At 67.2% G+C, this 56,868-nt stretch carries 50 protein-coding genes and 3 pseudogenes (2 of these 53 running past the window's edge); 23 read left to right on the top strand and 30 right to left on the bottom strand.

Annotated elements, in window-relative coordinates; all coding sequences use genetic code 11:
- Positions 1–274, top strand: the 3' portion of a protein-coding gene (locus tag DMH03_RS42425) for a DUF6069 family protein (protein ID WP_125795111.1). Its footprint begins 206 nt before the window's first position; 274 of the gene's 480 nt are visible here — the last part of the coding sequence; its start codon lies off the left edge, out of view; it ends in the stop codon at positions 272–274.
- A gap of 94 nt (positions 275–368) precedes the next feature.
- The gene (locus DMH03_RS28800; RefSeq protein ID WP_125795110.1) at positions 369–704 is read left to right on the top strand and encodes a hypothetical protein; all 336 of its coding nucleotides are present in this window, start codon (positions 369–371) and stop codon (positions 702–704) included.
- Positions 705–992: 288 nt separating this feature from the next.
- Here DMH03_RS28800 and DMH03_RS28785 read toward each other — a convergent pair whose 3' ends face one another.
- The gene (locus DMH03_RS28785; protein ID WP_125795109.1) at positions 993–1,517 is read right to left on the bottom strand and encodes a flavodoxin family protein; all 525 of its coding nucleotides are present in this window, start codon (positions 1,515–1,517) and stop codon (positions 993–995) included.
- A pseudogene (locus tag DMH03_RS28780) lies at positions 1,517–2,910 on the bottom strand (DUF4389 domain-containing protein). The gene DMH03_RS28785 and the pseudogene DMH03_RS28780 overlap by 1 nt, the downstream one beginning before the upstream one ends.
- Positions 2,911–3,078: 168 nt before the next feature.
- Between DMH03_RS28780 and DMH03_RS28775 the strand changes: the two are divergent.
- The 3 genes from DMH03_RS28775 to DMH03_RS28765 are packed head-to-tail and all read left to right on the top strand — an operon-like array spanning position 3,079 to position 5,751.
- Entirely contained in the window at positions 3,079–4,098 is a 1,020-nt protein-coding gene (locus DMH03_RS28775; RefSeq protein WP_125795108.1) for an NAD(P)H nitroreductase, read from the top strand.
- An 18-nt stretch (positions 4,099–4,116) separates the two neighbouring features.
- On the top strand, positions 4,117–4,347 hold the full coding sequence (locus DMH03_RS28770) for an SHOCT domain-containing protein (protein WP_125795107.1): 231 nt from the start codon (positions 4,117–4,119) through the stop codon (positions 4,345–4,347).
- Between the two features lie 27 nt (positions 4,348–4,374).
- Positions 4,375–5,751 (top strand): wax ester/triacylglycerol synthase family O-acyltransferase, encoded by a 1,377-nt coding sequence (locus DMH03_RS28765; RefSeq protein WP_125795106.1) that lies wholly within the window; start codon positions 4,375–4,377, stop codon positions 5,749–5,751.
- Between the two features lie 268 nt (positions 5,752–6,019).
- Here the strand turns inward: DMH03_RS28765 and DMH03_RS28760 are convergent, their stop codons facing one another.
- From DMH03_RS28760 to DMH03_RS28750, 3 genes are all read right to left on the bottom strand, one after another.
- Entirely contained in the window at positions 6,020–8,551 is a 2,532-nt protein-coding gene (locus tag DMH03_RS28760; protein ID WP_125795105.1) for a cation-transporting P-type ATPase, read from the bottom strand.
- Between the two features lie 11 nt (positions 8,552–8,562).
- Entirely contained in the window at positions 8,563–9,471 is a 909-nt protein-coding gene (locus tag DMH03_RS28755) for a universal stress protein (RefSeq protein WP_125795104.1), read from the bottom strand.
- A 95-nt stretch (positions 9,472–9,566) separates the two neighbouring features.
- Entirely contained in the window at positions 9,567–9,944 is a 378-nt protein-coding gene (locus DMH03_RS28750) for a GNAT family N-acetyltransferase (protein ID WP_233611694.1), read from the bottom strand.
- 149 nt (positions 9,945–10,093) lie between these two features.
- On the opposite strand from DMH03_RS28750, the gene DMH03_RS28745 reads away from it, so the two are divergent.
- The gene (locus DMH03_RS28745) at positions 10,094–10,306 is read left to right on the top strand and encodes a hypothetical protein (RefSeq protein WP_125795103.1); all 213 of its coding nucleotides are present in this window, start codon (positions 10,094–10,096) and stop codon (positions 10,304–10,306) included.
- Between the two features lie 17 nt (positions 10,307–10,323).
- On the opposite strand, the gene DMH03_RS28740 is transcribed toward DMH03_RS28745, so the two are convergent.
- Positions 10,324–11,697: an MBL fold metallo-hydrolase RNA specificity domain-containing protein gene (locus DMH03_RS28740; RefSeq protein ID WP_125795102.1), complete on the bottom strand. Its 1,374-nt coding sequence runs from the start codon at positions 11,695–11,697 to the stop codon at positions 10,324–10,326.
- The gene (locus tag DMH03_RS28735; protein ID WP_125795101.1) at positions 11,694–12,695 is read right to left on the bottom strand and encodes a nitroreductase family protein; all 1,002 of its coding nucleotides are present in this window, start codon (positions 12,693–12,695) and stop codon (positions 11,694–11,696) included. The genes DMH03_RS28740 and DMH03_RS28735 overlap by 4 nt, the downstream gene beginning before the upstream one ends.
- 222 nt (positions 12,696–12,917) lie before the next feature.
- Here DMH03_RS28735 and DMH03_RS28730 point away from each other — a divergent pair, with 222 nt between their 5' ends.
- Entirely contained in the window at positions 12,918–13,595 is a 678-nt protein-coding gene (locus DMH03_RS28730) for a response regulator transcription factor (protein WP_125795100.1), read from the top strand.
- Here the strand turns inward: DMH03_RS28730 and DMH03_RS28725 are convergent.
- The 4 genes from DMH03_RS28725 to DMH03_RS28710 all read right to left on the bottom strand — a co-directional run bounded on the left by DMH03_RS28725 (position 13,587) and on the right by DMH03_RS28710 (position 19,165).
- Positions 13,587–15,308 carry a GAF domain-containing protein gene (locus DMH03_RS28725; protein ID WP_125795099.1) on the bottom strand — a complete coding sequence of 574 codons (1,722 nt, stop codon included), beginning with the start codon at positions 15,306–15,308 and terminating at the stop codon, positions 13,587–13,589. The two genes, DMH03_RS28730 and DMH03_RS28725, sit on opposite strands and share 9 nt — an antisense overlap.
- A gap of 95 nt (positions 15,309–15,403) precedes the next feature.
- On the bottom strand, positions 15,404–16,393 hold the full coding sequence (locus tag DMH03_RS28720; protein ID WP_125795098.1) for a nitroreductase family protein: 990 nt from the start codon (positions 16,391–16,393) through the stop codon (positions 15,404–15,406).
- Entirely contained in the window at positions 16,383–18,044 is a 1,662-nt protein-coding gene (locus tag DMH03_RS28715; protein ID WP_125795097.1) for a SulP family inorganic anion transporter, read from the bottom strand. Before DMH03_RS28715 ends, DMH03_RS28720 begins: the two co-directional genes overlap by 11 nt.
- Positions 18,041–19,165: a lycopene cyclase family protein gene (locus tag DMH03_RS28710; protein WP_125795096.1), complete on the bottom strand. Its 1,125-nt coding sequence runs from the start codon at positions 19,163–19,165 to the stop codon at positions 18,041–18,043. Before DMH03_RS28710 ends, DMH03_RS28715 begins: the two co-directional genes overlap by 4 nt.
- 170 nt (positions 19,166–19,335) lie before the next feature.
- Here DMH03_RS28710 and DMH03_RS28705 point away from each other — a divergent pair.
- The 3 genes and pseudogenes from DMH03_RS28705 to DMH03_RS28695 form a co-directional block, all read left to right on the top strand.
- Positions 19,336–19,770, top strand: a pseudogene (locus tag DMH03_RS28705) (universal stress protein); the annotation flags it as partial.
- A gap of 34 nt (positions 19,771–19,804) precedes the next feature.
- The gene (locus DMH03_RS28700; protein ID WP_233611692.1) at positions 19,805–20,446 is read left to right on the top strand and encodes a CBS domain-containing protein; all 642 of its coding nucleotides are present in this window, start codon (positions 19,805–19,807) and stop codon (positions 20,444–20,446) included.
- 331 nt (positions 20,447–20,777) lie between these two features.
- Positions 20,778–21,362: a DoxX family membrane protein gene (locus tag DMH03_RS28695; RefSeq protein WP_125795094.1), complete on the top strand. Its 585-nt coding sequence runs from the start codon at positions 20,778–20,780 to the stop codon at positions 21,360–21,362.
- Between the two features lie 366 nt (positions 21,363–21,728).
- Here DMH03_RS28695 and DMH03_RS28690 read toward each other — a convergent pair whose 3' ends face one another.
- Complete coding sequence (locus tag DMH03_RS28690) at positions 21,729–22,232, bottom strand: hypothetical protein (protein WP_125795093.1); 504 nt, start codon at positions 22,230–22,232, stop codon at positions 21,729–21,731.
- A 716-nt stretch (positions 22,233–22,948) separates the two neighbouring features.
- Here DMH03_RS28690 and DMH03_RS28685 point away from each other — a divergent pair.
- Positions 22,949–23,302 carry a hypothetical protein gene (locus tag DMH03_RS28685; protein WP_125795092.1) on the top strand — a complete coding sequence of 118 codons (354 nt, stop codon included), beginning with the start codon at positions 22,949–22,951 and terminating at the stop codon, positions 23,300–23,302.
- Between the two features lie 296 nt (positions 23,303–23,598).
- Here the strand turns inward: DMH03_RS28685 and DMH03_RS28680 are convergent, their stop codons facing one another.
- Complete coding sequence (locus DMH03_RS28680) at positions 23,599–24,837, bottom strand: acetate--CoA ligase family protein (protein WP_255431257.1); 1,239 nt, start codon at positions 24,835–24,837, stop codon at positions 23,599–23,601.
- Positions 24,838–25,107: 270 nt separating this feature from the next.
- Between DMH03_RS28680 and DMH03_RS28675 the strand changes: the two genes are divergently transcribed.
- Both DMH03_RS28675 and DMH03_RS28670 read left to right on the top strand, forming a co-directional pair.
- A complete protein-coding gene (locus DMH03_RS28675) occupies positions 25,108–26,529 on the top strand; it encodes a triacylglycerol lipase (protein ID WP_125795091.1) in 1,422 nt (473 codons plus the stop codon).
- On the top strand, positions 26,526–31,823 hold the full coding sequence (locus tag DMH03_RS28670) for a tetratricopeptide repeat protein (protein WP_125795090.1): 5,298 nt from the start codon (positions 26,526–26,528) through the stop codon (positions 31,821–31,823). Before DMH03_RS28675 ends, DMH03_RS28670 begins: the two co-directional genes overlap by 4 nt.
- Before the next feature lie 238 nt (positions 31,824–32,061).
- Here the strand turns inward: DMH03_RS28670 and DMH03_RS28665 are convergent, their stop codons facing one another.
- Genes DMH03_RS28665 through DMH03_RS28650 form a run of 4 tightly spaced genes read right to left on the bottom strand, consistent with a single transcriptional unit; the run spans position 32,062 to position 34,704 of the window.
- Entirely contained in the window at positions 32,062–32,409 is a 348-nt protein-coding gene (locus DMH03_RS28665; RefSeq protein ID WP_233611690.1) for a hypothetical protein, read from the bottom strand.
- A gap of 20 nt (positions 32,410–32,429) precedes the next feature.
- Positions 32,430–32,936: a universal stress protein gene (locus DMH03_RS28660; RefSeq protein ID WP_125795089.1), complete on the bottom strand. Its 507-nt coding sequence runs from the start codon at positions 32,934–32,936 to the stop codon at positions 32,430–32,432.
- Positions 32,933–33,751: a hypothetical protein gene (locus DMH03_RS28655; RefSeq protein ID WP_233611689.1), complete on the bottom strand. Its 819-nt coding sequence runs from the start codon at positions 33,749–33,751 to the stop codon at positions 32,933–32,935. Before DMH03_RS28655 ends, DMH03_RS28660 begins: the two co-directional genes overlap by 4 nt.
- Complete coding sequence (locus tag DMH03_RS28650; protein WP_125795088.1) at positions 33,748–34,704, bottom strand: nitroreductase family protein; 957 nt, start codon at positions 34,702–34,704, stop codon at positions 33,748–33,750. Before DMH03_RS28650 ends, DMH03_RS28655 begins: the two co-directional genes overlap by 4 nt.
- Positions 34,705–35,402: 698 nt before the next feature.
- On the opposite strand from DMH03_RS28650, the gene DMH03_RS28640 reads away from it, so the two are divergent.
- Together DMH03_RS28640 and DMH03_RS28635 are read left to right on the top strand one after the other, a co-directional pair.
- Positions 35,403–35,822 carry an HPP family protein gene (locus DMH03_RS28640; RefSeq protein ID WP_233611688.1) on the top strand — a complete coding sequence of 140 codons (420 nt, stop codon included), beginning with the start codon at positions 35,403–35,405 and terminating at the stop codon, positions 35,820–35,822.
- Complete coding sequence (locus tag DMH03_RS28635) at positions 35,819–36,295, top strand: universal stress protein (protein ID WP_125795087.1); 477 nt, start codon at positions 35,819–35,821, stop codon at positions 36,293–36,295. The genes DMH03_RS28640 and DMH03_RS28635 overlap by 4 nt, the downstream gene beginning before the upstream one ends.
- Before the next feature lie 57 nt (positions 36,296–36,352).
- On the opposite strand, the gene DMH03_RS28630 is transcribed toward DMH03_RS28635, so the two are convergent.
- The 7 genes from DMH03_RS28630 to DMH03_RS28600 form a co-directional block, all read right to left on the bottom strand.
- Entirely contained in the window at positions 36,353–37,441 is a 1,089-nt protein-coding gene (locus DMH03_RS28630) for an acetate/propionate family kinase (protein WP_125795086.1), read from the bottom strand.
- A 72-nt stretch (positions 37,442–37,513) separates the two neighbouring features.
- On the bottom strand, positions 37,514–37,921 hold the full coding sequence (locus DMH03_RS28625; protein ID WP_125795085.1) for an Hsp20/alpha crystallin family protein: 408 nt from the start codon (positions 37,919–37,921) through the stop codon (positions 37,514–37,516).
- A gap of 116 nt (positions 37,922–38,037) precedes the next feature.
- A complete protein-coding gene (locus DMH03_RS28620) occupies positions 38,038–40,425 on the bottom strand; it encodes a phosphoketolase (RefSeq protein WP_125795084.1) in 2,388 nt (795 codons plus the stop codon).
- Entirely contained in the window at positions 40,422–41,318 is an 897-nt protein-coding gene (locus tag DMH03_RS28615) for a universal stress protein (protein ID WP_125795083.1), read from the bottom strand. Before DMH03_RS28615 ends, DMH03_RS28620 begins: the two co-directional genes overlap by 4 nt.
- Positions 41,315–41,920 carry an HPP family protein gene (locus DMH03_RS28610; RefSeq protein WP_125795082.1) on the bottom strand — a complete coding sequence of 202 codons (606 nt, stop codon included), beginning with the start codon at positions 41,918–41,920 and terminating at the stop codon, positions 41,315–41,317. Before DMH03_RS28610 ends, DMH03_RS28615 begins: the two co-directional genes overlap by 4 nt.
- Positions 41,921–41,930: 10 nt before the next feature.
- Complete coding sequence (locus DMH03_RS28605) at positions 41,931–42,833, bottom strand: universal stress protein (RefSeq protein WP_125795081.1); 903 nt, start codon at positions 42,831–42,833, stop codon at positions 41,931–41,933.
- Entirely contained in the window at positions 42,817–43,341 is a 525-nt protein-coding gene (locus tag DMH03_RS28600) for a flavodoxin domain-containing protein (protein ID WP_125795080.1), read from the bottom strand. Before DMH03_RS28600 ends, DMH03_RS28605 begins: the two co-directional genes overlap by 17 nt.
- 211 nt (positions 43,342–43,552) lie before the next feature.
- Here DMH03_RS28600 and gap point away from each other — a divergent pair.
- The 3 genes and pseudogenes from gap (at position 43,553) to DMH03_RS28585 (ending at position 46,653) form a co-directional block, all read left to right on the top strand.
- Positions 43,553–44,564 (top strand): annotated as a pseudogene (gene gap, locus DMH03_RS28595) (type I glyceraldehyde-3-phosphate dehydrogenase).
- On the top strand, positions 44,561–45,709 hold the full coding sequence (gene nagA, locus DMH03_RS28590; protein ID WP_158633128.1) for an N-acetylglucosamine-6-phosphate deacetylase: 1,149 nt from the start codon (positions 44,561–44,563) through the stop codon (positions 45,707–45,709). Before gap ends, nagA begins: the two are co-directional and overlap by 4 nt.
- Positions 45,706–46,653, top strand: coding sequence for a DUF3048 domain-containing protein (locus DMH03_RS28585; protein WP_125795078.1), 948 nt, complete (start codon positions 45,706–45,708; stop codon positions 46,651–46,653). The genes nagA and DMH03_RS28585 overlap by 4 nt, the downstream gene beginning before the upstream one ends.
- 12 nt (positions 46,654–46,665) lie before the next feature.
- Here DMH03_RS28585 and DMH03_RS28580 read toward each other — a convergent pair whose 3' ends face one another.
- On the bottom strand, positions 46,666–47,667 hold the full coding sequence (locus DMH03_RS28580) for a zinc-binding alcohol dehydrogenase family protein (RefSeq protein ID WP_125795453.1): 1,002 nt from the start codon (positions 47,665–47,667) through the stop codon (positions 46,666–46,668).
- Between the two features lie 134 nt (positions 47,668–47,801).
- Between DMH03_RS28580 and DMH03_RS28575 the strand changes: the two genes are divergently transcribed.
- On the top strand, positions 47,802–48,095 hold the full coding sequence (locus tag DMH03_RS28575) for a DUF4342 domain-containing protein (protein ID WP_125795077.1): 294 nt from the start codon (positions 47,802–47,804) through the stop codon (positions 48,093–48,095).
- On the top strand, positions 48,092–48,742 hold the full coding sequence (locus DMH03_RS28570; protein WP_125795076.1) for a LiaF domain-containing protein: 651 nt from the start codon (positions 48,092–48,094) through the stop codon (positions 48,740–48,742). Before DMH03_RS28575 ends, DMH03_RS28570 begins: the two co-directional genes overlap by 4 nt.
- Here the strand turns inward: DMH03_RS28570 and DMH03_RS28565 are convergent.
- The 3 genes from DMH03_RS28565 to ppk2 form a co-directional block, all read right to left on the bottom strand.
- The gene (locus tag DMH03_RS28565) at positions 48,720–49,196 is read right to left on the bottom strand and encodes a DUF6292 family protein (protein WP_125795075.1); all 477 of its coding nucleotides are present in this window, start codon (positions 49,194–49,196) and stop codon (positions 48,720–48,722) included. The genes DMH03_RS28570 and DMH03_RS28565 overlap by 23 nt on opposite strands.
- 128 nt (positions 49,197–49,324) lie before the next feature.
- Positions 49,325–50,458: a CHAD domain-containing protein gene (locus DMH03_RS28560; RefSeq protein WP_125795074.1), complete on the bottom strand. Its 1,134-nt coding sequence runs from the start codon at positions 50,456–50,458 to the stop codon at positions 49,325–49,327.
- Entirely contained in the window at positions 50,455–51,273 is an 819-nt protein-coding gene (ppk2, locus tag DMH03_RS28555) for a polyphosphate kinase 2 (protein WP_125795073.1), read from the bottom strand. The genes DMH03_RS28560 and ppk2 overlap by 4 nt, the downstream gene beginning before the upstream one ends.
- Positions 51,274–51,474: 201 nt before the next feature.
- Here ppk2 and DMH03_RS28550 point away from each other — a divergent pair, with 201 nt between their 5' ends.
- Genes DMH03_RS28550 through DMH03_RS28540 form a run of 3 tightly spaced genes read left to right on the top strand, consistent with a single transcriptional unit; the run spans position 51,475 to position 53,165 of the window.
- A complete protein-coding gene (locus tag DMH03_RS28550) occupies positions 51,475–52,479 on the top strand; it encodes a hypothetical protein (RefSeq protein ID WP_125795072.1) in 1,005 nt (334 codons plus the stop codon).
- 42 nt (positions 52,480–52,521) lie between these two features.
- Positions 52,522–52,875, top strand: a complete 354-nt coding sequence (locus tag DMH03_RS28545; RefSeq protein ID WP_125795071.1) for a spore germination protein GerW family protein — start codon at positions 52,522–52,524, stop codon at positions 52,873–52,875.
- A complete protein-coding gene (locus DMH03_RS28540; RefSeq protein WP_125795070.1) occupies positions 52,872–53,165 on the top strand; it encodes a hypothetical protein in 294 nt (97 codons plus the stop codon). Before DMH03_RS28545 ends, DMH03_RS28540 begins: the two co-directional genes overlap by 4 nt.
- A 213-nt stretch (positions 53,166–53,378) precedes the next feature.
- Here DMH03_RS28540 and DMH03_RS28535 read toward each other — a convergent pair whose 3' ends face one another.
- Together DMH03_RS28535 and DMH03_RS28525 are read right to left on the bottom strand one after the other, a co-directional pair.
- Positions 53,379–54,944, bottom strand: a complete 1,566-nt coding sequence (locus DMH03_RS28535; RefSeq protein ID WP_125795069.1) for a hypothetical protein — start codon at positions 54,942–54,944, stop codon at positions 53,379–53,381.
- A gap of 1,338 nt (positions 54,945–56,282) precedes the next feature.
- A protein-coding gene (locus DMH03_RS28525; protein ID WP_125795067.1) for a class I SAM-dependent methyltransferase crosses the window boundary here: on the bottom strand, positions 56,283–56,868 show its 3' portion. It continues 122 nt past the right edge of the window; only the last 586 of its 708 coding nucleotides appear in the window; the start codon falls outside the window, past its right edge; the stop codon is at positions 56,283–56,285.

Genomic DNA, 56,868 nt, shown 5'->3' with positions numbered 1-56,868 from the left:
GGCGGCCATCGCGCTCGCAGCGACCGCTCTGCTGCATCTTCTTCTGCTCACGGCACCGAAGCCCCGGACGTTCTTCGGCTGGATCATGGTCCTGTTCACCGCGATCGCCGTCGTGATCCCGCTCAGCCTGGGTGCCGCACTGGACGCACGGCTCGCGACCGCGATCATCAACCTGGCCATCGGGCTCGCCATCACGATCACGCTGTCCGGCGTCGCGGGTTCGGCCATCCGATCGCGGCGAACGACCGGATCGTTCGAGCACGAATCACCCTGACACAGGTTCAGCGGCCGATCCACGTTTCGTTCCAGGATGGGCCGCTTCGCAGGAGAAGGAGAAACACCATGACACTGAACGAACAGGAACAGCGATGAGCGGCCGTCCCGAGGTCGCGGACGTCGGCGACCTGGCCGCCGAGCTGATCCAGCAGGCCCGCGAACACCACTCACGACGTGCCGCCAGGACCCTGGTGGCAGGCAACTCCCAACGCGTCACCCTCATCGCGCTGGCCGAGGGCGCCGAACTGGCGGAGCACGACTCGCCGCCGGCCGCCACACTGCACGTCATCACCGGAAGCGTTCGACTGAGCACCCACGACCACGACCGGCTCCTCGACCGCGGTCAGCTGACCGCCATCCCACCCGAGCGGCACAGCCTGACGGCGTTCCTCGACAGCGCTGTCCTGCTCACTGTCGCGCTCCACTGAGCATCCGGTCAGGCGGTGGTGGTCACCGGCGTGCGCAGACGTCGTCCGGTCACCTTCTCCACCTCGATCCGGATGAAATGGTCGCGGCGGCCGTCGACCTATGTCTCCAGCCATGTTCCGGACACGTCCACGAGCTCGGTGACGTCCGTCATCAGGTTCGCGTGGCCGACGACGGTCACACTCCATCCGGTCCGCAGGTCAGGTGTTCTCGCTCCCGCTCTGGTGCGTTTCACGACCGATTCCGGCGGGCTCGTCATCGCCGCGTGGGTGTTGAGCCATCCGTGACGCTCAGCCGCCCGCCTTCGCGGTGAGCAGGCGGCCGAGCCCGGCTCCCCAGGCTTCCGCCCGCTCCTGCTCTCCTTCGCGAAGCAGAGTGGCCTCCTTGCCCACGTCCACGAAGAAGCTCTCGGACGGCACGAGCGGGACACCTCCATGCCGCCGCAGGACCTTCTCCGCGCCGCGGGCGGCGGAACCGGTGAGCCAGCGTGGTTTGGCCATCCTCGTATCGAAGACGGCCACCGGTATCCGCGCTCGAGCAGTACCGCACGACCCGAGCCATTCGCGCAGGCCGGTGGCCGATCGCACGCCGTGTCCGGCCTGCTCGAGCGCGGACTTCCGGGTCGACGGCCGGGTCATCCCCAATGCGTGTGTCGGCCCGCCGACGACCAGCAGGTCGATACCGTCCCAAGCACGGGGTGCCTCGTCCACGTTGACGACGTCGACCTCCGTGTGCGCCGACAGTCCCTTTCCGATCGCCGTCGCCACGGTTTCCGTGTTCCCGAACATCGACTCGAAGATCACCAGGGTGCGCATCAGGACGCCCTTTGCCGTGTATCGGCCGGCTCACGGGAGGCGCGGGAGACGGGGATCGCGACCAGCAGGACGGCGTCGTCGAGCAGCACGACGCCTGCGGTCAGGAAGACCCACGCGAGCCAGCCGAGCGTGGGAGCGGTCACGCCGGCCTCCGCCCGCACGTCCACCCCCGGCGACCCGTCGGCGTTCATCACCACGACCGTCCAGTCACCCGCCTGATCCGGCCACGCGACCGTGCGGATTCCCACCCCGATCGACGAGACCGTCCAGACATCCGCGTTCTCCGGGAGCATCGGGACACCCGGACCCTGGTGAACGGCCACCGCGCCCGAAGCGAGGTCGGTGATGGTCGCGTACTCGGTTCCCTCCAGGTAGCGCTCGACCGCGGATGACGGCGCGATACCGACGAAGACCGGGTTCTCCGAGCCCAGATCGGTGACCCGGATGCGAATGTCGCCCAGCGCTCGCTCGGCGAGCAGCACGTCGTCGGGAGTGCCGGCGAAGTGCACTCTCTCGCTTGTCAGCGCGTAGGTCCCCGTGCTGTAGGTCGACGAGGCGGACAGGTAGCCGTCGTCGGATCGTTCGCCCTGGTCCACCCAGAGCAAGGTGATCCCGCCGGTGAGCAGTCCCAGCGAAATGGCACCCAGTGCCACACCGGCCACGACCGAAACGATCCGGCCCGGCGACCACTGCGCACCGGACTGGCTCGAGGGCCGTTTCTCCGGCGAAGTCGCGGTTTGTCCCGGTTCGGTTCCCCCATGTCCAGCCGGAACGGCGGGTACTCGTCGGTCATCAGCGCGGCGTAGGCGCCGACCCGGATGACCCAGCGGTCCATCCCGATCACGAAGTCGTACAAGGGCTTCGGGTACTTCCCGGTGAACAGCAGGATGATCGCGGCGATGAGCACCAGGGTCCCGATCAAGCCGCCCGCTCCCCAGCTGAACCGGTCGTCGGACGGGCCCCAGCCGAGCCACAGTCCTCCGCCCGCGAAGACGCCGAGGATGAGGTAGTGCGGAATCGCCAGCAGCCACCATTTCACCAGCACCGATCCGCGCGACAAGCGTTCCGGGTAGTCGATTTCGAGCCTGGCTGGATAGGACGGGTCGTCGGCGAGGGTGAAGGGTGGATAGCGGTCGGTGCCCAGCGCGGCGTAGGCGTAGTAGTGCACTCGCCACGCCCAGCGGAAAACCCCGACGGTGAACTCGAAGATCGACCGCGGATATCGCCCGGTGAACAGGATGGCGAAGAACGCCACCATCGTCAGCGGGACGAACGCGAGCCACAGCACCGCGAGCACGAGGTAATGCGGAATCGCGAGCAGCCATTTCACCAGCCAGAGCCACCGGGACAGGCCGGGATCGAGCGTTGTCTCGACGCGGACGGACGAACTCATGACGACGCCTCCTTGCAGGGAGCGGACCCGTCGACTCTCCGCCCCGTGCGCCGGTGGGAACAGAAACGAACGGCCCGCCGAGCCGGGCCCTCCGACCCTGCCCTCGCCCCGCCGGACCGAGAACCATGAACCTCGCCCCCTTTCCCCTTCTCAGAGGCAGGTTTTCCGATGGACCACGGCCTTCCCGACGACTTCACCGTCGAATCCGCGGTGGCGCTGGCCGTCCGCGCGCCTTCGGTGCACAATTCCCAGCCCTGGCAATGGCGAACCGGGGACCGCACGGTCCACCTCTACGCCGATCGCAGCCGGCAGCTCGGCGGCACCGACCCCGACGGCCGGGACCTGATGCTCAGCTGCGGCGCGGCACTGCACCACCTCCGGGTCGGCTTCGCCGCCTTGGGCTGGCGTGCCGAGGTGCACCGCCTGCCCAATCCCGCGGAGCCGGACCACCTCGCGGCCATCGAACTTCACCGCCATCAGCCGACGCTGGACGACATCGAGCTGGCCGCGGCCATCCCCCGCCGCCGGACCGACAGGCGCAGGCACAGCTCCTGGGGCGTCCCCCAAGGGCACATCGACGCCCTGACCCGCCGCGCCGCCGACGAAGGCGCCATCCTGCGCCCAGCCCTCGACTCTGCCCGCTACCACCTCGCCGGCGCCATCAAGGAAGCCGCCCGGCTGCATTCCGAGGACCCGGTCTACCGCACCGAACTCGCCGCCTGGAGCGGACGTCACGTCTCTCCGGACGGTGTCCCCTCGGCGAACGCGCCCGCACAGGACGACACCCCCGGCGCCCTGCCCGCGCGCGCGTTCGCCGAGCCCCGGCTCCCCCAGACCGAAGGCGCGACCGGCGAGAACGACGAAACCGTCCTGATCGTGCTGAGCACCGCGTCAGACGATCCGATGTCCAGGCTCCGCGCGGGTGAAGCGACGAGCGCTGTCCTGCTCACCGCGACCAGCCTGGGCCTCGCGACGTCTCCGCTCACCGAACCGCTGGAGCTCGCCGGTACCCGCGAGAAGGTCCGCGACCTCATCACCGGTGGGACGTTCCCTCAGATGGTGCTCCGGACGGGCTGGGCACCGGTCAACGCGGATCCCCTGCCGGCCACCCCTCGCCGGAGTCTGGCGGAAGTCATGGGGGAACTGGGAAAACCCATCACCGAGACGGTGCGCTACCAAAGTCACTGAACGATCAGAGGAGCGGATATGCGGTACTCGCACTACGCGGACGGCGGCTGGATCGGCATGCTGCTGATGCTCATCACCGTGCTCGTGCTCGTCGGCGGGCTCATCACCGTGTCGGTGCTCCTCCTGCGCCGCTCCGCGCGGCCGTCGGAGAGCCACGACCAGGCCATCCGGATCCTCAACGAAAGGTTCGCTCGTGGGGAGATCGACAAGGACGAATTCGAAGCGCGCCGCGCCGCGCTCAGAACCTGATTCTCCGGTACGCCTTAGGAGTCCACCATGGACAGACTGAGTCCGCTGGACGCCGCCTTCCTCGAACTCGAGGACGGCGATTCCGACGCCACCCTCTCGATAGCTTCGGTCGCGATACTCGAAGGGCCGGTGCCGCCAAAGGGGGATTTCGCCGAGCTGATCACCTCGAAGTCGCCGCTGGTCCCCCGCTATCGGCAAAAGGTGCACCGGGTCCCCCTCGACCTCGGCCCACCGGTGTGGGTCGACGACGACCGGTTCGACGCCTCGAGACATTTTCACCGGGTCTCGGTCCCGGTACCGGGCGACGAGAACGCGCTCTGCGAACTCGTGGCGCTCCTGATGGCCGAACGCCTCGACCGCGACCATCCGCTGTGGGAGTTCTGGGTCATCGAAGGACTCGCCGGTGGTCGCTGGGCCGTGCTGTCGAAACTGCACCACTGTCTCGCCGACGGTGTCGCGGGGAACGCGCTGCTGCAACTGATGTTCTCGGCAGAGACCCCGGCGAAGACTGCTACGGAACCGGAGCGGGACCCCGGCACGGCGGCCTTGTTGCTGGACGCGGCACGCGGACTCGTCTCGCTTCCCGTGGACCTGCTCCGCAGCGTCGGTGGACTGGTGCTGTCTCCGAACCGTACAGCCCGCCTGATGGCCGACACGGCCGAGGGACTGACCGCGCTCGCCGCGGCCCTCATTCCCACCGCCAAGTCTTCGTTGTCGGGTCCGATCGGACCCGGACGGCGCTACGAGGTGGCTCGCACCTCCCTGGCCGAGATCGGCGAGATCCGTGCCGCGTTCGACGTGACCATGAACGACGTGGTGCTCGCCTCGATCACCAGCGCGTTCCGCGACGTGTTGCTGCGCCGGGGAGAAAAGCCACTGCCGGACTCGGTGCGCACCCTCGTTCCCGTCTCCGTTCGCGGCGACCTGGAGACTCTGGACAACCGGGTTTCGCTGATGTTGCCGCTGCTCCCCGTCGATATACCGGATCCCGCGGGCAGGCTGCTCGCGGTCCATCGGCGGCTCGCCGACCTGAAAGCCACCAAGGAAGCGGAGGCGGGCGCCGCACTGACCGAAGCGGGCGAACACACGCCTTTCGCGCCGATCGCCTGGGCGATTCGCCTGGCCGCGGGACTTCCTCAGCACAACGTCGTCACCGTCACCACCAATGTTCCAGGGCCAGCGGAACCACTGCACCTGCTCGGTCGCGAGGTGCTGGAACTGTATCCGTACGTGCCGATCGCGATGCGGCTGAGGTCCGGGGTCGCCATACTGTCCTATCAGGACAAGGTGACCTTCGGAGTAACACTGGACTTCGCCAGTTCGCCGGAATCCGGCTTCTTCGCCAAGGCCATCGAGCACGACCTCGAGGCCCTGCTCCGCCTCGCCCGCGAATCCCGGCCCTGATGGGTCTGAGCTGAAACGACGGCATCCGGTGGTCGTGAGTGACGATTCGGGTTATTGAGGGGAAAGTCAAATCCCTGGTGACAGTGGGACGGTTGTGGCCTCGGCGGCCGGCCGTGAAGTACATGGCTTGACTCGCGTGCCTGGATGCCGCACCCAGGGGTGAGGAGTCTGAACACGCGAGATCCGGGTCTGACCTTCTCGCCCGAGACACGACACGTTTGCCTTACCCCTCAATAGAACCCGAATCGCCACTCACGACCACCGACGCTCACCGGCGGCGGGCTCGGGCCACTTTGTGCAGCGTGTCGGCGAGCAGGACCACCGGCACGGTCGCGATGGCGAGTGTCCAGCCGAGCGGTCCGGGTACCGTGCCACCCAGTAGCTCCGGCAACGGCGGCATCAGCAGGAACACGGCGAGCATCGCGAGCTCGAACAGGATCGCGAACCACAGGAGCGGGTTGCCCCCGAGCCCGATCCGGCCGACCCAGCGCGACTCGCTTCGACAGGCGAACGCGTTCGCAAGCTGCCCGAGCACGATCGCCGAAAACGCCGTACCCGAAGCCACCGCGAGCAACCCCGTGTCCGCGGTTTCGCCGAACCACCATCCTCCGGCCAGCAGCACGATGAGGAAGGCCGACATCGAGGCCAGCGCCTCGGCCGGACCGAGAATCCCGAAAGCGCGGCGTGCCAACCTTCCGTCGATCAGTGACCCACCCCGGGCCGGGCCTTCCATGGTGCGCCGGTTCGGAGGCTCCGCGCCGAGTGCGACCGCGGGCAGCAGATCGGTGCCGATGTCGAGCGCGAGTACCTGCAGCACGGTGATCGCCAGCGGGATCTGGCCGCCGGCGAGCGCCCAGACGACGAACGGCGTGAGCTCGGCAACGTTGTCGGTCAAGTGATAGGTCAGGAACCGCCGGATGTTGACGAAGGTGGCACGTCCGAGCTCGACGGCGGACACGATGGTGCCGAAATGATCGTCCAGGAGAACGAGGTCCGCCGCCTCGCGCGCGACGTCACTGCCGGATGCGCCCATCGCGACGCCGATGTCCGCGGTGCGGAGCGCGGGGCCGTCGTTGACGCCGTCCCCGGTCATCGCGACGACATGTCCTCGGGCCTGCAGCGCCTTCGCGATCCGGAGCTTCTCTTCCGGCGCGACGCGCGCGACGACGACGGCGAGGACGTCGAGCACCCTGCCGAGTTCCTCGTCGTCGACCGGCAGGTCTTTTCCCTCCAGAACGAGCTTTTCCGGTCCCAGCAGTCCGACCTCGGCGGCGATGGCGCGGGCCGTCCCGGGATGGTCGCCGGTGATCATCGCCAGCCGGATTCCTGCGCGACGGCAGGAGACGATCGCCTCGCCGACGTCCGCGCGCGGTGGATCCTGCAGGCCCACGAGGCCGAGCAGGTCGAGGCCCCGTTCTCCATCCATTGTGGACGGCAAGATGCGCCGTGCGATGCCGAGCACGCGAAGGCCGGACCGGCTCAACGAATCGATCGCCTCCTGCGCATCCGGCGAAACGTCCACGCACAGGGGCAAGATCGTGTCCGGCGCGCCCGACACATGCAGGCCCTCCGGGTCCACGACGGACGACCGTCGCCTGCGGGGGTCGAACGGGTTCCTCTCGGTCGGCGAAGGCGCGTGCGCCACACCCGCGCGAGAGGCGAGCACGTGCAACGCCACTTCCATCGGATCACCGACCGGCTGCCACCTGCCAGAGCGTTCGAGCGCGTGAGCGTCCGGCGAACAGCGGGCCGCCGAGTCCGCAAGGACCGCCGTCGCGCGCACCGCCTCCGGATCGCCGATCAGCTCCCCCGCCGGATCGTAACCCTCACCACGGACTTCGACCGTTCCCGCCGGAGTCCACACCCGCACGACCGACATCTCGTTGCGGGTGAGCGTCCCGGTCTTGTCGGTGCAGATGAACGTCGTGGCTCCCAGCGTCTCCACCGCCTCGAGCCGTCGCACCAGCGCGTTACGCTTGGCCATCTTCTGCGCGGCACGCGCCAGCGAAAGAGTGACGGTCGGCAGCAGGCCCTCCGGGACCAGCGCGACCGTCACACCGATCGCGAACAGGAAACTCTCCGTCCCCGCCCGTCCCAATCCCAAGGCCACGGCGAAGAACACGCAACCGACCGCCACCGCGATCAAAGCCACGAGCCGGACGACCCGGTGCAGCTGCACGGCCAGCGGACTTGTCGGCCGGACCGCGCTCGCGGTGACGGCGGATATCCCGGCCAGCCGGGAGCGGGCACCGGTCGCGGTCACCGTCGCCACCGCGTGGCCTTCGGTCACATAGGTTCCGGCGTACACCCGGCCTCCGGGCTCCGGCCGGACGGGACGGCTTTCCCCGGTGAGCATCGACTCGTCCACCGACAGCCTGCCGCATTCGGCGAGTTCGGCGTCCGCGCACACCCGATCGCCGGCTTCGACCAGGACCACGTCCCCCACGACCAGCTCGGCGGCGTCCACCACGACGGCGTGCCCGTCCCTGCGCACGGTCGCCCGCACCGGAAGCAGATCACGCAACCGCTCGGCCGCCCGGTCCGCGCGGTATTCCTGGGCGAACGAGAAGGCACCGTTGAACACGACGACCACGGCGATCGCGATGGCGAGCGCCGGCATACCCGCCAGCAACGCCAGTCCGGCGGCGGCCCACAGCATGATCGCGAAGAAGTGGATCATCTGCGCGGCGAGCGCGACCAGCGGAAGCCGTCGTTTCGGCGGAGGCAGGACGTTCCGCCCATCACGCAGCAACGCGGCCGCGGCCTCCTCCGAGGTGAGTCCCTCCGTACTTCTCGTCATGGCCGCGCCGGTCACCGATTCCCCTCGTCCGCCGGACGAGCCACGACCACCGGGCACAGCGCGTACGACATAACCGCCTGACTGGTCGACCCCAGCAGCATCCCGGCCACCCCGCCGCGCCCCCGGCTCCCGACGACGAGCAGCTGCGCACGATCGCCGTACTTCAACAGTTCGTCCGCCGGACGGCCCCGGACGACGACCCGCTCGACGCGGACGTCCGGGTACTTCTCACGCCAGCCCGCGAGCCGTTCCGAAAGCACCTCGCGCTCCTGCTCCTCGACGTCGGACCGGTCGAGGGTCCACTGCGTCTCCTCGAAGATCGCGGACAGGAACGCGTCGTCCCAGCAATGGAGAGCGACCAACGTCGCCTTACGCCAGGAAGCCTCCTCGAAAGCCAGCGCCAAAGCCGCCTCGCTCGACGGCGAACCGTCGACACCGACCACGACAGGCCCGAGCTCGGGAGGCGCCTCCTCCGCGACATGCGGACGTACCAGCGCGACCGGACAGGCGGCACGGGCCGCGAGCGCGATGGACACGGATCCGACCAGGAGCCTGCCGAGCGGGCGGATCCCCTCGGTCCCCAGGACGAGGAGGCTCGCGTCCTCGGACATCGATTCCAACGCCTGCAAGGGCTTCTCATGCCGCAGGACCAGAGAGATTTGGACCGACGTCGCGACCTCTTTGGCGACATCGCGTGCCTGTCGAAGGATGCGGTGCCCGCTCATCCTGATCATCTCCGCCAGGTTCTCCCTGGTCGGCATCGCTCGCGGGTAGCTGAGGGACTCGTCATCGATCGCGTGGACCAGCCTGAGTTCCGCGTGACGACGCTGGGCCTGCGCCGCCGCCCAACGCACCGCCATCGTGGCCGATGTCGATCCGTCGACTCCGACGACCACCACGTTTCCCGAATGTTCCGGCATTTCAGCTCACCCCGTCAGGTATCCGATGTTGCCTCGAACGTTAGGAAGAACCGCGGTACGCGGCGAGCGCCGTTGGTAACCGGCAGGCGGGACCTTCAGCCCTCCCCCGATTCATAGGGAGCCTCAAGGGTGAGACTCACGGAGGCGTTCGCGATTCCCGACGCGATCACCTGCCGCGCGCCCGCCTCTTCGAGAAGTTCCGCGACCGGCCGGTTGTCCGCGAGATAGGTCGCCGTGAACCGGTCGAACCCGTGTCTCAGCGCGGCTTCGCCGAGCATGTGGACGAGGGCCGACGCCAATCCGACGCGCCGCCATCCGGGCAGGACCACCACGGCGATCTCGGCGACACCTTCCTCCCGTGTCGCCTCGTATCTTGCGATCGCCACCCCTTCTCCGGTGTCGTCGCGGGCGACGAGCGCGTAGCGGCGCTCGAAGTCGAGTTTGGTCAGGTACGCCAGTAGGCGGGGCGTCACCCTCGACGGCGCGCCACAGAACCTGCGGTACAACGTTTCCCTGTCCGCCTCGGAGATCGCCTTGCCCAGCGCCGCGGCGTCGCCCGGCCCCCGCTGAGGCCGAACAGTCCGCCTCAGAGGGGCCTACGCCCCTCGCTCGACGCGAAACCGTGGGCGACGCTGGAACGACCTCCAAGCTGAAAGAGCAGGCCATGAACGCCGTCGCGTGGTCCGACCTCGCGGTGCGTCCCGCCGCCGAGATCCGCGGTTCCAAACGAAGGTGGGCGCTCATCATTGCGATCGACTTCGCCGGCCCCATCGCCTACTTCACCTGGGGAAGGCGGCCGATGGACCCGGCCGGTCACTCCGTCGAAACGCCGTGACAGCCCTTCCCGACGAATCAGACGAGTACCCGTTCGTGCTCACGAGGAACGACGGCCTGCCAGTCGTATTCGTTGCGAAGCCGCTCGGCGACCGACTCTGCGGCCTCGGGCTCGCCATGGACGAGATACGTGCTTCCCGGCTGGGGACCGGCCGTGGCCCACGCGACCAGTTCGTCGGCGTCGGCGTGAGCGCTGAAGGCGTCCAGCTGGGCGATGTCGGCGCGGACGGTGACATAGCGGCCATGGATCTTGATCTGCCGCGCGCCGGACGCGAGCTGCCTGGCGCGGGTGCCGGCCGCGGCATAGCCGACGATGAGGACGGTATGCCGATGGTCGGGCAGCATGTGTTCGAGATGGTGCAGGACCCGGCCTCCGGTCGCCATGCCGGACGCCGAGATGATGATCGACGGCATCCGAGGAGCGTTGACCCGCATGGATTCCTCCACCGTCCGCAATTCGGTGAGCGAACGCGGCGTGAGGGGATCGTGTCCGGCCGCCTCGGGCCGGATCTCCGGCCACTTCGAGCGGAGCGCGTCGCGATACACCTTGAGCGCGGCCAGAGCCATCGGGCTGTCGACGTACACCGGCAGATCGGGAATCGCGTGCGAACTCCTCAGCTTCGCCAGTGCGGCCAGGACGACCTCGGTCCGGTCGACCGCGAACGCCGGGATCAGCACGCTGCCGCCGCGCCGGGCCGTCCGGCGGATCACCTCGCCGAAGCGGTCCATCGCGCCTTCGTCGTGGTGGAGACGGGCACCGTAGGTCGACTCCATGACCAGCGCGTCGCAGGGAGGTCTTGGTGACGGTGGCCGAAGCAGGCTGTGCACGGGCCGGCCGAGGTCACCGCTGAAGACGAGGTCCCGCGCGTTCGATCTCAGGTGAGCCCACGACGAGCCGAGAATGTGCCCCGCCCGGCCGAAGTCGAGTGTCACCCCGGCCGCGATCTCGGTTTCGGTCTCGAAGTCGAGTTTCTCCAGCAGGCCGATCGCCTTCTTCGCGTCACCGGCGTCGTACAGCGGCAGAGCCGGATGATGCTTCGACCAGCCGTACTTGTTGGCGTGCGCCGCGTCCTCGGTCATCAGGTGCGCGCTGTCCTCCAGGACGATCGGTACGAGCTCCGCCGTACCGGGAGTCGCGTACACCGGGCCACGCCAGCCCGCTCGCACCAGCACCGGGAGATATCCGCAGTGGTCCAGGTGCGCGTGGGTGATCACCACCGCGTCGAGTTCGGCGAACGCGGGTGGCAGCGGTGCCCAGTTACGGCGCCGCAACGCGGTGAGTCCCTGGAACAGACCGCAGTCCACCAGGATCCGGGAGTCCGCCGTTTCGACCAGGTATTTACTTCCGGTCACCGTCCCGGCACCGCCGTGGAAGGTCAGGGCCACCGTCACGATGACTCCATTCTCATCTGGAGGTCGGAGCCGAGGACTTCGTCGAGTGCGCGGCGCGGACTGAGCGGCATCGGACCGTCGGGATACCCGAACCGCATGATGGCCTGGGGGAAACCGGCGAGTTCCAGGTCTTCACACAAGGCGGAGCGCACCTCGGGCAGATGAAGCGGCTGTGTCAGGACCGATCCGGCGAGACCGGCGTCGACGGCGTCGAGCCACGTGCACTGGAGGGCTCGCCCTGCCTGCAGGTGATCGTGCTTGCTGTCGTCGAGGGTGAGGAACACGAGCAGGGTCTCCTCGGTCAGACGCCGCTGCAGGACGCGACGATCGGGTATCGCGGTGGAGGCCCTGACCAGCCCCGCCCAGGGCAGGGTCCCCGGCGGGCTCAGGCTCGCGGCCAAGCCGACGCCGTAACGGTGGGCCCCCTCGTCGCGGATCGTCCACAGGGCCAGCTCGCGCTGGTAGGCGTGGTCGTGCTGGTACGCCTCCGCGGCGAACTCCAGCAGATCCGCCAGCTGCGACAACTCCAGCTCGTCCTGAACCGGCCGCGCCGCGACCCCGTTCTCGGCCGCCGCGGCCATCAGATCGCTGATCTCGGGGCGCGACACCGGCCGTCCCGAGAAACGACGACGGTAGCTGGCGCGCCGCGCGATCGCCGAGTACCGGTGCAGCTCGACGTCCGAGGGAGCTGAACGTTCTCCCGCCTCGATCACGGCCACGACATCCGCGCCGCCGTCTTCGGGAAACGCCTCGGTCCTGCTGTCGTAGCCGAGCACCCGCACGGCGAGCTCGAGGTTGGCGAGGGCGGCGCCGCACGACATGAGCCTGTCCCGGCCGGCCGGATCGTGCTCCGGCAAGGCCAGGTCTCGCCGCTCACGCAGCAGGAGCCGGTCGCCGTCGAAGTCCAGCCGCCACGGCTGGATGTTGTGCACCGACGGTGCCCGCAGCAGCGTTCTCGCCAGCACTTCGACCTCCGCCTTGGTCCACCGCTCAGCCATGATTCCTCGTTCCCCTTGGTCGGCTCTCTGGTTCCACAGTGCGTCGGAACCGGGGCGGGCGCGCAGGTACGGACGGCATCGATCGCCGGGACCAAATACCCGGACGAACCCCCGATAGGGCCTAAGGTCCCGGTTCGTGGGGCCGTACAGGCGGATGTTTTCCGCCGATCACCCGAGTACGGTCGATTTCGCGGCCAGGCCCCTGCGGTGGAAGGACTCCGAATGACGACGAAGGTGTTCCTCGTCGACGACCACGAGATCGTCCGGCGGGGTCTGGCGGATCTACTCGGCAACGAGGCCGACATCGAGATCGCGGGGGAAGCCGCGTCGGTCTCGGAGGCGCTGGCCCGTATCCCGCAAAGCGCCCCGGACATCGCCGTGCTGGACGTGCGCCTGCCCGACGGGACCGGCATCGAACTCTGCCGCGAACTGCTGTCCACACAGACCGACCTGCGCTGCCTGATGCTGACGTCCTACGCCGACGACGAAGCGCTGTTCACCGCGATCATGGCGGGCGCTTCGGGTTTCGTGCTCAAGCAGGTCCTCGGGAACGACCTGGTGTCGGCGATCCGCACCATCGCCGGTGGCGGGTCGCTGCTCGACAGCCGCACCACGGCCGCCTTGATGAACCGGATCCGGCGCGAGCGCAACCAGAACGACCCGACGGCCGGGTTGTCCGAACAGGAACGCACCGTCTTCGAGCTGATCGGCGAAGGCCTCACCAACCGCGAGATCGGCGAGCGGATGTTCCTGGCGGAGAAGACGGTGAAGAACTACGTCTCCCGGATCCTCGCCAAACTCGGCATCCAGCGCCGGACCCAGGCCGCGGTCATGGCGACCGAGCTCAAACGCGACGCCGTCCCGCCGATGTTCGGCGACAAGGACGCGGAGTCACGGTAAGGGGGCCTGCCAGACCAGCCGGGTCCCGCCTCCGTCGCGCCGGGTGAACTGCGCGGTGCCGCCACAGCGCTGCGCCCGCTGTGCGAGATTCTCCAGACCGCTGCGCCGCCCCTTCTCCGGGATGCCGATGCCGTTGTCGGTCACTTCGATGACCAGCTCGCGATCGGCCTCCACCGCCACCGTGATCTCGTCGGCGCCCGAGTGCCGGATGGCGTTGCTGAGTGCCTCCTGGACCACCGCTTCCGCGTGTTCGTGCAGATCCGAGGGCACAAGAGTGTCGACGGCGCCGGCGATGCGGACCGACGGCGTTACGGTGCCCTCGGTGGTCAGCTCGGTGATCGTGTCGAGCAGGCGGCGGCGCAGGCTCTTGGACGCGTCCGAACCGGACGTGTGCAGGTCGAAGATCGACGTCCTGATCTCCCGGACGGTCCGGTCCAGCTGTTCCACCGCCTGGGTCACCCGGTTGCGGGCGAATTCGTCGGGCACCCGCGGCACGATGCTCTGCAGGCTCATTCCCGTGGCGAACATCCGCTGGATCACGTGATCGTGCAGGTCCTGGCCGATCCGGTCCCGATCCGCCAGGACGTCCAGCAACCGTTGCGTGCGCTGTTTCTCGGCGAACTCGAGCGCGACCGCGGCCTGGTCGGCGAACGAGGACAGCATCGGGATCTGGTCCTGCCGATAGAGCGGCGCACCCTTCTCCCGCCCGGCGACGAGAATCCCACCGACACCCGCGGCGCTGTTCAGAGGAACCACGACCGTCGACCCGAACCCATCGAACACCGGTTCGCCTTCCGACAGGTTCACGCCGCCCAGGTCCGCCGTGAGGCTCGGTTGCCCGGAGGCGACCACCTCGTCGAACACCGGGTGCCCGTTCGTCACGGACACCCCGACCAGCCGGTTCGCCGCCTCGCCTGCGGCGACGCTCACCGTGAGGAGGTTTCCGTCGCCGTCCGCCAACAGGATCATCACGCCGTGGGCTGCGGAAAGTTCACAGACCCGAGTCACGATCAGGTTCAGCGTGTCCGTGACGGAGGCGCCGCCGAGCAGTTCCCCGTTGACCTCGGCGACCGCTTCCAGCCACCGTTCCCGAGTGCGGGACCGCTCGAACAGGCGGGCGTTGTCGATCGCGACTCCCGCCGCGGCGGCCAATGCTTGCAGGACGACTTCGTCATCGGCGGTGAACTCGGCCGCTCCCACCTTCTCGGTCATGTACAGGTTGCCGAACACCTCGTCGCGGACACGGACCGGGACACCGAGGAAACTGTGCATCGGCGGATGGTTCGCCGGGAACCCCACGGACGCCGGATGCGCCGACAAGTCAGGCAGCCGGACGGGGTGAGGTTCTTCGATCAACAGCCCCAGCAGGCCTCGGCCCTCCGGCAGATGGCCCATCTTCGAACGGGTTTCCGGGTCGATGCCCTCGTGGACGAACTGGGACAGCCCTTCTTCGTCACCGAGAACGCCGAGTGCGCCGTAGCGTGCGTCGACCAGCTCAACGGCGGCCTGAACGATCCGCTGCAGCGTCGAGTCGAGTTCGAGGCCGGTCGCCACGGCCAGGACCGCGTCGAGCAGGCCCTGGAGCCGGTCGCGGGTCTTGACGATCTCCGACAGGCGCTCCTGGACCTCGTGCAGCAGTTCGTCGAGCCGCAGGCCGTTCAGAACCGCCGGGCTCAGCGGCGTCTCCTCGGCCGCTTGACGCTCGGACGGCATCGAGGGCTCCTCTCCCATGATCAGTGACGACAGGTGTTCGTCGTCCCTGACACCTTCAGCGTTTCACCATTGATCGGTTCTGCCAAGGCCGTGCATCAGGGCGAGAGGCCGCGATCCGGACGGCGTAGCAGGTCACCGGCCGGACGCCGCGCGGTTCGCCGGACCGAACCGTCCGGGTAGCCCAGCCGCATGATCATCTGAGGCGGCACCGCCAGGGACAGCGCGGCTGCCAGCCGGGCACGGACGGCCGCGACGTGCAGCGGCTGGGACAACACCGACGCCGCCAAGCCCTCGTCCACCGCGGCGAGCCAGGCACGCTGCATCGCCACTCCGGCGGACACGCGCCCCGCGCGGCTGTCCTCCGCGCAGAAGATCAGGAGCGTCTCCTGTGCCAGCCTCGACGCGAGTGTGCCGACATCGGGAATCACGGTCGTCTCGCGCACCAGACCCGCCCAAGGCAGACCCGCCTTGTCATACCCGGGCGTCACCAGCCCATCACCGACACCATCGGTACGCCAAGCCGAGGTCCATGCGGCGAGCTCGGCTTGGAGCCCGGCGTCGCCCTTGATCACTCTGGCGGCTGTTTCGAGAAGCTCGCCAACGGTTTCCGTGTACTCGGGCCCGACGACATGGCACAGGACGCCCTCCAGCAGCGGGTCGATGATCCTCGACAACGTGGTGGGCGCCACCGGCACCGGTGAGAAGGACCTGCGGTGGCTTCGTCTCCGCGAGATCGCCGCATAGGCGTGCAACTCGTGGTCCGAAGGCGGTTCGCGCTCTGCCGCGGCCACGAAGGCGACGAGCGGAGGCTCGCCCTCCGGCATCGCGACGTCCGCCCGCCACCCCAGGACACGGACTGCCAGGACGAGGTTGGCGAGCGCGGCGCCACAGGAAACGAGCCTGTCGGCACCGCCTGGATCCTGGTGAGGCAAGGCGACGTCGGCGCGTTCGCTCAGTTCGGCCCGCAGCCCGGGCAACGCCAAGGACCAAGGCTGACTGTTGTGCACCGACGGCGCACGGACCACGGCTCTGGCCAGAACCTCCACTTCGCCGCTCGACCACTCCCGTTCACTCTCATGACGCATCGGTCGTCTCCCTTCGGCGGTAGGCCTCGACCACGCTGGGCAAGGTCGGATAGAGACGTCGCTCCTCGATGAGCTCGAGCAGACCTGCGGCGGCGAGATCGTCGCGGAGTTCCTGCTTGACCCGGGCCATCGCGAAGGTGATCCCGCGCCCTCGCAATTCCTCACAGAGACCGCGGAGCGCGTCCGCGGCGGTGATGTCGAGTTCGACGTTGGCCTCGGCGTTCAGGACGAACCACTCGACCGGTTCGTTCCCGTCGAGGGAGTGGAGCGCGCGCCGTCGGAAGTCGTCCGCGTTGGCGAAACACAGAGGCGCGTCGTAGCGGTAGATGACCAGCCCCGGTTCGGTGGTCGACTCCGGATAGTCGTCCACGTCGTGCATGCCCGGTACGCCGGGAACGAAGCCGAGAACGGCGCCGTGCGGTCTCGCCAGCCTGCGCAGAAGATCCAGAATGGACAGTCCGACGGCGGCGAGGACTCCGTAAAGGACATCGAGTGCCAGGACGGCCACACAGGTCGACGCCGCCAACACGAATTCGCTGCGCCGGAAGTGGGCGATCCGCCTGAACTCGCCGACCTCGATCAGTTTGAGCGCGGCGAACACGACGATTCCCCCCAGCGCGGCCTTGGGGAACGCGGCAAGCACAGGGCCGGCGAAGAAGACCGTGACGATCACCGTCCCCAACGCGGTGATCGAGTACAGCTGTGTCCGGGCACCCATCGCCATCGCCAGTGCGGTCCTGCTCCCGCTCGAACTGACCGGGAAGCCATGCAGTAGGCCGGAGGTGACGTTCGACGCGGCGAGCGCGCGAAGCTCGCGGTCGGCGTCGACCCGATCCCCGCGCTTGCCCGCGAAGGCTCTTGCGGTCAAGACGTTGTCGGAGAACCCCACGATCGCGATGCCCACGGCGGGCAGCAACAGGTCGGGCAGGTCCGCGGCGGAGACGGCTGGAACACCAGGCACGGGTAGACCGGAATCGATCGTGCCGACCACTTCGATTCCCATATCGGTCAGGGAGAACGCGGCGACCACGCCGGCGGCGAGCAGGATCGCGGCCAAGGGCCCGGGGAATCTGGGCATCCAGCGCTGCAGTACCAGCAGCGATGCCAGTACCAGAGCACCTACCAGGAGCGTGGGCCAGTGCACCTCGCCGACGTTCTTCAGAAATGAGGCCAGTTCCGCGGCGACGCCGTCGCCAGTGACGGGAACCCCGGTCATTTTGCCCAGTTGGCTCAGCACCATCAGGACCGCGATCCCGGCCATGTACCCGGTCAGCACGGGTTTGGACAGCAGATCCGCCAGGACACCGAGCTTCGCCAACCCGCCGAGCACACACAGTCCGCCGACGAGCAACGCGAGCGTCGCCGCCAAAACGCCGTAGCGCAGCGGATCCCCTGCCGCGAGTGGCCCCAAGGCCACAGCGGTCATCAGGGCGGTGGTCGACTCGGGCCCCACCGAGAGGAGCTTCGACGAGCCTAGGAACGCGTAGACCGCGAGCGGACCGATCGTCGCCCACAACCCGGCCTCGGGCGGCAGCCCGGCAACCTCGGCGTAGGCCATCACCTGAGGGACCAGGTAGGCCGCGACGGTGACCCCGGCCAGCAGGTCGCCTCTCGGCCATGACCGTCGATGGCGGGAGGATGACGGCGTCATCGGTGCCTCCTGGCCACGGCACGGTAAAGCGAAGGCGGCAGTCCGGCAAGGAGCCGTCCCTCCTGCGCGACGGAACTCGCTTCGTCGAGGAACCGCAGCACCGGTTCGGCCGATGAGCGGTCGAACAACGTCGCAAAGACCCGTTCCAGCTGAGCTGGATCCCTGGTGATCACATCGAGCAGTGCGGCGTCGAACACGCGATACCGGTGCGGTGACTTCGGCAGATCGAAGGGATGACCGAGGGTGGCGAGGGATCTCGCGATCGCCGCGCTGTCGGTTTGGATCCTTTCGAAGGCGTATCCGGTCGAAGCCTTGACCATTCCCGCTTTCGTTCCGATGGTGAGGACCGAACCACGCCTGCGATCCACCGCGTGGGCGGACAAGGGCAGCGATCCGGATTCTTCCCGTCCGACCGTGCAATCCCGGATCCCGAGCACCCCGGAGAGGTACTCGCCGAGGGCGTATCGCTGCTCCTTCACGTAGGCCACACCGTGAGAACGGGTCGATGCGAAGGAAGTGTGCTCCACCAAGGCCTCCTGAGGACCTCGCGGAAGGACGTAGAGGAAGCTCGCAGCCCGGCTCTGTGCGGTGCGGAAGTCGAACAACGTCGGGATCGCCGGGTCGAACGCCGGAGCAGCGGTTCGCACATGCCAGCCTCGGAAGATCAGCCAAGCGTCGGCCCTGGGCGGCTCCAATCCAAGCACGCTGTCGAATACCCAGTTCGCATACATCGCTTCGCCGTCCACCAGGACTTCGGCGCCTTGACCCGCCTGTCTGATGTCACTCACGTGTCCACTGTGGAAGGTGAATCCGCCATGCCGGGACGTCATTCGGCCGACCGCCGCGGCGAAGTCGTCACCCCGTACGAAACGATAGCGGTAGGCGCCGAGATCGACGATTCGCTCGCGACCGCCGACATGAACGCGGAATCGATCGAACGTGCGCGACACGGCCACGTCGAGCAGGCCCGGGCTGTCCGACCACGACGCCCAGCCTGCCTGCGTGATCGGCCGGCTCGCGTCGTCGACGACGGTGATCGACCCGAGCGGTTCCGGCCGGGCGGCGAGGTGTGCCGCGAGGCTGAGACCGCTGAGCCCTCCTCCGGCGATGAGGATCCTCATCGATCGAGTCCACAGCCCAGCGGACGCGGACGCTAGTGACCAGTGGCGCTACTGGGGTCCCGCGTATCCGGGACCAACGGCACCGGTGGAGTTCGACCGCGTTCCCTTAGCTTTGCGGCATGAGCCGTGATGAGCGGGAGGATCCGAGCATGAGCCGCCCGATGGCAGGACCGGTCGTGGTCGGCGTCGACGGCGGATCCACCAGCGACGTCGCCCTCGCTGCCGCCTTCGCCGAGGCAAGCGTCCGCGACACCGAACTGATCGCCGTCCACGCACGGGGAGACGTCGGCGGCTCGCCGTCCTTCGGAGACGGCGGTGGCAACTACGAGTGGGAACTCGTCGCGGAGTCCGCGCGGAACATGGTCACCGGACAGCTCGCGCCGTTCCGCGACCGCCATCCGGACGTCAAAGTCCAGCAAGTCGCCGTCCGCGACGACCCGCGGCAGGAACTGCTTCGCTGGAGCGCCACGGCACAGCTGATCATCGTCGGAAGCCGAGGACGGGGCGGATTTCGCGGCCACCTGCTCGGTTCGACCGGACAAGCCTTGCTGCACCACGCCGCCTGCCCGGTCTTGATCGCCCGCACCGCGGCACCCGGAAAGTGAAGGAAGGGCAATGCGCACAACCGTTTCCCAAGTCATGACGGACAGTCCGATCGCGGTCACGGCGGACACTACCTACAAACAGCTCGCCGGGCTGATGGCCCTGCATCGGATCAGCGCGATTCCCATCGTCGACGAGGCCGGTGTCCCGGTCGGTGTCGTGTCCGAGTCCGACCTTCTCGCACGATTCCGGCATCCCCGGGCCTCTTTCATCTCCGGCCGCCACAGCAGGGCCGAGTTGCGTAAAGCGAACGGACTCCTCGCGAAAGACCTGATGACCGCGCCGGTCCTGACCGTCGGCGGAGGGGAATCTGTCGACACGGCGGCTGCTCTGCTCGCCCGTAAACAAGTCCGGCGACTGTTCGTCGTCGAAGACGGCAAGCTGACCGGGGTCGTGTCGCGCCGGGATCTGCTGTCGAGCTTCCAACGCCCGGATGAGGAGATCCGCTTCGACATCGAGCGCGACGTCCTCGCCGACACCCTCTGGGTGACACCAGGTCAGGCGTCCGTGACTGTCGAAGACGGCGTGGTCACCCTGCTCGGCAGGCTCGACAACCGCGGCACCGTCGAACGGGCCGGGGCTCTCGTCGCGGACGTCGCCGGCGTGGTCGAGGTGCGGAACCGGCTCGACTTCGTCTGGGACGACGAAACAATCCGCCACGCCGCCCTCGGCATCTGAGGGTCGGCACACCCGTTGCCATGCCCTGGATCAGGCCGATGGCCACCTGATCCAGGTCGGTGAACCGGAACCAGCCCAAGCCCTCTCGCTCCACATCGATCCCCGCTACACCGACATCTCCGATCGTCGACTGGTGAGCACCTTCGTTTGCCGGACCCACCGCCGCTTGCCGCATCGCGCGTTACGCGACAGCTGATCCGCGCCTGCCGGACGACCCTCGCCGTGGCGCATGACGATGGCCTCGTATACCCGGGCCTTTCGACCCCAGAGCCGCGCACCACTCCGTAACAGACTGGATTCGACCATCAAGGCCGAATCCGAGGAGAATTCCATGGCCACCACCGACAGCGGCCACCGTCACGCAGTTCCCGCCGGTGACCTGAACGTCCACACCGGACAGAGCGCAGGCGCCAAGAGTCTCGCGTTGCTCCGGATCGCGACCGGGTTGTTGTTCCTGTGGGCTTTCGCCGACAAGACCTTCGGCTTCGGCTACGCGACATCTTCCGGCAACGCCTGGATCAACGGCGGCTCGCCGACGAAAGGTTTCCTGAGCCGAGTCGACCTCGGACCATTCGCCGAAACGCTGCGCTCCTGGGGCGGCACCTGGTGGGCGGATTGGCTGTTCATGGCGGGCCTATTCGGAATCGGTCTCGCGGTGAGCTTCGGGATCGCCCTCCGGCTTTCCGCTATCACCGGCACCGTGATGATGCTGCTGATGTGGGTGGCCGAGTGGCCGCCTTCCCGGACCACCGCCGCGGGCGAACCGACGATGTCGACCAACCCCGTCATCGACTACCACCTCGTCTACGCACTGGTCCTCATCGCGCTCGCCGCGACGGCCGCCGGGGCGACCTGGGGACTGGGCTACCTCTGGTCTCGCTTGCCGTTCGTCGACCGCAACCGCTGGCTCCGCTGACCACGACTGCGTCGAGAGCTCCGTACGAGTGCTGACTCACTCGTACGGAGCTCTTCGCTGTACTTAAGTGATCCCTCCCAGGCATCGGTCGCGTACGGCCGTGCAGGTTACGATAGAACCCGTAAGAGCACGAACTGCGCAGAAGCACAGCCTGGCACAGATACAGGGCACCGTGGCCACACTGGCCACAGCGAACTCACCCCAGGCTTGAAGGGTGCCTTTCCCCTTCGAGTGCACGAAGGTCTCCGCTGCTGACGTAGATAGTCACTGCGGCCTCTCCAGCGATCTTCCTTCGATGCGACCGTCGTGTCACGCGTTAGCCACCTTCGCACTACAAAGATCCGAGGCCACACCGTGTGCTAACAATCAACTGAAATGCCATATCAACCAGGATCCGAGAGTTTTGCCGACGTCACGCAGAAAATTGGTGGCGGATCCACAGTAGTAGCCGGAGGTGATCACAGCAAGAATTAACAACAGCGAAGAGCCGGATGGTTTCCTATCGCACACCGCAGAATAAGTTCCAACAAAGAGGACACTCAACGCCGCAGTACTGAGCGTCAAGGTAATCCATCCATTAAAATCAAGGCCACTTAGATGACCGTATCCAAGTGCGACCAGGAATACTCCGGAGAAGTATACGACACCCAGCGGCCCAACGATACTTTTCTTCTTCGAAGGCGGATCTTCTTCAACTTTGGACTTCTGCTTGACGTCTTCTTCGTGAACTCTATCCTTAAGACGGAATTCATGCAGTAGCCGGTCAGCCTTCTCATCATAGGATTCGAATCCTTTTACATTATCGATTGGCGTGTCGCCAAGTGATCCAGCTCCATTGTTGGCAGAACAATCATCAGGCGGATCGTCCACCCCGGAGGGCGGCGGTTCCTCTTCCTCGACTCCCGCCTCTTGCGGACTCCGCCCTCGCGCCGACCTCATCTTGATCCATTTACTCGCCATCGACCCCTCGATTCACGTCCATGCGACCTGAGCCGAGCAATCTATACCTCGCTCGCACACTAGAGACTCTTGGGTCGCAAGAGAGTCAGAATCAGGGAATTCTTCACCCGACCTTGCTGGCACTCTGACTGAAAGTCAACCCCACGTTACGTTAGGCACTCAACGGAACGTGAAAAATGATGATCAAGCTACAGTCCCCAGGAATGCGGGAGCTAGCAGCGGCATCCTATGACTTACCCCGCAGCAGGTAGATCAGCACCACGCCGGAGCACCGAGTCACCCGTCACACACTGACGACCAGCGCGACAAGACACGGTCGGAGTAGCGTTTTGCAACTTTCTTGAAAATGATCTTTAATCCTCGTTTTGCAATCTTGCCACGGAGCGCTATCGTGCATCGCCATGCAGGGACCTCAAGGATCTCCATGGCTTGTAATCCTACTTGCACTGCTCGCGGTTGCAGGATCGATCAGTGCAAGCTGGATAGGACAACGCACCGCAGCGAACCGAGACGACAAGCGATGGGAGAGGGAGCGCGATCGCGAGGAAACTCGATGGAAAAGACAGCAAGAGGACCTACAGAGTACGCGAGCCCACGATCTACACCTTCATTGGAGAGATCGGCGATTGAACGAGTACGTCCATTACAGCGATGGCCTGAATCAAGCCTATAAAGCAATTCCAAAAATGTTACCAGGAGTCGCGAACGCCGAGCAGCGAGAACGCGCGAAGAGCGACATGAACAAAGGAATGCGCGAATCCTGGGAGGCGCTAAGTGCACTAAGTATGCTAGACGAGAAAGACACCGTCAACGAATGCTACGAGTTTCATCAGGAAACGCGCCAATTAATGGACGCCATCGTCAACTCAGATTTTAGAGAGAGCAAGGAGTTTGGTGATCGATTAAAGAATTTACTGACGAAGCGCGAATCGCTCCTGACGAGAATTCGAGTTACTCTGGGCGTACACGGATCACACTGAAGGCTCGACACCTCAGCCTCTTTGTTCAATGTTTTCACAGCATTTCATAATCCTCGTCGGCGACACAATACACTATTTAGGGCGGGTAAACGTTGCGTGGCGTGGTCCGTGCTGGTGGTCGCGAGGCAAAGGGTTAGGGGCTGAATCGCCACTCACTCTTCCTCAACCCAGCTCGGCCCGCCGTTGAGATGGGGGCTGCGAAAGCCACCTCCGCAACCGTCTTATAGGACCTGATGCCAAGGGCAGCACGGGAGACTCAACCCTCTCCCTATCCCTCAATACCGTGCGGGAAAGGCTCACCGTAAGGCCCGAAGGTAAGGGTCGCTATGCGGCCGACGCCGGACGAGCACCCGGGCCGCACTCACCGCGGCGCCTTCGGAAGACGCCAGCACCGGATCGAGGTCGACGTCGACGATCTCGGGCAACGACTCCACCATCCGGCTCACCCGGAGCAGAAGATCCCGCACGGCCGCCTTGTCGACAGCGCCGTCACCTCCGCCGAAGAGCAGGTGAGCCCACCGCAGACCGTCCATCAGGCCGTCCACGCCGGCGGTCGTGAGCGGGCAGAGGGCGGTGACGCGGTCATCGAGCAGTGCCTCGTCCAGGCCGCCGAGACCGAGCACGATCACCGGGCCGAAGGTCTCGTCGATCTGGGCGCGCACGATGAGTTCACGGTCGCCGAACCGGCGTCCGGTGCACCGGATGCCGAAGCAGTCGACGAAATCCTCACTGACCTTTCGGGACAGCCAGCCACCGTCGGGATGGGCCACGAGGAACTCGTCGACGAGGTGGGCGGCCGTCACCAGGTCGATGCCGTCCAGGTCGGGAACCGTACCTTCGGCCTTCTTCAACCACAGCGAACGGGCGGCCAGTTTCGCCATGATCACCGCTGCCTCTTCGACGTCGCCATAGCAAGGTATGCCCGCGTGCGCGGTCACGGATTCCAGCTGACCGAGCCGTACGGCGAGAACAGGCTTTCCCTGTCCTGATGGCTTGAGCGCGGCGAGTGGATCTCCCACGCCGGTCGGCACGCCGGCGGGCATCACCGCGTCGACGGCGTCATCCGCGAGCACGGCCGACACGCAAGCGGCGAACGTCTCCGCGGTGACGGCGGCGCTCGTGTCGAGCGGATTCCCCACGGTCGCGTGCTCGGGGAGCAGGCGACGCAGTCCGGCTACGGTGTCCGCGCTCAGTTCAGGGGGCTTCAGGCCATGACGGGCACACGCTTCGGCGCCGAGTACCGCGGCGCCGCCCGCGTTGCTCACCACGACCACCCGCTCGCCCGCGGGGAGAGGTTGCCACGACAACGCGGCGAGGAGCCCGACCACTTCGGTCACGGAGTCCACGACGACTACACCGGCCTGACCGAACAACGCCAGCTTCGTGGCGGCCGGGATCGCTCGCGCCGCCGTATGGGCGGCCGCGGCACGCTGCGCGGCTACCGTACCGGCACCGCGAATAGCCACCACCGCCTTCTCGCGCGCGAGTGCCCGTGGGACCCTCTGGCGAACTGGCGAGCCGAGAAGCTTCGTCATCCGCCGCTGATCAGAATGATCTGGACGGTGATACCACGTGATCAGAGCTACCGAGCAGCGAACGGCGTGAAACATGCGGCTACAGCCGACAAATCTCGGTTTCGCGGAGACCCGGATCTCAAAGCGGACAAAAACTTGGTGAATTATTGGCGCTAATTTGCGTGACCTGGTTCCCCATGTGGCCGACCGAACCGTGATACACAGCCGGTAACCCGTGTCGTTGGATGAACGATTGAAGGGCGTGACGAAGTTAATCGGTCGGGAGGGCTGATGGGCCTGAAGCATCTGCTGGTGATCGTTCCAGGTATCGGCGGAAGTGTCCTGGAATACCCGGACGGTCGGCCCTTGTGGGGACAGAACTTGCAGAGAACAGGTCGGTCGGTGTTCGCTCCAGCCGGCCTGACGATGTCCGAGCCGGTGGTGCCGGTCGGCCTTTTGCCGAGCATGAGGGTGCTGCCGTGGAAGAAGGTCGCGGGGTACGACCGACTAGTTCAGCGACTGATGAACAAGTTCCGATTGGAACCTGATGATATCGACACTGTGCATCCGTGCCGGGCCCCTCGGCCGGCGGCGAGCGTGTTGCTGTTTCCCTACGATTTCCGCCAGGGCATGGTCTACAACGCCGAGCGGTTGGAGGCCGAGATCGCGCGCCGCGTAGGCGATCGGCAGGTGATCGTGGTTGCTCATTCGATGGGTGGTGTGGTGGCACGCTGGTGGTGGGCGGTCTTGGGCGGTCACCGGATCTGCCGGTCCCTGATCACGGTGGCCACACCGCATCGCGGCGCGCCGAAGGCGATCGACTGGCTTCTCAATGGCGTCCGGCTGGGCCCCGCGTCGGTGGCCGCGATGTCGAGCCGGTTATTGAAGGATGCCGCTGAGGTGGTGTCGGGCTGGGATTCGACCTGGGAGTTGTTGCCACGCTATCCAGCGGTGCTGGACGCCAGCGGCCCGGCGTATCCGCACGAGGTGTCGGTCGCCCCGGAGTCATTTCGTATACGTGCGAAAGTCGCGTATGAGCGGCATCTGGAGCTCGAGGCGGTCTGTCGCGACTTATTCGAGTCGACGCCGGAGGCGAAGTCGCGGTTCATGGCTTTCTACGCCACCGGGCATGTCACGGCGGGCCGGGCGGTGATCGAGGGACAGCGTCTTCGGGTGAGCCGGGCAGATGCGGAGTGGCTGCCGAGCCAGGGGTGGGAGGGCGGGGATGGCACGGTGCCCGCCATTTCTGCCACTCCGGTGGAGTACTCGGCGGACGGTGACGATGGGGTCTATCACCGAGCTTGGTGGCCGGAACCGCATCTGCCCATCGCGTCCGCGAGCGGCGTGGTCGAGTTCGTCGCCCGGTTCGAGGCGGCGCCGCTGGATGCCGTGCGCGGTGAACAGGGGCCGGACCGGCCGTGGGTGGGTTTCGATGTGGATGACGTGACCGCTGCCGGGGTGCCGTCGACGGCGTCCGTGCGGTTGTGCGGGGCCGACCCGCAGCAGGTGAAGGCTCGGGCCCGGTTGATTGCCGAGCCGGGGGCATCGGCCGAGGTGCCCGACAGCCTCCCGGTTGAGTGGGACGGCGGAAGCTGGCGAGTCGAGATCCCCGCTCTGCCCGCGGGGGCGCACCGACTGCGGGTCGAGCTTGATCACGTGCCTGAGGTGGACAGGGTCGTCGGCGAGGACATCATCGGGGTGATCGAGCCATGACCGGATGGCGATGGGACCGGCCCGCGGATCCGGATGAGCTGGCCCGGTATGTCCAGCAGGACCTGATTCGCAAGCTGCTGCCCGCAAAACTGGCCAGGAGGTTGCCAGGGCCGCGGAGCACGGCACCGGCCGAGAAGGCGCGGCTGATCTACCAGGTCTTCGCCGACACCGGAGTGCGCTATGTCGGCGAGCCGACCACCAGTGGCGACGGGCTACAGACCGTCCGTCCGGTGGACCAGGTGCTAGCTCGGCCACAGCACGCCACCTGCCTGGACATCTGCGTGGCCTACGCCGGGGCCTGTCTGGACGCCGGGCTGCATCCGATGATCGTCGTGTTGGACTCACGGCTCGGCGGGCCTGGGCATGCCATCGTGCTGATCTGGCTGGACGGCTCGTGGTCCGCATCGGAAGGCAACGCCCCGTTCCAGGACGTAGTGCAGGTGACCGCGTCGGAGACCGAAGACGGGTTCCCGCTGCAGGAGGAGATCCGTGCGAGGGTCGACGCTGGCGGGTCCTTCCTCGCGATCGACGTCACCGGCGTGACCTGGCCGGCGAACACGTCCGCCCCGGCAAAAAACTGGGCCGCCGCAGTCGCTGATGGCGCCGAGATGATCGCAGCGACCGCCAAGATTTCCGGGAGGTGGCGGTGGGGATTGGGCATCGACGTCGGGCTGGCCCGACGAACTGTTCCCGCTGTGGATCTGATCGACTGGCGGCAACCGGACTTCCAGCCGCTGACCGACCCCTATATCGAGCCGAATCCACATGCCGGCCCGCTAACGCAGATCAAGGCCAGGCAGGGCGTGGTGCCGTTCTACACCCGCGATGAACTGGACCTGCTGCTGGAATGGGCTGAGGCAAGCAGCTCAACCCCGGACGGCGTGGAACTGGCAGTGCTGCACGGGGTGGGAGGCGCCGGCAAGACCCACCTGGCCGCCGAGCTGTGCCGGCGGCTGGACACAGCAGGCTGGTACACCGGATTCCTGGCCAAACACCCAGTACCGAGCGGCGACGACCTGGCCTGGCTCGCGGGTGTGGAATCGCCCGTGCTGGTCGTCGTGGACTACGTCGAGGACACCGGCGCCGCGGGTATCCTCGCAACTGTCAAAGCCCTCCGCGGCAGGGAATCGCCCACCAGGGTGCTGCTGACCGCTCGGGCGATCGGCGACTGGCTCACGACCATCACCGGAGCCGCCGAGCGTGACGGCCTGAGCGCCGCAACACCGCTGCTCATTCCCCTCCCGCGGCGGCATCCAGCTTCGGCCGGCGTGTTCCGCCGCGCCGCGCAACGGTTCGCCGAACTGCCCGGCATGGTGAGCACCACCATCGAACAACCACCCCCGAACCCGCGCTGGACCACCCTGGACCTGGTGTTGCAAGCGTGGCTGGCCGCCGAGGGTGCCGCCGGTGACGCGCTGCCGACCCAGCGCGACACGCTGTACGACCGGGTCCTGCTTCGAGAATTCGACTACTGGCAGCGGACCTGCAACGAACGCGGTCTGCCCACCTACGGCTCAACTCTGCTGGCCCGTGCGGGGGCCGTACTGACGCTCATCGCGCCGTCCACCACAGCTCGAGCGACCAAAGGTCTCACGGCGATCGAGGAGCTAGCCCTGCCGACACCCGACAGGGCCCTCCTCATCGACGTACTTACCGGGCTCCTGACCCCCGACACCGCCGACGAAGGCTTCGCGATCCGGCCAGACCCCGTGGGTGAACGACTGGTGCTACGAGAATTCACCGACACGCCCGCTCTGCTTGATCGCTGCATCCCACCCGACCCGAGCACCGACCAACGGCTCGCCCAGAGTCCCGACGACCCGGACGCATACGCTGATAAGCGGTCCGCGATCACGGAAGGCTTCCGCGCCTGCACAGTTCTCACCCGCGCCGCAGAGCAGAACCTCCAGCGCGCCTTGGATCTGACCCAGCGTCTGCTGCACCACCACTCCTACATGTGGTCGGCCGGCCTGGCCGTTGCCCTCAACCAAGGAGGCCCATTCGCCGCCACACTGACCGAGCTCGCCGAACGCGAAGACACACCGCTGCCACTGGCACAGCTCGCCAACGCTATACCCACAGGACATGCGGCACTCCGAGCCCTCGCATTGACCGCGACACAGCGCAGCCAACCAGAACCAGACCCCACTTCCACCGAAACTGACAACCTCGCCGCACTAGCCGCGTGGTCGAACAATCTCGCCATCCGACTCGGTGAGGTTGGTGATCGTGCGCGGGCATTGGCCGCGATCGACGAAGCCGTCACCCATTATCGGCAACTCGCCGAAAACAACCCCGGCGCCTTCCTGCCTAACCTCACTGGCTCGTTGAACAACCAGGCCACCCTGCGTGGTGGGGTTGGTGATCGTGCGGGGGCATTGGCCGCGATCGACGAAGCCGTCACCCATTATCGGCAACTCGCCGAAAACAACCCCGGCGCCTTCCTGCCCAACCTCGCCAGCTCGTTGAACAACCAGGCCACCCTGCGTGGTGGGGTTGGTGATCGTGCGGGGGCATTGGCCGCGATCGACGAAACCGTCACCCATTATCGGCGGCTGGACGAGAACGACAAGAGCGTTCCTGGCGCCTTCCTGCCCAGCCTCGCCATGGCATTGAACAACCAGGCCACCCTGCGCAGTGGGGTTGGTGATCGTGCGGGGGCATTGGCCGCGATCGACGAAACCGTCACCCATTATCGACAACTCGCCGACAACAACCCCGGCAACTTCCTGCCCGACCTCGCGAGCTCGTTGAACAACCTAGCTGCTCTGCGTGGTGAGGTTGGTGACCGCGCGGGGGGACTGGCCGCGATCGACGAAGCCGTCACCATGCGACGGCAACTCGCCGACAACAACCGCGGCGCCTTCCTACCCGACCTCGCCAGCTCGTTGAACAACCAAGCCAACCTGCGCAGTGGAGTTGGTGATCATGCGGGGGCACTGGATGCGATCGACGAAACCGTCACCCATTATCGACAACTCGCCGACAACAACCCCGGCAACTTCCTGCCCGACCTCGCCACGGCGTTGAACAACCAGGCCAACCTGCGCAGTGGGGTTGGTGATCGTGCGGGGGGACTGGCCGCGATCGACGAAGCCGTCACCATGCGACGGCAACTCGCCGACAACAACCCCGGCGCCTTCCTACCCGACCTCGCCACGGCGTTGAACAACCAGGCCAACCTGCGCAGTGGGGTTGGTGATCGTGCGGGGGGACTGGCCGCGATCGACGAAGCCGTCACCATGCGACGGCAACTCGCCGAGACCAACCCCGGCGCCTTCCTACCCCACCTCGCCGACTCGTTGAACAACCAAGCCAACCTGCGCAGTGGAGTTGGTGATCATGCGGGGGCACTGGATGCGATCGACGAAACCGTCACCCATTATCGACAACTCGCCGAGACCAACCCCGGCGCCTTCCTACCCGACCTCGCCGACTCGTTGAACAACCAGGCCAACCTGCGCAGTGGAGTTGGTGATCGTGCGGGGGGACTGGCCGCGATCGACGAAGCCGTCACCATGCGACGGCAACTCGCCGACAACAACCCCGGCGCCTTCCTGCCCCACCTCGCCAGCTCGTTGAACAACCAAGCCAACCTGCGCAGTGGAGTTGGTGATCGTGCGGGGGCATTGGCCGCGATCGACGAAGCCGTCACCATGCGACGGCAACTCGCCGACAACAACCCCGGCGCCTTCCTACCCGACCTCGCCATGGCGTTGAACAACCTAGCTGCTCTGCGTGGTGAGGTTGGTGACCGTGCGGGGGGACTGGCCGCGATCGACGAAGCCGTCACCATGCGACGGCAACTCGCCGAGACCAACCCCGGCGCCTTCCTACCCGACCTCGCCAGCTCGTTGAACAACCAAGCCAACCTGCGCAGTGGAGTTGGTGATCATGCGGGGGCATTGGCCGCGATCGACGAAGCCGTCACCAATTATCGGCAACTCGCCGCGACCAACCCTGGCGCCTTCCTGCCATACCTCGCCGTCTCGTCGAACAACCAAGCCAATCGACGTAGTGAGGTTGGTGATCGTGCGGGGGCATTGGCCGCGATTGACGAAGCCGTCACCCATTATCGGCAACTCGCCGAGACCAACCCCGGCGCCTTCCTACCCGACCTCGCCGACTCGTTGAACAACCAAGCCAGCCTGCGTAGTGAGGTTGGTGATCGTGCGGGGGCATTGGCCGCCTTCCTGGCTGCATGGCGAGGTTTAAGTCCGGGACCGCAAGCTGAACTGATTGCCAGGCGTGCTCTGTGGCGCTTGCAGGATCTCGACGTCGATTCCGCTGCGCATCCGTTCGATATCGACAGCGTGTTCGACGATCTAGAGCTGGCCGCGTCAACAGCCGCTGAGCCCGACCTTCCCGTACACAGCGGTGCCGCCCGCCAGAGAATCCGTGACACAGTCGCCGAAGTGGTGGAAACACGGCCGGACGCCGCGACATTTATGCGAGCGCGATTGCCGACCTGGACCTACGCAGACCTACCAGGACCTCTCCTAGACCTGCTTAATCAGTGGCTCAGCAGCCAGAACTGGGAAACCCGCGAGTCCATCATCCGGGACAACGCAACGACGCTGCTCACCGACGATGTAAAGACTGGCGTCGTGTTGGCCCGCTTCCTCTACCCAGAGGTCGACGGCCTCACCGATTTGCACGACCTGCTGGACGAGGTTCGCACCGGCGGGCTGGACACGACCTTAGCCATCCACCGTGCGACGCACGCTCACGCCGCAGAATTACAGGCCTGGCTGACAACGTCAACATGGGAGGGATCCCGCGCGATCCTGAAGAAACACCCCAACCTCATCTCAGACCCCCGGACGCTAACCCTGCTGAAGGCCGCAAGCAAGCACCCAGTGGCCCGCCAACACCTCGGCATTCTGCGGCTGATCCAGTCGGCCATCGGGTCGATCGACGACGTCTACGATGCGGTCATTGACCCACTAATCGCCGCCGACCAAGCCATGCGCTGCCTGGAACGACTGGACACCGAGTTGCTGGACGAGCTGCTGCGTGCCGCGCCGAACCTCCTGCAGGCCCCATTCGTCGGCCCGTACCTCCTCGCCGCCCGCACTGCGATCTCTGCGGCCGCATCGTCGGCCGACAACAAGTCCGACACAGACCCGCGCGTGGCGATTGAGATAGCCGCCCGGACCGGCACAGAAACCCAGCGCGCGGCAGGTGCTGCCCGTTTGCGTCGCATCGCCCAGCGCGAGTCCAGCGTGACGCGCATATTCGAGGACCTGGCGGCACGGCTAGATCCCGCTGCAACTAAGAACACCGGCAAATAGCGCCGCTGACCACGCGGAGGCGACTCGCCACCCAGGAACTCACGTGGCTGACCACCCTAGGCCAGACTGTACGAGCCGCACCATCGCAACAGGACCGTAGAGCCGCCCTCGGATTGGTCATCCAGCAGGTCACGCAACTGGTACTAAATGCGCTGTCTAATGAGACAGCGCGTTCTGGGGAACGGCGGCGTCTCCGAACACGGCCTCAGTCAGCAGGATTCGCATGGGTACTCCTTTCTCAGGCGGCGGTCCAGTCCTTGGCGACCCGCTGCCACTCCCGGGCCCAGGCGGCGCTACGCGCACGGCCGAGCATCGTCTGGCCGCCCAGAAAGAGGCCGGCCAGGAGGGTCACGAACGCGAGCCAGATTCCGGTACCGACGCCGATCCCGGTGCTCGTCGCGTCGGTGGGCGTCACATACGTCGGATCCCACAGCGGCGGCGAGCGGGATCGCCAGCAAGGCGGCCAGGACGGCTCCGACCGCGAACGCGGCTTCAACCCGGTCGGACCAGCGGGCCAGTGGATTCCGCCCGAGGTGAAGCCGTCGCCACACCACGGTGACGATTCCTGGCTGCTCTCGCATGACATCTCTCCTGGCTCAGGTGTCCTCAGAGAATCGGGCCCGGTTCGTAGGCAACGGAGTTCAGGAGCCGGCCAAGACTGCTGCCCGGGCTCCGGGCGGGCGGCGGGATCACGACGACCGGGCAGGTCGCGTTGTGCAGGCACGCGTTGCACACCGAGCCCACGAGCAGCTCTCGCAGCTTCCCTGTGCCGTGGCTGCCGAGAACGAGCATGGAGGCGCCCTCCGACTGCTCGACCAGGACATCGCCCGGGTCCCCGAGGGGTACCTCGTAGCTCACCTGGAGTGCCTCGTGACCGTCGAGCAGTTTCGACGTCGCGGCTTCGAGTGCCTTCAGATGCACGTCTTTCGCCTGAGCGACGGTGTGATTCGCTGACGCGTCGTCCAGCATGGCGTCGTGGAACCACGCGTTGACCACCTGCAGCACGGCACCTTGCCGCGTCGCCTGCTCAGCCGCCCACCGAACGGCTGCCGCCGCACTCGCCGAACCGTCCATTCCGACGACGATCCGCCTCTCCGTGGTGTGGTCTGTCATGACGTGTATCCCTTCTCTGCCGGTGTTCTCTGATGGTTCCGGACGATGACGACCAGCTGGGGAATACCCGCGGCCCCACCGATTCCGGCGAGTGAGCCTCGAACTCCCGGCACGTCGAAGGGCTCCGTGAACGTGCAGCTGCGCAATCCGTATTCCGCGGCGGCGAGCCGCAACCGTTGCGACACCGCCCCGGCACGGACGAGCTGGGGACGCGCTTCCGCTTCACTGCCGACCACGAAGGCCGACCAGGTTCCGGCCCGGTCTTCGATCTCGGGCGCCGCCTTACGGCCGATCTGCCCGCCGACCTTGGGCAGCGCTCGCGCGCTGTGCGGAGGCAGCGAACCGACGTGCACTCCGCCTGAAGCGCACGCCTCCGCGACCCTCCGGCCCCACGCGGGCAAAGACGACGGAAGGGGCTTCGACGCCCGGCCCGACATCGCGCCGAACCGCGCGAAATCACCGGCATCCGGACGTGTCCGGGCCGTTGCCCGGATTCTCGCGACCCGATCGAGCGCGAGGACGTCGGCGGGCAGATCAACCAGCGGTGACCAGCCCAGCACCCGGACGGCGACCTCGAGATGGGCGAGCGCGGCACCGCAGGCGATCAACCTGGCACGACCGCCGCGGTCGCGGAGCCACTGAGTGTCGTGCGGCTTCTCGAACAGATCCACCGCGTCGCCTCGCAGGGAAAGGATCCATTCGTCGCCGAGCCATCGCCGTGCCGCGAACCGTGCCGCCGCGACGAGGATCCGCTTCTCCTCGGTCGACCAGACATGCGCCGGGACCGTGGTCCGCAGGGATCCGTTCATCGTCATACCCGCTTCTCCCGGACGACCGCGGCGATCGACCGACGCGGCGTCGGTACGCCGGGATAGCCGTATCCCAGCCGGAAGACAGTCTGCGGATGATCGGCACCTCCGAGTAGCGCCCGGAGTTCCCCGCGGGTGGATGGGATTTCCATCGGCTGGGAGTAGAACGACGCGCTCATTCCGACATCGGTGGCGGTGAGCAGGACTCGTTGCATTGCCCGGCCAGCACGGACCTGCGACAGAGATCCGTCGCTCGGGGTCGTCAGGACGGCGACCAGCGGGTCCTGTTCGAAGATCCGGATCTCCTTACTGCCGGAGAAATGCCGGACGGGAAGCAGACCGCCCGCGGACCGGGGCCCGCCCGCGAAGTCCGGTACGCCGTCGTCACCGCCGTGGCTCTTGGCCCAGTCGCGGAGCTCTGCTTGGAAGGCCGTGTCCTGGTTCTGTATGTGGTCAGCACGGCGGATGAGCCCCGCGACCGGCTCCAGCAGTCCGTGTTCGTCGAGCAGAACGAGGCCGGCGCCTTCCTCTTGCGCCGCTTGGACCATCGCGGCCCGCGCCGCGGGCGGCACTGCCTGCTCGGTGAACGGGCGCCGGTTGCTGAAACGCCGCGGCACCGCGGCCGCAAGCCTCCGCTCAGCCGAACTCGGCCTATGCCGGGGCCCCAGTTCCACTCTCGCGAGCAAGGAGGGCCGGTCACGCTCGGGTGCCAGTTCGATGTCAGCGACCCGTCCCGCCGCGGCTATGGCGACTTCCAGGTTGAACAAGGCGGCCCCACAGGCCAGCCGGGCTTCTCGCCCGTCGGGATCGCAGATCTCCAATATCCGGTCCTCGTCGAGGACCAGATCGATCGCATCCGCCGCCAACTCGAAGATCCACGGCTGCGAGTTGTGCGGTGACGGCGCCCGTACGGCCGCTTCCAGCGCGGCCATGATGACCGGTGACTGCGTGACGACCATGGCGCGCTCCTCTGTTCGTTGCCTCTCAGCCTGCTCCGCGAGCGCCCGGGCCGGGAGTGCCGTGGGCCCCGGCGAGCCGGGACCTTCGGCACCGCTACCAGGACGTCCATTTCGGAGCCGTCTCGAGCCATTCCTGTTGCCAACGTGAGAAGCGCGCTCGATCAAGCCCTAGCCGGACAAGCCCGTAGAGCAACCAGGAGGTCGCGACCGCAGCCAGCCAAAGTCCGATGGCCGCGCCGATTCCCGTCAGCCGTGCGTCGGGCGCGGTCAGCGGTGCGGTCACTGGATTGCCCTCACCGTCGAGCCAGACAGGCACCTTCGCTCCCGCTCGCGTGCCCCGGGTCGCCGGGACTTCGCCGATTCGGACCTCTCCTCCGGGAGTGGACCAGGTGGCTTCGGCGGGGAGGGTGTCCCGCGTCAAACCCGCACGTCCGCCCATGGGAGCGGCGCCCCATCCTCCAGGAGTGTCGCCTCGGCGCAATCCTCACCGCGCCAGCGGATTGTGCCCGATGTGAACGGTGTGCCAGGCTCGCGCCCAACGTGACGACGCTTCCATGGCCTCGACCTCCGACGATGTCCTCAGCGGGTGGTGTCGTCAGCGTCGCGCGTGCTCGTTCACTCCGGACAGGGCCGACCGTCCCTCCCTTGCGGGACCTCCAGCGGTGTCGCCGGCGTACCGCCAGGCCGACACTCGGTTCATGCGAGTACGTGAGGTCATGACCACCCCTGTCGTCGCGGTGACACCCGCGGCGACGATCGTCGTACTGACCGGCAAGAGAATCACCTCGCTGCCGGTCGTCGACGACCTCGGCAGGCTCATCGGCCTGCTTTCCGAGGAAGACGTCCTCCGCGCGGACTATCTCTCCGATCCGCGGCTGGACGGTGGGCCCGATGCCGGCGTGCACTTGGGTGCGCCCACCACCGTCCGGGACATCATGCGGGCTCCGGGTGTGAGCGCACATCCGGACGCGGATCTCACCGATCTCGCGGACAGAATGCTCGAACACCGGCTCAGGTCGGTCCCGGTGCTGGAGCTCGGCCGCGTGATCGGTGTCGTCACCTGGCAGGACCTCCTCCGCGCAAGGATCGATCTCCCGTCGCAAAGGAACGAACCATGAACACAAGCCCGGAGAACGCGCGCCGCATCGTCGTCGGCGCCGACGGGTCGCCCGGTGGCGAAGAAGCGATCAGCTGGGCCATCACCGAAGCCGTCTCCCGCGGTGATCGCGTCGAGGTCCTTCTCGTACTGCCGAGAGAGGAACTCCTGCCCGGAACCTCGTTCGCTCTCCAGCCACACGGCCGAGTACCTGTCCGGGACGGCTATTCGGTGCAGGAGGCCGCTGAACGGACGCGTGCGAGGCTCGACGCGGACGTGCCGGTGGAAACCTCGGTACGGCAAGGAAATCCTACCTCAGAGCTCCTCGCGGCGGCTCATGGTGCCGATCTCCTGGTGCTGGGGTCACCGTCCCGAAAGGGGTTGGAACGGCTCGTGTTCGGCAGTGTCGCCACGGCATGTATCAAGCACGCCACCTGCCCGATCGTGCTCGTCACGCCCGAGGCGGTGCACCGGTTCAGCCCGAGCGCTTCCTGACAGCGACTCGAAAGGCCACGGGCGAGATGACTCGTCCGTGGCCTTTCTCTTCCCTTGCTACACCTGGACCGCGGTGAGGGCGGTCTCGGCTTCGAGCGCCAATTCGACGTCCTCGCCCGTACCGAGTGCGAACACCGTCACCGGCGCGCCTTCGGGGCTGATCGCCCGGTCTCCGTCGCCGAGACAACGGGCGGGATCGACGAAGATCCCCAGGACGCTGAGGCCCTCCGCCAGCTGGCCGAGCAACTCGGGCTGGTGTTCGGTCACTCCCCCGGTGAACACGACCGCGTCCAGCCGGTCCAGACTCACCGCCATCGCACCGATCTCGCGGCGGATCCGATGCAGGTAGACGTCCATCGCGGTGAAGGCATCGGGGTCTCCAGCGGCCTCCAAGGTGAGCACGGCACGGAGGTCGCCGTTCGTCCCGGTCATTCCGGCGAGCCCGGAATGGTGGTAAAGCGCCTCTTCCATGTCGTCGACCGACATCGGCGCCGTCCGCATGACGTGTAACAGCAACCCAGGATCCACCGAGCCGGACCTGGTCGCCATGGCGGGCCCCTCCAACGGTGTGAATCCCATCGTGGTGTCCGCACTCCGTCCGCCCCGGATCGCGGTCACCGACACGCCGGCGCCGAGATGACAACACAGGAGGCGCGGGGCTTCGACATCGAGCAGTTCCGCGGTCCGGCGTGCGGCGTGTCTGCAAGACAGGCCGTGGAAGCCGTAGCGGTGCAGCCTTCCCTGCGCTGTCCATTCCCTCGGGAGGGCGTACTGGGCGGCTTTCCTGGGAAGGCCGGTGTGGAATGCGGTGTCGAAGGCGGCGATCACCGGCAGCTTGGGGCGTTGCCGGAAGACTTCCCGGGCCATGGCGATCGCCTGCGGCTGGTGCAGTGGCGCGAGGGGGCAAAGCCGTTCGAGTGCCTCCAGCGTCTCCTGGTCGAGCCGGACCGGGCCGGTCCGGGAACCGCCGTGGACGAACCGGATCACCACAGCGTCCACAGTGGACCACTGCGCGAGTGCCTGCACGGTCACGGAAGTCGCCTCCGCTCCGGTGAGGTCCGACGACCACCATCCGACCGGGGTGCCGTTGACCACCAGGGCGGTCTTCAGGCTCGAAGAGCCGGGATTCAAGGTCAAGACACGCATACCGACTCCTTCGAGCACGGGAATGCCGGGCGGACGTGCCCTGGGGTGACACGTCCGCCCGGCCGGGGAGGATCAGCTCTTGCCGACCTTGATCTTCACCTGCTTCTCGTGCGGCTTGTCCGACAACGGCATGGAGATTTCCAGGATCCCGTCCTTGTAGTCCGCCGCGACCTTCGTGGCGTCCGCACCGTGCGGCAGCGAAACCGTCCGGCTGAACTTGCCGTAGTAGAACTCGCTACGGCCGTGCTCGACCGTCTTCGCCTCGCGCTCCGCGCTGATCGTCAGCATGCCTTCGTGCGCGGTCACCGAGATGTTCTTCTCCGGGTCGAATCCCGGAAGCTCGGCCCGGATCAGGTACTTGCCGTCCTCCGCGGACTCCTCGACCCGAACCGGGTTGTGCTCCGAGAACGGCCACGGATTCTCCAACCAGGCCGCGATGCTCGGCAGGGTCAGCCGGGGACCGGGAATGAGAGACGTCATTGCCTTGGTTCCTTTCCACTCCGGGAGAACTTCACATCTTCAGGAAACTCTTGTCGTACCGATACCGAAGCGGCCGGACTTCCTGACCGAGTAGGACGAAAGACCTTCCGACGACATCAGGCTTCCCAGGACCAGTGGCGGATCTCCGGAAGGTCCTCGCCCTGTTCGACGATCCAACGACGGTGTCGCTCCTGGGCATCGGTCATGCGCTGCCGGGCGATTCCGGCTCTGGCCAGTAGCCCGGGGACACGGTCGATGACGTCGATCACGAGCTGGAAGCGGTCCATGCTGTTGCGTACCAGCATGTCGAACGGCGTCGTGGTGGTGCCGCGCTCGATGTAGCCGCGCACGTGGAGATTGTCGTGATTCGTGCGCCGATAGGCCAGGCGGTGGATCAGCCACGGATAGCCGTGGTAGGCGAAGATCACCGGCCGGTCGGCGGTGAACAGCGCGTCGAACTCACGGTCGCCCATCCCGTGCGGATGCTCCGCCGCCGGCTGGAGCCGCATCAGGTCGACCACGTTGACCACGCGCACCGCGACCTCGGGGTGCAGTTCCCGCAGCAGTTTCGCCGCGGCGAGCACTTCGAGAGTCGGCGCGTCGCCGGCACACGCGAGTACGACGTCGGGCTCGCGCTCGGTATGCGTACTCGCCCAGTCCCAGATGCCGGCACCACGGGCACAATGCACCGCGGCCTCCTCGTCATCGAGCCAGATAGGACTGTCGTTCTTGCCCGCCACGATCACGTTGACGTAGTCCCTGCTCTTCAGGCAGTGCTCCGCGACATGCAGGAGCGTGTTCGCGTCCGGCGGGAAGTACACACGGACGACTTCCGCGCTCTTGTTCGCCACGTGGTCCACGAATCCCGGATCCTGATGTGAGAACCCGTTGTGGTCCTGGCGCCAGACGTGGGAGGTGAGCAGGTAGTTCAGCGACGCCACCGGGCGTCGCCACGGGATCTCCCGATGCACCTTCAGCCACTTGACATGCTGGTTGAGCATCGAGTCGACGATATGCACGAACGCTTCGTAACACGAGAAAAGCCCGTGCCTTCCGGAAAGCAGATAGCCCTCGAGCCACCCCTGGCACAGGTGCTCGGACAGCACCTCCATGACCCGGCCGTCCGGAGCGAGGTTCTCGTCCACCGGCTCGATCTCTTCGGTCCAGGTCTTCGCGGTCACTTCGAACACCGCGTCGAGCCGGTTCGACGCGGTCTCGTCCGGTCCGAAGAGCCGGAAGTTCACAGCCTTGCGATTCAGGGAGAACACGTCTCGCAGATAGCGGCCCAGTACCCGGGTCGGCTCCGCGACCTCGACACCGGGCCGCGCGGTGGCGACGGCGTGAGCCGAGACCCGGGGCAGATTCAGCGGGCGCAAGATCAGGCCGCCGTTGGCGTGCTGGCTCGACCCCATTCGCCGTTCTCCCCGCGGTATCAGCGCGGTGACCTCGGCCGATGGCCTGCCGTCGGCGTCGAACAGCCTCTCGGGCCGGTACGACCGGAGCCATTCTTCCAGCTGCAGCAGATGTTCCGGGTTCTTGCGGGCGTCGGGAATCGGTACCTGGTGTGATCGCCACGTTCCTTCGACCGGCTTTCCATCCACAAAGGACGGTCCGGTCCACCCTTTCGGTGTCCGGAGTACGATCATCGGCCACCGGGGCCGGTCCCGCATCCGGCCGAGAGATCGCGCACGCACTTGGATCCCGTCGATCTCGTCGAGCGCGCCGTCGAGTGCGGCGGCCATGACCTGATGCAGGACGGCGGGGTCGTCCCCTTCCACGTACCTCGGCGCGTAGCCGTATCCCCGCAGGAGCTCGTCGAGCTCCGTCTGCGAGATCCGGGACAGCACGGTCGGGTTCGCGATCTTGTAGCCGTTCAGGTGCAGGATCGGCAGCACCGCACCGTCGCGCACGGGGTCGAGGAACTTCCCCGAATGCCAGGACGCGGCCAACGGACCCGTCTCGGCCTCTCCGTCACCGATCACGCAGGCGACCAGCAGGTGCGGGTTGTCGAACGCGGCGCCGTGCGCGTGAGCGAGCGAGTAGCCGAGTTCGCCGCCTTCGTGGATCGACCCTGGCACGTGGGGCGCGACATGGCTGGGCACTCCGCCCGGGAACGAGAACTGCCGGCAGAGCTTACGCAGCCCGGCCTCGTCGTAGGACACCTCCGGCCATGCCTCCGAATAGCTTCCTTCGAGCCAGGTGTGCGCGTACAGCGCGGGGCCTCCGTGTCCCGGCCCGGTGACGAACAACGCTTCCAGATCCCGCCGGACGATCGTCCGGTTGAGATGCGCGTAGACGAAGTTCAGCCCCGGCGACGTCCCCCAGTGTCCGAGCAACCGAGGCTTGATGTGCTCCGGCTTCAGCGGTTCGGTCAGCAGCGGATTGTCCATCAGGTAGATCTGGCAGGCGGCGAGATAGTTCGCCGCCCGCCATTGAGCGTCCACTTGGGACTGCTCGGCCGCGCTCAGCACGGCGGCCTCCGCGGGGGCGCCGAGCGCGGTCACTTCTTCTCCGCGCGGACCACCAGCACCGGGCATTCGGCGTGATGCGCGAGCGCCTGACTGGTCGAGCCGAGCAACTGCCCGGTGAAGCCACCGTGACCACGGCTGCCGACCACGACGAGCTGTGCCTTCGCGCTCCATTCGAGCAAGATGTGCCTCGGCCTGTCGCGGACGAGCACTTGCCGGACCTCGACGTCCGGATACTTCTCACACCAGCCCGCCAGGCGCTGCGCCAGCAGGCGCTTTTCCTCGTCCTCGATGGATTCCCACTGCACGACGAGCCTGGCCATCCCGAAGGCGTCGTCGTAGGTGACGTCTCGCCACGCGTGCACGGCCACCAGTCCGGTGTTCCGCCACGACGCCTCTTCGAAAGCGATCTCGACGGCACGCTCGCTCAGCGGACTCCCGTCGACGCCGACGACGACCGGCCCTTCCTGGGGATAGTTCGCCGTTTCCTTTCTGCCGCGGATGACGACCACCGGGCAGTGCGCGTGCGCGACCACCGCCGACGCGGTCGACCCGATCGTCATCTCGCGGAAGAATCCCCGCCCGGTACCGCCGACGACGACCATCGTCGCCTTCTTCGAGGCATCGATGAGGAACGGTACGGGCGAGTCGGCGGGCATGACCGTGTCCACGGCCACTTCCGGTGCGACGGCCCGTACCTGCTGAACGACCTCGTCGATGATCCGCTCACCTTCGCCGGCCAGCACGTCGAACCACGGGGCCGGCCCCGCCAGGCCGCCCCCATAGGAGAGCTGCTCGGCTCGCAGCGCGTGCACGATCAGCAATCCGAGCCCGCGCTGGTCCGCGACCGTGGCGGCCCACCGGGCCGCTTCCCGTCCGGGTTCGGTCCCGTCCACCCCGACGACGATCTTCCGTCCTGTCGTGCTCATCGTTCGTCCTCCTGGTAGATCACTTTGGCTTCGACGACACCCGGAACGGCTTCGGCGAGCAGCTTCGCCACGTGCCGGTCGGTGTCGCTGTCGTATCGGTCACCGATCCGGACCGCGCCGTCATCGACCTCGACGGTCCAGCGCCCAGGGCCTCCGTAGATCTCGAGGTGATGGCGGACGTCGGCTTCGATGGCGACATCGGACCGGGCGAACGCCCGGACGAAGTCGCCCCGGGTGAGGATTCCGACCACCTTCGAGCCGTCCACCACGGGCATCGCGCGGATGCGGCCGTCGAGCAGCGCCCGGCCGACCTCCGCGAGATCCGAACCAGCGCTCATCCCCGTCGCGGGCGACGTCATCACCTGGGCGACGAGCGTGCCCGGACGAGGATGCTCCTCGGGATCAGGGCCGGAACGGATGTCGCGGGGAAACCTGTCCCGGATCAGGTCGGCCTCGGTCACGATGCCGACCAGCCGCTCGTCGTCATCGATCACCGGCAACGCGGTGAAACCCTTCTCCACCAGCAACTCGGCCGCGTGTTTGGCCGTCGTCTCCGGCGTCACGGTGATGACAGGAGATGACATCAGGTCTCTTGCTCGCATTTCCGCTCCCTCAGACCGTGCTCGCGGGGCGGACGACCGCCACCGGGCAGTTCGAATGCGCCACCAGCGCCTGACTTGTCGAGCCGAGCACCATGCCCTCGAAACCGCCACGCCCACGGCAGCCGACGACCAGCAGCCGCGCCTGCTCGCCGAAGCCGAGCAGCGCGCGCACCGGCCGGTCCCGGACGACCTCGATCGTCAGCGGCACCTCGGGGAACTTCTCCTGCCAAGGCGCGAGCTGTTCCTCGACGGCCTTCCGCTCGGCGGCCTCGATCTCGGCGGGCCGGATCGCCAGCGGATGGGACCGCATCGACTCGTGGTCAAAGATCTCGTTCCACGCCCGGACCACGGTCAGTCCCGCGCCACGAAGCATCGCCTCGTCGAACGCGAACGCCAGGGCGACCTCACTGGCCGCCGATCCGTCGGTTCCGACGACGACCGGGCCCGTCTCGGGCGGCACGTCGTCCGGCCGCTTGCCCCTGGCGACGACAATCGGGCAGTGACCGTGCTGTGCCAGCGCGACCGCGGTCGAACCGATGAGCAAGCCGGTGAAGCCGCCAAGCCCTCGTGATCCGAGCACGATCATGGTCGCCGTCAACGACTCCTGGATCAACGCGGCCACCGGGCTCCACTCGCGTGCCGCCGTCTCGACGACGAGATCCGGGTAGCGGCCTGACACGGCGTCGTGCGCTTCCGCGAGCCACTCCTTGCCCCGGGCCTCGAAACTCGTTCTGATCGCGTCGGTCGACGGCAGGACGGCAGGCATCCGCACCTGCGGGATCCCGTAGATGTGCACCAGCCGCAGTCGTAGCCTGCGCCGCGCCGCCTCGCCGGCCGCCCAGACTGCGGCGTGGCGAGCGGACCCCGAACCGTCGATCCCGACGACCACCGCGCCCTCAGCCACGCCCGACATGTCCACTCCCTTTCGTCGTTTCCAGCTGTGCGGCGATCTCGGCGGCCCAGTCCCGGATCGCCGTCCAGTCCCGGTAGTCGCCATCCTTGACACGCAGTGCCGAGACCATCGCCCGCTCGGCGAACCGGAGCCGGCTCCGATCGATCCGGCCCGAGAAGACCCGGTGCCCGTGCGCCCCGGACCGCGTCACCAACCCGGCGACGTCGACCGGCTCCTCGACGGGCTTGGGCGGCTCTCCCACCGGGCCACTCGAGAACAACCACACGTCCTTATGACGCAAGACTTCGTCCTGCTCGATCAGAGTCTTCGCCCCGCCGAGCCAATGCCCCATGTACACGGCGCTGCCCAGCAGCACCACGTCGTAGTCCTCGACCGAGACGACATCCTCGGCGAACAGGACCTCCACCACGGCTCGGGCACCCAGTTCGGCGCCCAGACACCGGCCGATCTCATCGGCGATGTCCCGCGTCGCGCCATGGCGACTCGCCACCGCTACGAGGATCTTCATCTTCGCTCTCCTGTCTGGTCGCTTCCCAGCTTCGACCAGCGCAGGAGCGCACGGGAGGGCCCGAGGTCCCGTCGACCCGGGCCGAGGGTCCCGCCATCGGCACGAGAGGCGCGGCTCCGGCCTTCCTCCCGACCTGCGAGGACCAAGTGCTCTGTGGACGGATGCACGCACCGCAGACGATCGAAAGAGCTGACGGCGACGGGAGAAGCAAATGACGGTACGGCTGGGGATCAACGGTTTCGGCAGGATCGGGCGAGACATCTTGCGGTGCGTGCTCGAATCACCGGACAGCCCGATCGACGTGATCGCGGTCAACGACATCACGTCACCGGAGATGCTGGCCCATCTGCTGGTCCACGACTCCACCTACGGCAGATTGCGTATCCCGGTCGAGGTCGTCGATGGTGAGGCGCTTCGTGTCGGCGACCATTTGATCCAGGTGAGCGCGAAACCCGATCCCGCGGAGCTGCCATGGGGTGAGTACGGCGTCGACATCGTCGTCGAAGCAACCGGCCACTTCCGGACCCGGGAAGGAGCAGGCGCTCACCTGACGGCGGAAGGTCGTGATCTCGGCACCCGGCAAGGACGTCGACGCGACGATCGTGCTCGGCGTCAACGAGGACACCTACGACCCGGACGAACACCACATCATCTCGAACGCCTCGTGCACGACGAACTGCGTCGCACCGATGGTGAAGGTGCTGCACACGGCCTTCGGGATCCGACGCGGGATGCTCACGACGATCCACAGCTACACCGGTGATCAGGCCCTGCTGGACCGTCCGCACAAGGATCCGCGCCGCGCCCGGTCGGCCGCGGTCAACGTAGTGCCCACCAGCACCGGCGCCGCCAGGGCAATCGGCTTGGTGATCCCGGAACTCGCCGGCAAACTCGACGGGGTCGCCGTGCGCGTCCCGGTCGAAGACGGATCACTGACCGACCTCACCGTCGAGCTCGAACGCCCCGTTACCGCGGAGCAGGTCAACCACGCTTTCGCGGAAGCCGCCGATGGCTCTCTCAAGGGCATTCTGCGCTACACCGAAGCGCCTATCGTGTCCCGCGACATCATCGGCGATCCCGCGTCATGCGTGTTCGACGCGGAGCTGACCAAGGCCGACTCCCACCTGGCGAAGGTATTCGGCTGGTACGACAACGAATGGGGCTACGCCAGCCGCACGGTCGAACTGGTGGATCTGATCGCGCGCACGCTGCCGCCGCGATGAAGCGGCTGGGTGTCGCCGGTGCCTTGGTGGGCGGGAACTATCGCGCCGGGGATGTGGAGATCGACGAGGACTCCGGCCGGGTCGCCGCCGTGGGGCTCTCCCCTCCCGTTCGTGGCCTGGCCATCCCCGGATTGATCGATCTCCAGGTCAACGGGTTCGCCGGGGTGGACTTCCTGAACGCGGACGCCGACGGCTACGCGCGCGCCGGCATCGCGCTGGCCCGGACCGGCGTCGCGGCCTATCAGCCGACGCTGATCACCGACCGGCCCGACCGGACCATCGGAGCGATCGCCACCGCGGGCAAGGCTCAGGGTGTGCCCGGCGGGGCCCGCGTCCTCGGTGTCCATTTGGAAGGTCCGTTCTTGTCCCCGGAACGGCCTGGTACCCATCCCGTCGAGTACCTGCGCGCTCCGGATCTCACGCTCGCGCAGCGGCTGCTGGACGCCGGGCCGGTCACGCAGTTGACCCTCGCTCCAGAACTTCCGGGCGCTGTGGAGCTGGTCGACCTGTGTGTGCGGTCCGGTGTCCTCGTCTCCTGCGGACACAGCGACGCCACCGCCGCGGCGACACACACCGCGATCGATCACGGCGCCCGGCTGATCACGCATCTTTTCGACGCGATGCGTCCATTCACCCACCGCGACCCCGGTATCGTCGGTGCTGCGCTCACCCGCCGTGAAGTGACCATCGGCTTGATCGCCGACCCCAGCCACCTGGCTCCCGAGGCGATTCTCCTGGCCTTCCGGGCGGCGGCGGACCGGATCATCCTGGTCACCGACGATCTCGCCGCCGGTGGGTGTCCGGATGGCCACTACCGCCTCGGAAGCGTCGACTTCGAGGTGTCCGACGGTGTCGCCCGCCGCGCCGACGGCACTCTGGTCGGTACGACCATCACGTTGCTCGAAGCCGTCCGCCACGCCTGCGACATCGGCGTCACCACCGAGGCGGCCGTCAACGCGGCGACCCGTACGCCGGCCAGGTTGTACCCAGGGGCCGATCTCGGCCTGTTGCGGCCCGGTGACCGCGCTGATGTGCTGGTGCTCGACGACGCTCTACGGCTCCGGAAGGTCTTTATCCGAGGAATACCGGTCGAGCATCAGGCGCCGGACACGGACCGGACACACGAAAGGTACCGATTCTCGTGAAGAAGTCCTGGTGGATCGCATCCACTGCGGGGGCGTTGGTGGTCGTCGCGGCGGTGGTCTTGGTCGTGCGAGAACTGTCCGGCCCCACGAGCGAGACTGACTCGAATCCGGCTCCGTCGTCCACCGCGCCTGATCGCCGGGCCGTGCTGGCCGTCAAGATCGACAACGTGGCGGCGGCCCGTCCGCAAACCGGCCTGAGTGCCGCGGACCTCGTGTACGTGGAACCCGTCGAGGGCGGACTGACCCGGCTGCTCGCGCTCTACCGGGACCGTCCGCCGTCGGTGATCGGCCCGGTGCGGAGTGCGCGAGCCACTGACCTCGGCCTGCTGGCCCAATTCGGACGACCAGCGCTCGCCTATTCCGGCGCCGCGCCGGAGCTGCTGCCGGCCCTGCGTTCGGCATCGCTGACGAGCGCTTCGCCCACGGAAATCCCGGACGCGTACTTCCGCGACGACTCCCGGCCGTCACCGCACAACCTCTACCTCCGCCCGCAACAGGTCCCCGACGGTGAGGTCGCGCCGGAAGGCGCGTTTCCCGCGACGGGCGCCGCACCGGAATCCGGCGCGGCGGCCGCCACCGCGGCGATCCGCTATCCGGCGGCCGCTTTCACGTTCACCTGGTCGGTGGACATCGGCAGATACCTGATCGGTCTGGACGGCTCGCCACTCACCTCGGTGGACGGCGGCCAGGCCGGCGCTGCGACGGTCGTCGAACAGCGGGTCGCCGTCCGGCTCGGCGAACGCGGGGAGACCGGCACGGTCCCCAACTCCCCCATCGCCCAGACGGTCGGCAGCGGGCAGGCGAGGGTGTGGCGGGACGGGCAGCGGTTCGCGGCTACCTGGGACCGTCCGACGGCAACGGCGCCGACCCGGTTCACGACCGCGTCCGGGCAGCCGCTTCCGGTGTCCGACGGTCCTTTGTGGATCCTGCTCGTCCCCGCGTGACCGCCGCGGTGGTCAGCTCACCCGCAGCACGGCCGCGCCGTTGACCCGATCCTCCGCCAGATCCGTGAGCACCCGATCCGCCCCGTCCAGTGGGTACGGCACGGTGCTCACCTCGAGGTGGTGGGTCCCCGCGAACGCCAGGAACTCCCGTGCCTCGGCGCGTGTGTTCGCCGTGACGCTGCGCACCTGGCGTTCCTGGAAGAGGTGCCGCTGATAGTTCAGTGACGGGATGTCGGAGAGATGGATCCCGGCGAGTGCCAGTGTCCCGCCTCGATCGAGAGCCTCGAGGGCGGGTGGGACCAGTTCTCCGGCAGGCGCGAACAGGATCGCCGAGTCCAGGGGCTCTGGCGGTGACTCGGCGGCCGCGACAGCCGAGGCCGCTCCGAGAGCCAAAGCCAGCTTCCTGGCTTCCTCGCTGCGGGTCATGACGTGCACGGTGGCGCCTCGGGCGATCGCCACCTGGGCGGTCAGGTGGGCGCTCCCACCGAACCCGTAGATCCCCAGCCGACCGCCCTCGGGTACTTGCGCCCGCTCCAGCGCGTGGTAGCCGATCAGCCCGGCGCACAACAAGGGCGCGAGCTCGTCGTCGGTGTACCCCTCGGGCAGCGGGAGAGCGTAGGCGGCCGGTACGACCGCGAATTCGGCGTATCCCCCGTCTTCGTCCCAACCAGTGTAACGCGACTCCGGACACAGGTTCTCCCGGCCGCGACGGCAGTATCGGCACCGGCCGCAGGTTTCCCGTAACCAGGCGATTCCGACCCGGTCGCCCGTACTGAAGCCGGAGACGTCGTCCCCCACGGCGACCACTTCGCCGACGACCTCGTGTCCCGGAATCACCCCCGCCCGATGTACCGGCAGGTCACCCTCGGCGACGTGCAGATCGGTGCGGCAGACCCCGCACACCAGCACCCTGACCAGCACCTCGTCGGCGGCCGGTCGCGGGACCGGAACCTCTGCCCATTCAAGAGGGCTCGAAGCCATCGGCCCGGGCCGGGTGACCCGCCATGCGCGCATCTTCACGAACGGCCTCCTCCATCGGAAAATCCTCCGTCCAGGATCGTGCGCCTTTCGGCCACGGGGAAGGACCGAAGGTCACTGCCGCGCGGCGAGCCGAAGCCTCACCGTGGAAGCGGAAGGGAGAGAAAACCATGACTGTGCAGAAGGAAGAGCAGCAAGTGACCGAATCCGCGGCGCCGAAAAGGCCGAGCGAAGTGTTCACCGAGAAGGTGCACCGGCTCGTGCGCGAGGGCAACGTCCGGCGCATCGTCGTCAAGGACACCCAGGAACGGGTGATCATCGATGTCCCCGTGAACGCCGGCCTCGTCGCCGCGGTTCTCGCCCCGGTCGTGACCGCGGCCGGCGCGATCACCGCGCTCGCGGGCCCCTGGTCCATCGCGGTCGAACGCCGCGGCGACCCGGCATCAGAAGAGAAGCCGTCGTGAAACCCGTTCGCTTTTGGGTCGGGCTGGTCCTGGTGGCCCTGGGCGTGCTGGGAATCCTCGACGCGACCGGCGTCTTCGAAACCGGCGGCTTGCTCAGCGCGTGGTGGCCGGCGTCCTTGGTCGGCCTCGGCATCGTCGCGATGCTGTCCCAGCGGCGGATGTCGATCGGACCGGCCGCCGTGACGGTGATCGGGCTCATCCTGCTTGCGGGCACTCTCGACCTGGCGGAAGGGGGGCTGTGGTGGCCGACCCTGCTGGCGGTGGCGGGACTCGCCGTGCTCGCCGGACTGCGCCGGGAGCACGGCACCAGGACACCGCTCGTGATGTTCGGTGGAGCGACCACCAGGGAACAGTCCCGCCACCTGCGGCACACCGACGTCTCGGCGATCTTCGGCGGTTCGACGCTCGATCTTCGTCAAGCCCGGATCGACGAGGGAGCGACGGTGGACGCCTTCGCCTTGTTCGGCGGCGTCAAGGTGCTGGTGCCGCGGGGCTGGCGGGTCTCGCTCGGTGGTCTGCCGTTCATGGGTGGCCTGGAGGACAAGACCAACGGGACCGGTGATCTCCCGGCGGACGCTCCTGTGCTCGCCGTGAACGGGACCGCGATCTTCGGCGGCGTCGAGGTCACGAACACGCCGGAGAAATGACGAAGTGACTGCGCGGTGCCGTCGCGGCCCAGATGTCGCGCCGGTACCGCAGCAGCCGAGCCTTCACGTGGTCGCGATCGGCTCGCGGTTCCGGCGGGACAGGGCTGGTGGACGCGCCACCGGCGGCTTGAATCGCGGTCACGAACCGGCCGACCGCGCCCGATGATGGCACGAGTTCGCCCCCGAGGTAAGCGAGCACCAGCAGGTCCTCGCCGGAATGGGTCTCCATGGCGAAAGCCCAGCCGTGGCGCTCGTCCCACAGCAGGGCTGTGTCCCGCTCCGGCCGGCGGGGCAACCGCTGGTCCAAGGCGATGTAGGCCGACGCGGGGTGATCGAGATCCATGGCGCACGACTCTTTTCCCACGCCCACCGCGGCGCTCACCGCGACCAGGTAGCCCGCCAGCCCGCACCGCAGGTCGTGATCGAGTTCGATTCCGGTCAGCAGGGAAATCACCCTCCGTCGAGTCTGAGCTTCACCGGCCACTTCGGACCGGCCTCGCCAGACCGTACGAGTTCGCCTCCTCCGAGGATGGCGGCATTAGGCCCCTGGGCGAAGGACTTTCGTCCCTCGCGACGTCGGCGCTAAGTCCATAACGGACGAAGGGCACGGCGGAGATCGCGCCAGGCCTCCGGCAGCGCGGCCACGCATCGATCGGCGTTGGCCGTCTCCTGCGCCCGCACCGCCGCCAAGATACCGTCCGCGACCTCCAAGGCACTCAAGAGTTCGCGGGCGACGACCGCGTCTTGGAATTCCCCGAGAAGGTCCTGGAAGGTACGCACTGTCGGCTTGGCGTCGACCGGCAGCGCCTCGGCGCCCGCCTCCAGCGCGTACCGCAGCCGCTTGGCCGCTTTCCGTACACCGTGAACGGCGCGGTCACGTTCCGGACCAGCCGGTCGCGCGTCGATCCTGGACACGCGAGCGTCGAGTTTCTCGGCCACCGCACGAGCCAGGTGAGGAAGTACCCGCCCGGCGGGTCGCCGGGCCGCTTTGGGCCACTGCTGCCAGGGCCTCTCGCTCAGCACCACCTCAAGGACGTCCAAGGCGGTCAGCAACTGCAGATACCGACGGCCGTCGAGCGCGCACCGCACCCGCTCACGTGCCTCCTCCGAGAGAACGGCGAAGCAGGCGTTCGTCCGCTCCCCGGCCCAAGGCCGTGAACGCGCCCACTGGACCTCGATGTCCCGCGCCGGGCCGAGTTCCCCGCCGAGCCAGCGCAATTCGTCACCCAGCGCTTTGAGAAGTCTCCGTCCGCCCAGCACTGGGGCATAGGCGGAGAAGACGCCTCGCAGCCGCCGGGTGGCTACCCGCATCCGATGCACCGCGTCCGGCTTGTCCTGCCGCGCGGCCAGATCCGCGGCGGCGAGGGCCGCGATCTGCGTACGCACGTAGCGAAGGACGACTCCTCGTGCGGAGTCGTCGGGAGGTCGAGGCGATAGTGCGATCCGGTGATCGAGCACCGCGTGAAGTTCGGTCGTCCCGCCGTCGCCGACGCGCGCGACGGCCACCAAGTCGTCATCACGGGTATACGCACGAACCAGCCGGGAAAGGCTCGGCGGGACGGCCAGTCCTGAACCGGCGAAGCGGATCGGCCCGTCAGGCGTTTCGAGGCGCCACGACCCGTTGTCGACACTCAGCGTCAGGTCGTTTCTGAGCAGGCGCAGGGAAATCGTGTCGAAGTAGACGGTATCGGGTGCGGTCGCGACGGTCGCGCTCATGGACTTGCCTCCTTCAGGGTCGCCGCGTGGTCCGGGACGTAGGTCTGCAGCAGCCGGTCGGGGCGGCAGTAGCCGTTTGATTCCGGACGCGAGGGGAGCGAAACCGCCTCATGGACGACGTCGTGGTAGGGCACGCTGGAGAGAAGGTGCGCGATCATGTTGAGCCTCCCGCGCCGTTTCTCCTCGCTTTCGACCACGTACCAAGGAGATTCGGCGGTATCGGTATGCACGAACATGTCGTCCTTCGCCCGCGAGTACTCCTCCCATTGGGTCACGGACCGCAGGTCCATCGCGGAGAGTTTCCAGCGGCGCATCGGATCGTCGATCCGGCTTCGGAACCGCCGCTCCTGCTCGTCCCGGCTGACCGAGAACCAGTACTTGCGCAAGAGAATGCCGTCGTCGACGAGCAGCCGCTCGAAGATAGGGCACTGCTGGAGGAACCGCTTGTGCTCTTCGGGAGTGCAGAAACCCATCACCCGCTCGACCCCGGCACGGTTGTACCAGCTGCGGTCGAACAGCACGATCTCACCGGCCGCGGGCAGGCACTCGATATAGCGCTGGAAATACCACTGCGTCCGTTCACGATCGGTAGGCCTCGGCAGAGCCGCGATCCGCACGACGCGCGGGTTCAGATGTTCGGTGACCCGCTTGATAGTGCTGCCCTTCCCCGCCGCGTCCCTGCCCTCGAACACCACCACCAGCCGGGCGCCCTCGTACCGCACCCACTCCTGAAGCTTGACGAGCTCGGCTTGCAGGCGCAGCAGTTCCCGTTCGTACACCACGCGCGGGATCCGCGCCTTGCCCTTGCCGGCCATGCGCTCAACGGTACGAATCCAGGCGGCGTAGCGATTCGGCCGTAGGTCGACGGTGGAGAGGTCTTTGGTCATGAGCGACCAGAGACAGCGGAAGGGTCGAAGGACCCGCGGCTCCGTCACGCCCAGTGGGGCCGTTCGCCCCTGTGACCGCGGCTCGGAGACGGCGAGCATGAGACCGGTCCGATCCGAGGAGGAAAAGCGATGGACCAGAACCTGCCCGACGCGTACACGGTGAGGGCGGCCATCGCACTGGCCGTACGCGCCCCCTCGGTGCACAACAGCCAACCTTGGGACTGGCGGTTCCGCGGCCGCACGATCGAACTGCGAGCGGACACTGGCCGCAAGCTGCGACAGGCCGACCCCGAAGGCCGCGATCTGCTCATCAGCTGCGGGTGCGTGCTCCATCACTTCACGATCGCGGCCGCCACGCTCGGCTGGACCGCCCACATCGACCGGATGCCCGATCCTGACGTGCTGGCCCGAATCGAACTCTTTCCTCATGAACCGCGTGAAGAGGACATCGCGCTGGCCACGGCGATACCTCGACGCCGGTCGGATCGCCGCCGGTACGCCACTCGGCCGTTGACGGTCTGGGAGGAGAACCGTCTCGTACGAAGCGCGACAGACCACGACGCGATGTTGCGCTTCGTGGACGACGCCCCACGGCGTTCGGCGTTGACGGCCGCCGCGGTGGAGGCTCGGGGCCTGCACCGGGCCGACCCGGCCTACGGAATCGAACTCGCGTCCTGGAGCGGACGGCGGTACGCAGCAGACGGCGTACCCGCACGAAACGCCGTCCTGACCACTGCGGCACCGCTGGTACGAGACTTCTCCGACGCCCTGCTCGCCGACACCGACGCCCACGATGGCGCCGCACTGACCGTGCTGTCGACTGCGGACGACACTCCGCTCGACAGGCTACGGGCAGGCGAAGCCGCCAGCGCCGTGGCGCTGACGGCGACCCGGCTGAACCTCGCGTCCTGCCTGGTCACGGAACCACTGGAGCTGACCTGCACCCGTGGGCTGGTCCGCGACTGCGTCGTCGCCGAGGGAGCCGAGCCCCAGCTCGTCGTGCGGATCGGCCACCTACCCGACGGCACTCCCCCGCTCCCCGCCACCCCACGACGGCCGATCACGGAAGTCCTGCGGCCACTGGGCCACTACGGGATCGGCCTGCCGATACCGGTACAGCAACGCGAAAGCTGACACCCCGCCCGCGGACGCACCGACAACCCCTGGGAGCACAACATGAACGTCGACGAACTACTGAAGAAGACCAAGGACGGTCTCGAAACCAAGATGGTCTACGGCGAGCCGTACCACGCCGACGGGGTCACGGTCATCGTGGCCGCCACGGTCGGCACCGGTGGCGGTGGCGGCGACAGCCGCGATGAGAAGGGGCGCTCCGGCGAAGGTGCCGGGTTCGGCCTGTCGGCCAAACCGGTCGGGGCATACGTCATCAAGGACGGCAAGCTCCGCTGGGAACCTGCCATCGACGTGAACCGCCTCTTGACCACGTTCGGCATGATCGCGGTGGCGGCACTGTTCGCGGCCACACGGTTCGCGAGGGCCAAGCGGCACACCGAGCTGGAACGGGCATGAAACCGGCATGGAATCCGGGAAAAGCGGAGCGGCAGCGCCGGGAGAACGACGCGGTGAACGCGAACCTGCGAAGCGCGCGCGAACTGCGGCGTCTCTTCGCCCGGATCGCCGAGACGGCGGCACTGTCACGGGAACAGCTGCGGACCCGGCTCGTCGCCAACGCCGAGCGGCGGGCTCGTGCCGACGAGGAGCGTCGGCGGCTATTGAGTGCCGAGATCGCGAAGCGGGGGGAATCTCGCGAAGCGAGAACGGCGCTTCAGTCCGCCGGGATGATCAGACCGCTTCGCTGATGGTCACCGCGAGCTTGAACGTACTGAAGCGGTGCGGCAACGAGACCCCTGGGACCGAGACCACTGCCCCGACCACGAGACAGTTCACAAAGCAGCGGTCTCCAGGGGCAGGTCGCCTGCCGGGTGAGCACCATGGAATGGATCACACGCGCAATGATCTCGACTCGCGCGGTGACGTCTGCGGACCCTTCGGCGCCATCGCGCAGCCTTGATCTACACGTCGGGCGCGAAGGAGCGCACTCGCCAGCCATGGTCATACTCGGTTTCCCATTGGAAGTACAGGCTGGTTCCGAGTTCCTTCACCGCCATGTAGCAGCCAACCTCGGCGGAGTTCTTGACATCGTACTTGCAGTCACTGAACTGTTTCTCTGTAGGCGTGTATCCGAGCAGGTCCGCCGGGATTTTCAGAGCCGTCACAGCATTGCCGGAGTGGGTGCGAGCGATCAATCCCGCGTTGTCCCGTTGCCGCCACGCCACCAGGAAGGCATTCTTGCTGCCCTCGAAATGCTCCTTCATCGCCTGGTCGCGCTCGGTGCACGCGTTGCCGGTAGCAGGGTCGCCGCCCGAGCCGCCACGGCATATGTCGTTGAGCGCCTGCCAGCGTTTCCATAGTGCCTTGAGGTCGGTAGTTCCATCGATACTCTGCGCCGCCGTGCCCCGATAGCCGAAACTCACGTCCACAAGGGCTGCTTCGGGCGTGCTGTCGTTGAGCAGGAAGTCGAGGACCTGCTGTTCGAGGCTGAACAGGTCCATCGCCTTCAGCATCCGGGCAGCCACCTGCAACCTTCCGTACTGCGGTGTGCCCGCGCCGGCTCTTGCCAGCTCGCCCTGGACGACGTTGCCGGCGCATCCCCGTAGCTCGGCCGCCGTGCCGGATGCCGCCGCCCCGTCGCCCTCCCTGATCACCTTCCCCGCGGCTCCACCAGTTCCGACAACCGAAGCCATACACTCCACAGTGGATATACCCAGCGTCTTTCCTCCACCGATGGGGATGTCAGCACCGGCCGCCGACGCTAGCTGGAACACCGCGTTGGTGAGAAAAGTCCCGGTGTCGTGGCGGGCATGCCCCTGCACCGTCCCGGCGACGCCGCCCGGACGCGCGAAAGTCACCGTGGCAGCCGCCCGTCCAGTCAGGAACAACCTGGTATTGGCCGCCGTGCTGCCGATGTTCCCCGCTCGCTGCACCAACTCTCCGAGCGAATTCGGCAGGGAGGTCGAAGCGCTCCGGTAAGCAGTGGTGAATTCGACCGTCACCGGATACCCGCGGTTGTTGACCACCTTGAGCGCCAGATCGTCACCGGCGCTCTCAGCACAACTGAGCAGCTGGGCGTTTTCCGAATCGGAGGTGATCACGGTTTGCACCCACGACGGCGTCTTCCCCACGCACTGCGGCTTGTCTCCTCGATTGCCGAGTACCCGGAAAGCCTGGTACTCCAGCGCCGAGGCGACCCCTTGCGCCCCCTGCACGATCTTGTCCGACAGCACGGTCCAGACCGACAGGTGATCGACCGTCGCACTCAGGCTCCCCGAAGCCGGGTCCGTCCTGGTCTCCACCGGAATCCACCAGCCTGTCGGCTCGTCCAGGTAAGCGATGTGCGCGGGTTGCCGCAGGTTGGGTAGAGGGAAGTCAATCGTGACCGGCCGACGGGGTTGCTCCGCACCTGCGGAGATCCGGACGACCGGACCCACAAAGAGCGCAGTGTCTCCCGCCGGGTTCGGTTCGGGGGCAACCTCCAAGATGGCAGAGCCGAGAGCACCTTCCGGCGCCGCGACCGTCACCCCTTCTGCGGTGGCTGACTGCGGCCCACCTGGGCGCGGCTCGCTCGTGCAAGCGACAGCGAACACAGCAACCGCAAACGCGGTGAGTACGATCGCGACTCTTCGCATGGGTGTCCTCGGCTCGGCGTCATTTCTTGCCCCTGCACAGTCGCCAGGATCGCGCACCTGTTACAGGCATCGACCGAGAACTACCTCAACCATGGCCATGTGGGAGGCCTCAGGAAGGCATGGGCGAGAACCTGTCCGGGCCGGAATCCTCTAGGCACAAACCGGGATCGGCGACCCGCGGCGGCCCGGCAGCTGGTACGGCGAGATCAAGAACTACGACTCATCGCTCTCACCTTCCCTCGCCGGGACTGTGGAGAGCGCCTACGTAGCCAATGTCTCCCCAGGCCATTTATGCACGGATGCGCCGCGTATCCAGGGAAATCGACAAGTCCGTTAAGTCGGCTCTGTGCATGACGAGGCTCCTGACGAGACGGGTTCTTGGTATGACCCGCCACGGTCTGGAGCGGTGACGGCGCCGGCATCGGTATGGAGCCGAGCCGGTCAGCTGTCGGCGCGAACCGTTGCACCGATCGCGAGAGAAAGCAACCAGCGATCGCGGCACGCGTGGAGCCCGTCATCGTCAGGAGTGCCAGACTCCTTTATATATCGAGTTTTCTCTTCACAGAGCCAGCCAAGCTGGATCACATCGGACAGGCCAGGTTAACCCGATCGTGTCAGTGTCACGCCACAGAATCGGGGAGTAAACGCGCAGCAGGGCGGCGACCTCCGTGCGGTCAGATCCCCTGGTCTAGCGCCCGGTGAAGGCGAAGGCTTCCGTAGTTCAGCGCTCCAGTCCGTCGGCGGGGTCGAGGCCGAGAATCGCGAGCAGCAACGCACAATCCTCGATGTCCTTCGCGGCCGACGCCACCAGGCGCACACTGCGGTAGCACTGGTCATGGCTGACGTCGTAGGGATTTGAGCTTCCCCCCGTTGTCCGGACACCTTGGGGGCCGCACTCGCGAGTGCGGAGTCTGAACACGCGAGTTACGTCTCTGAACACGCGAGATCCGAGTCTGAGCACGCGAGTGCGGTGTCGCGTCACCCGAGTCCGCCGTCTCGCCCAAGACACGACACGTTCGCCTTACCCCTCAATAACCCTCATTGTCACTCACGACCCCCTCTCGCAGCTGCGCAAAGCCCCCTCGGGCCCCCAGATCCGGACTAGCGTCCCGTGTGGACAGTCGCGCCCCGGGTCCACTGCCGGTGACTTGTCCGGCTTGATCGAGCAGGCCGGCAGCCACTGAAGATCAACTTGAGCTACGTGGCATTGGGCACGACCTGGTCCCTTCATCATCTGGGCCCGGATTTGCTGTTCGATCCCGGCGAGGGTCCGTGTTCCTTTCGCGCAGTACCCCCGAACGGCTGGTGTTGTGAGCCGGCCACGTGCCCGATGACGCACGCCGCCGGCGGGTCGAGGTCGAGCATCTCGGTCCGGAGTCGCTCGAACCCGGCATCGGTGAGCCGGCTTGCCAGCTCCGCGGCGGCGGCCGCCGAAGTGGCCGCGGTGGCACCGGGACAACGAGGCTGGGACACCAGAGCGATGCGCCCACCGGGTCGCAACAGCCGGGCGAGTTCGCGTAGCCGGGCGGCCGGGTCGGGCCACATGCCTGCTGTGTTGACCGCGAGCGCGGCGTCGAATGGCCCGTCGCTGATCGACAGGCTCTCGACCGGCGTGTGCACCAGTCGTACCCGTCCGGCCCGGATGGCGGCCCTGTTGCGGCGGCGGGCCTGGCGGATCATGACCTGCGAGTGGTCGACGCCGACGACCAAGCCCCGGGACGCCCGGGTGGCGAGGGTGGAGACGGCCACGCCCGGGCCGCAGCCGAGTTCGATGACGCGGTCGGTCGGCTGGACGTCGAGAATCCGCACCGCCCAG

Source organism: Amycolatopsis sp. WAC 01376 (genome assembly GCF_003947415.1).
Classification (GTDB): domain Bacteria; phylum Actinomycetota; class Actinomycetes; order Mycobacteriales; family Pseudonocardiaceae; genus Amycolatopsis.
This window is presented reverse-complemented; position numbering and strand designations above follow the sequence as displayed.

Coding starts and splice junctions, on each gene's coding strand:
- DMH03_RS28700 (WP_233611692.1), top strand. CDS start 19,805: ATGACGGACAGTCCGATCGCGGTCACGGCGGACACTACCTACAAACAG.
- DMH03_RS28765 (WP_125795106.1), top strand. CDS start 4,375: ATGGACAGACTGAGTCCGCTGGACGCCGCCTTCCTCGAACTCGAGGAC.
- DMH03_RS28680 (WP_255431257.1), bottom strand. CDS start 24,837: ATGACGAAGCTTCTCGGCTCGCCAGTTCGCCAGAGGGTCCCACGGGCA.
- DMH03_RS28600 (WP_125795080.1), bottom strand. CDS start 43,341: ATGAAGATCCTCGTAGCGGTGGCGAGTCGCCATGGCGCGACGCGGGAC.
- DMH03_RS28545 (WP_125795071.1), top strand. CDS start 52,522: ATGAACGTCGACGAACTACTGAAGAAGACCAAGGACGGTCTCGAAACC.
- DMH03_RS28665 (WP_233611690.1), bottom strand. CDS start 32,409: ATGTCATGCGAGAGCAGCCAGGAATCGTCACCGTGGTGTGGCGACGGC.
- DMH03_RS28770 (WP_125795107.1), top strand. CDS start 4,117: ATGCGGTACTCGCACTACGCGGACGGCGGCTGGATCGGCATGCTGCTG.
- DMH03_RS28615 (WP_125795083.1), bottom strand. CDS start 41,318: ATGAGCACGACAGGACGGAAGATCGTCGTCGGGGTGGACGGGACCGAA.
- DMH03_RS28640 (WP_233611688.1), top strand. CDS start 35,403: ATGCGAGTACGTGAGGTCATGACCACCCCTGTCGTCGCGGTGACACCC.
- DMH03_RS28775 (WP_125795108.1), top strand. CDS start 3,079: ATGGACCACGGCCTTCCCGACGACTTCACCGTCGAATCCGCGGTGGCG.
- nagA (WP_158633128.1), top strand. CDS start 44,561: ATGAAGCGGCTGGGTGTCGCCGGTGCCTTGGTGGGCGGGAACTATCGC.
- DMH03_RS28575 (WP_125795077.1), top strand. CDS start 47,802: ATGACTGTGCAGAAGGAAGAGCAGCAAGTGACCGAATCCGCGGCGCCG.
- DMH03_RS28720 (WP_125795098.1), bottom strand. CDS start 16,393: ATGCGTCATGAGAGTGAACGGGAGTGGTCGAGCGGCGAAGTGGAGGTT.
- DMH03_RS28605 (WP_125795081.1), bottom strand. CDS start 42,833: ATGTCGGGCGTGGCTGAGGGCGCGGTGGTCGTCGGGATCGACGGTTCG.
- DMH03_RS28735 (WP_125795101.1), bottom strand. CDS start 12,695: ATGGCTGAGCGGTGGACCAAGGCGGAGGTCGAAGTGCTGGCGAGAACG.
- DMH03_RS28675 (WP_125795091.1), top strand. CDS start 25,108: ATGGGCCTGAAGCATCTGCTGGTGATCGTTCCAGGTATCGGCGGAAGT.
- DMH03_RS28655 (WP_233611689.1), bottom strand. CDS start 33,751: ATGACGATGAACGGATCCCTGCGGACCACGGTCCCGGCGCATGTCTGG.
- DMH03_RS28610 (WP_125795082.1), bottom strand. CDS start 41,920: ATGCGAGCAAGAGACCTGATGTCATCTCCTGTCATCACCGTGACGCCG.
- DMH03_RS28710 (WP_125795096.1), bottom strand. CDS start 19,165: ATGAGGATCCTCATCGCCGGAGGAGGGCTCAGCGGTCTCAGCCTCGCG.
- DMH03_RS28540 (WP_125795070.1), top strand. CDS start 52,872: ATGAAACCGGCATGGAATCCGGGAAAAGCGGAGCGGCAGCGCCGGGAG.
- DMH03_RS28725 (WP_125795099.1), bottom strand. CDS start 15,308: ATGCCGTCCGAGCGTCAAGCGGCCGAGGAGACGCCGCTGAGCCCGGCG.
- DMH03_RS28630 (WP_125795086.1), bottom strand. CDS start 37,441: ATGCGTGTCTTGACCTTGAATCCCGGCTCTTCGAGCCTGAAGACCGCC.
- DMH03_RS28670 (WP_125795090.1), top strand. CDS start 26,526: ATGACCGGATGGCGATGGGACCGGCCCGCGGATCCGGATGAGCTGGCC.
- DMH03_RS28635 (WP_125795087.1), top strand. CDS start 35,819: ATGAACACAAGCCCGGAGAACGCGCGCCGCATCGTCGTCGGCGCCGAC.
- DMH03_RS28625 (WP_125795085.1), bottom strand. CDS start 37,921: ATGACGTCTCTCATTCCCGGTCCCCGGCTGACCCTGCCGAGCATCGCG.
- DMH03_RS28755 (WP_125795104.1), bottom strand. CDS start 9,471: ATGCCGGAACATTCGGGAAACGTGGTGGTCGTCGGAGTCGACGGATCG.
- DMH03_RS28715 (WP_125795097.1), bottom strand. CDS start 18,044: ATGACGCCGTCATCCTCCCGCCATCGACGGTCATGGCCGAGAGGCGAC.
- DMH03_RS28650 (WP_125795088.1), bottom strand. CDS start 34,704: ATGGTCGTCACGCAGTCACCGGTCATCATGGCCGCGCTGGAAGCGGCC.
- DMH03_RS28660 (WP_125795089.1), bottom strand. CDS start 32,936: ATGACAGACCACACCACGGAGAGGCGGATCGTCGTCGGAATGGACGGT.
- DMH03_RS28580 (WP_125795453.1), bottom strand. CDS start 47,667: ATGCGCGCATGGCGGGTCACCCGGCCCGGGCCGATGGCTTCGAGCCCT.
- DMH03_RS28760 (WP_125795105.1), bottom strand. CDS start 8,551: ATGACGAGAAGTACGGAGGGACTCACCTCGGAGGAGGCCGCGGCCGCG.
- DMH03_RS28730 (WP_125795100.1), top strand. CDS start 12,918: ATGACGACGAAGGTGTTCCTCGTCGACGACCACGAGATCGTCCGGCGG.
- ppk2 (WP_125795073.1), bottom strand. CDS start 51,273: ATGGCCGGCAAGGGCAAGGCGCGGATCCCGCGCGTGGTGTACGAACGG.
- DMH03_RS28550 (WP_125795072.1), top strand. CDS start 51,475: ATGGACCAGAACCTGCCCGACGCGTACACGGTGAGGGCGGCCATCGCA.
- DMH03_RS28800 (WP_125795110.1), top strand. CDS start 369: ATGAGCGGCCGTCCCGAGGTCGCGGACGTCGGCGACCTGGCCGCCGAG.
- DMH03_RS28785 (WP_125795109.1), bottom strand. CDS start 1,517: ATGCGCACCCTGGTGATCTTCGAGTCGATGTTCGGGAACACGGAAACC.
- DMH03_RS28695 (WP_125795094.1), top strand. CDS start 20,778: ATGGCCACCACCGACAGCGGCCACCGTCACGCAGTTCCCGCCGGTGAC.
- DMH03_RS28560 (WP_125795074.1), bottom strand. CDS start 50,458: ATGAGCGCGACCGTCGCGACCGCACCCGATACCGTCTACTTCGACACG.